Origin of the sequence: Vibrio sp. Isolate23, from assembly GCF_022398095.1 — a bacterium.
Classification (GTDB): domain Bacteria; phylum Pseudomonadota; class Gammaproteobacteria; order Enterobacterales; family Vibrionaceae; genus Vibrio; species Vibrio coralliilyticus_A.
The window spans coordinates 1-57465 of record NZ_JAKEUV010000013.1 but is presented as its reverse complement, the minus strand read 5'-3'; the positions used below and the strand labels follow the sequence as shown (position 1 = coordinate 57465).

Annotated in this window: 53 protein-coding genes, 1 tRNA gene, 1 rRNA gene and 1 riboswitch (1 of these 56 only partly in view); of the genes, 31 read left to right on the top strand and 24 right to left on the bottom strand. The window is 46.0% G+C overall.

The features are described 5' to 3' along the window. Together lptG and lptF are read right to left on the bottom strand one after the other, a co-directional pair. A protein-coding gene (gene lptG / locus L1D31_RS20805) for an LPS export ABC transporter permease LptG (protein ID WP_239838898.1) crosses the window boundary here: on the bottom strand, window positions 1-159 show its 5' portion. 912 nt of this gene lie to the left of the window's left edge; only the first 159 of its 1071 coding nucleotides appear in the window; it begins with the start codon at window positions 157-159; its stop codon lies beyond the left edge, outside the window. A 3-nt stretch (window positions 160-162) separates the two neighbouring features. Beyond that, complete coding sequence (lptF, locus tag L1D31_RS20800) at window positions 163-1269, bottom strand: LPS export ABC transporter permease LptF (RefSeq protein ID WP_239838897.1); 1107 nt, start codon at window positions 1267-1269, stop codon at window positions 163-165. 191 nt (window positions 1270-1460) lie between these two features. On the opposite strand from lptF, the gene pepA reads away from it, so the two are divergent. The 3 genes from pepA (at window position 1461) to L1D31_RS20785 (ending at window position 6426) form a co-directional block, all read left to right on the top strand. Continuing rightward, window positions 1461-2969 (top strand): leucyl aminopeptidase, encoded by a 1509-nt coding sequence (gene pepA, locus L1D31_RS20795; RefSeq protein ID WP_239838896.1) that lies wholly within the window; start codon window positions 1461-1463, stop codon window positions 2967-2969. A 52-nt stretch (window positions 2970-3021) separates the two neighbouring features. After that, window positions 3022-3471: a DNA polymerase III subunit chi gene (locus L1D31_RS20790; protein WP_239838895.1), complete on the top strand. Its 450-nt coding sequence runs from the start codon at window positions 3022-3024 to the stop codon at window positions 3469-3471. A gap of 96 nt (window positions 3472-3567) precedes the next feature. After that, window positions 3568-6426, top strand: coding sequence for a valine--tRNA ligase (locus tag L1D31_RS20785; protein WP_239838894.1), 2859 nt, complete (start codon window positions 3568-3570; stop codon window positions 6424-6426). A gap of 53 nt (window positions 6427-6479) precedes the next feature. Here the strand turns inward: L1D31_RS20785 and L1D31_RS20780 are convergent, their stop codons facing one another. Beyond that, window positions 6480-7472, bottom strand: a complete 993-nt coding sequence (locus L1D31_RS20780) for a M48 family metallopeptidase (protein WP_239838893.1) — start codon at window positions 7470-7472, stop codon at window positions 6480-6482. Continuing rightward, window positions 7472-8647 (bottom strand): YjgN family protein, encoded by a 1176-nt coding sequence (locus L1D31_RS20775; protein WP_239838892.1) that lies wholly within the window; start codon window positions 8645-8647, stop codon window positions 7472-7474. Before L1D31_RS20775 ends, L1D31_RS20780 begins: the two co-directional genes overlap by 1 nt. Before the next feature lie 279 nt (window positions 8648-8926). Between L1D31_RS20775 and L1D31_RS20770 the strand changes: the two genes are divergently transcribed. Then, window positions 8927-9679, top strand: a complete 753-nt coding sequence (locus tag L1D31_RS20770; RefSeq protein WP_239838891.1) for a transporter substrate-binding domain-containing protein — start codon at window positions 8927-8929, stop codon at window positions 9677-9679. Here L1D31_RS20770 and L1D31_RS20765 read toward each other — a convergent pair. Both L1D31_RS20765 and L1D31_RS20760 read right to left on the bottom strand, forming a co-directional pair. Beyond that, entirely contained in the window at window positions 9676-10638 is a 963-nt protein-coding gene (locus L1D31_RS20765) for a D-2-hydroxyacid dehydrogenase (RefSeq protein ID WP_239838890.1), read from the bottom strand. The two genes, L1D31_RS20770 and L1D31_RS20765, sit on opposite strands and share 4 nt — an antisense overlap. A gap of 29 nt (window positions 10639-10667) precedes the next feature. Next, a complete protein-coding gene (locus tag L1D31_RS20760; protein WP_239838889.1) occupies window positions 10668-11405 on the bottom strand; it encodes a pseudouridine synthase in 738 nt (245 codons plus the stop codon). 182 nt (window positions 11406-11587) lie between these two features. Between L1D31_RS20760 and L1D31_RS20755 the strand changes: the two genes are divergently transcribed. Beyond that, on the top strand, window positions 11588-12859 hold the full coding sequence (locus tag L1D31_RS20755) for a divalent metal cation transporter (RefSeq protein WP_239838888.1): 1272 nt from the start codon (window positions 11588-11590) through the stop codon (window positions 12857-12859). Between the two features lie 62 nt (window positions 12860-12921). On the opposite strand, the gene rapA is transcribed toward L1D31_RS20755, so the two are convergent. After that, the gene (gene rapA, locus L1D31_RS20750) at window positions 12922-15831 is read right to left on the bottom strand and encodes an RNA polymerase-associated protein RapA (protein WP_239838887.1); all 2910 of its coding nucleotides are present in this window, start codon (window positions 15829-15831) and stop codon (window positions 12922-12924) included. Between the two features lie 472 nt (window positions 15832-16303). Between rapA and L1D31_RS20745 the strand changes: the two genes are divergently transcribed. From L1D31_RS20745 to L1D31_RS20725, 5 genes are all read left to right on the top strand, one after another. After that, window positions 16304-17680: a PhoH family protein gene (locus L1D31_RS20745; RefSeq protein WP_239838886.1), complete on the top strand. Its 1377-nt coding sequence runs from the start codon at window positions 16304-16306 to the stop codon at window positions 17678-17680. A 118-nt stretch (window positions 17681-17798) separates the two neighbouring features. After that, window positions 17799-18803, top strand: a complete 1005-nt coding sequence (locus L1D31_RS20740; RefSeq protein WP_239838885.1) for an ornithine carbamoyltransferase — start codon at window positions 17799-17801, stop codon at window positions 18801-18803. A 247-nt stretch (window positions 18804-19050) separates the two neighbouring features. After that, window positions 19051-19980, top strand: a complete 930-nt coding sequence (gene pyrB, locus L1D31_RS20735) for an aspartate carbamoyltransferase (RefSeq protein WP_239838884.1) — start codon at window positions 19051-19053, stop codon at window positions 19978-19980. A gap of 14 nt (window positions 19981-19994) precedes the next feature. Further along, entirely contained in the window at window positions 19995-20456 is a 462-nt protein-coding gene (gene pyrI, locus L1D31_RS20730; RefSeq protein ID WP_239838883.1) for an aspartate carbamoyltransferase regulatory subunit, read from the top strand. 123 nt (window positions 20457-20579) lie between these two features. After that, window positions 20580-20969, top strand: coding sequence for a RidA family protein (locus L1D31_RS20725; RefSeq protein ID WP_008073782.1), 390 nt, complete (start codon window positions 20580-20582; stop codon window positions 20967-20969). A gap of 82 nt (window positions 20970-21051) precedes the next feature. Here L1D31_RS20725 and L1D31_RS20720 read toward each other — a convergent pair whose 3' ends face one another. Together L1D31_RS20720 and mdh are read right to left on the bottom strand one after the other, a co-directional pair. Then, complete coding sequence (locus L1D31_RS20720) at window positions 21052-21216, bottom strand: hypothetical protein (RefSeq protein ID WP_239838882.1); 165 nt, start codon at window positions 21214-21216, stop codon at window positions 21052-21054. A gap of 101 nt (window positions 21217-21317) precedes the next feature. Next, complete coding sequence (gene mdh, locus L1D31_RS20715) at window positions 21318-22250, bottom strand: malate dehydrogenase (protein WP_239838881.1); 933 nt, start codon at window positions 22248-22250, stop codon at window positions 21318-21320. Between the two features lie 330 nt (window positions 22251-22580). Here mdh and argR point away from each other — a divergent pair, with 330 nt between their 5' ends. The 5 genes from argR (at window position 22581) to L1D31_RS20690 (ending at window position 28267) form a co-directional block, all read left to right on the top strand. Beyond that, window positions 22581-23051, top strand: a complete 471-nt coding sequence (gene argR, locus L1D31_RS20710) for a transcriptional regulator ArgR (RefSeq protein WP_239838880.1) — start codon at window positions 22581-22583, stop codon at window positions 23049-23051. A 334-nt stretch (window positions 23052-23385) separates the two neighbouring features. Then, entirely contained in the window at window positions 23386-24354 is a 969-nt protein-coding gene (locus L1D31_RS20705) for a TAXI family TRAP transporter solute-binding subunit (RefSeq protein WP_239838879.1), read from the top strand. Between the two features lie 229 nt (window positions 24355-24583). Further along, the gene (locus tag L1D31_RS20700; protein ID WP_239838878.1) at window positions 24584-27163 is read left to right on the top strand and encodes a TRAP transporter permease; all 2580 of its coding nucleotides are present in this window, start codon (window positions 24584-24586) and stop codon (window positions 27161-27163) included. A gap of 129 nt (window positions 27164-27292) precedes the next feature. Then, a complete protein-coding gene (locus L1D31_RS20695) occupies window positions 27293-27730 on the top strand; it encodes a universal stress protein (RefSeq protein ID WP_239838877.1) in 438 nt (145 codons plus the stop codon). A gap of 144 nt (window positions 27731-27874) precedes the next feature. Next, window positions 27875-28267, top strand: a complete 393-nt coding sequence (locus L1D31_RS20690; protein WP_239838876.1) for a DUF2061 domain-containing protein — start codon at window positions 27875-27877, stop codon at window positions 28265-28267. Window positions 28268-28271: 4 nt separating this feature from the next. Here L1D31_RS20690 and L1D31_RS20685 read toward each other — a convergent pair whose 3' ends face one another. Both L1D31_RS20685 and rraB read right to left on the bottom strand, forming a co-directional pair. Further along, on the bottom strand, window positions 28272-29072 hold the full coding sequence (locus tag L1D31_RS20685) for a hypothetical protein (protein ID WP_239838875.1): 801 nt from the start codon (window positions 29070-29072) through the stop codon (window positions 28272-28274). Window positions 29073-29204: 132 nt separating this feature from the next. Continuing rightward, on the bottom strand, window positions 29205-29618 hold the full coding sequence (rraB, locus tag L1D31_RS20680) for a ribonuclease E inhibitor RraB (protein ID WP_239838874.1): 414 nt from the start codon (window positions 29616-29618) through the stop codon (window positions 29205-29207). 565 nt (window positions 29619-30183) lie between these two features. Between rraB and arcA the strand changes: the two genes are divergently transcribed. Beyond that, window positions 30184-31404 carry an arginine deiminase gene (arcA, locus tag L1D31_RS20675; protein ID WP_239838873.1) on the top strand — a complete coding sequence of 407 codons (1221 nt, stop codon included), beginning with the start codon at window positions 30184-30186 and terminating at the stop codon, window positions 31402-31404. Window positions 31405-31464: 60 nt separating this feature from the next. Here arcA and L1D31_RS20670 read toward each other — a convergent pair whose 3' ends face one another. Next, window positions 31465-32586, bottom strand: a complete 1122-nt coding sequence (locus L1D31_RS20670) for an alanine--glyoxylate aminotransferase family protein (RefSeq protein ID WP_239838872.1) — start codon at window positions 32584-32586, stop codon at window positions 31465-31467. A 219-nt stretch (window positions 32587-32805) separates the two neighbouring features. After that, window positions 32806-32983, top strand: a riboswitch (Lysine riboswitch). 90 nt (window positions 32984-33073) lie between these two features. Between L1D31_RS20670 and lysC the strand changes: the two genes are divergently transcribed. Beyond that, entirely contained in the window at window positions 33074-34426 is a 1353-nt protein-coding gene (gene lysC / locus L1D31_RS20665) for a lysine-sensitive aspartokinase 3 (RefSeq protein ID WP_239838871.1), read from the top strand. Between the two features lie 76 nt (window positions 34427-34502). Here the strand turns inward: lysC and pmbA are convergent, their stop codons facing one another. Further along, window positions 34503-35846, bottom strand: a complete 1344-nt coding sequence (gene pmbA, locus L1D31_RS20660) for a metalloprotease PmbA (RefSeq protein ID WP_239838870.1) — start codon at window positions 35844-35846, stop codon at window positions 34503-34505. 108 nt (window positions 35847-35954) lie between these two features. Between pmbA and yjgA the strand changes: the two genes are divergently transcribed. Further along, a complete protein-coding gene (yjgA, locus tag L1D31_RS20655) occupies window positions 35955-36482 on the top strand; it encodes a ribosome biogenesis factor YjgA (RefSeq protein ID WP_239838869.1) in 528 nt (175 codons plus the stop codon). Window positions 36483-36567: 85 nt separating this feature from the next. On the opposite strand, the gene L1D31_RS20650 is transcribed toward yjgA, so the two are convergent. From L1D31_RS20650 to mlaF, 8 genes are all read right to left on the bottom strand, one after another. Next, window positions 36568-37308, bottom strand: a complete 741-nt coding sequence (locus L1D31_RS20650) for a 1-acylglycerol-3-phosphate O-acyltransferase (RefSeq protein WP_239838868.1) — start codon at window positions 37306-37308, stop codon at window positions 36568-36570. A 112-nt stretch (window positions 37309-37420) separates the two neighbouring features. After that, on the bottom strand, window positions 37421-38686 hold the full coding sequence (gene murA / locus L1D31_RS20645) for a UDP-N-acetylglucosamine 1-carboxyvinyltransferase (protein ID WP_239838914.1): 1266 nt from the start codon (window positions 38684-38686) through the stop codon (window positions 37421-37423). Between the two features lie 9 nt (window positions 38687-38695). Continuing rightward, on the bottom strand, window positions 38696-38950 hold the full coding sequence (ibaG, locus tag L1D31_RS20640) for a BolA family iron metabolism protein IbaG (protein ID WP_239838867.1): 255 nt from the start codon (window positions 38948-38950) through the stop codon (window positions 38696-38698). A gap of 13 nt (window positions 38951-38963) precedes the next feature. Then, window positions 38964-39272 (bottom strand): lipid asymmetry maintenance protein MlaB, encoded by a 309-nt coding sequence (locus L1D31_RS20635; protein WP_239838866.1) that lies wholly within the window; start codon window positions 39270-39272, stop codon window positions 38964-38966. Continuing rightward, complete coding sequence (gene mlaC, locus L1D31_RS20630) at window positions 39269-39910, bottom strand: phospholipid-binding protein MlaC (RefSeq protein WP_239838865.1); 642 nt, start codon at window positions 39908-39910, stop codon at window positions 39269-39271. The genes L1D31_RS20635 and mlaC overlap by 4 nt, the downstream gene beginning before the upstream one ends. A gap of 2 nt (window positions 39911-39912) precedes the next feature. After that, window positions 39913-40404 (bottom strand): outer membrane lipid asymmetry maintenance protein MlaD, encoded by a 492-nt coding sequence (gene mlaD / locus L1D31_RS20625; RefSeq protein WP_239838864.1) that lies wholly within the window; start codon window positions 40402-40404, stop codon window positions 39913-39915. A 2-nt stretch (window positions 40405-40406) separates the two neighbouring features. Further along, window positions 40407-41198 carry a lipid asymmetry maintenance ABC transporter permease subunit MlaE gene (gene mlaE, locus L1D31_RS20620; RefSeq protein ID WP_239838863.1) on the bottom strand — a complete coding sequence of 264 codons (792 nt, stop codon included), beginning with the start codon at window positions 41196-41198 and terminating at the stop codon, window positions 40407-40409. After that, window positions 41198-41992, bottom strand: a complete 795-nt coding sequence (mlaF, locus tag L1D31_RS20615; RefSeq protein WP_239838862.1) for a phospholipid ABC transporter ATP-binding protein MlaF — start codon at window positions 41990-41992, stop codon at window positions 41198-41200. The genes mlaE and mlaF overlap by 1 nt, the downstream gene beginning before the upstream one ends. Before the next feature lie 236 nt (window positions 41993-42228). Between mlaF and L1D31_RS20610 the strand changes: the two genes are divergently transcribed. The 12 genes from L1D31_RS20610 to mgtE all read left to right on the top strand — a co-directional run bounded on the left by L1D31_RS20610 (window position 42229) and on the right by mgtE (window position 51402). After that, complete coding sequence (locus tag L1D31_RS20610) at window positions 42229-43200, top strand: calcium/sodium antiporter (RefSeq protein WP_239838861.1); 972 nt, start codon at window positions 42229-42231, stop codon at window positions 43198-43200. Window positions 43201-43227: 27 nt separating this feature from the next. Continuing rightward, the gene (locus tag L1D31_RS20605; RefSeq protein ID WP_239838860.1) at window positions 43228-44193 is read left to right on the top strand and encodes a KpsF/GutQ family sugar-phosphate isomerase; all 966 of its coding nucleotides are present in this window, start codon (window positions 43228-43230) and stop codon (window positions 44191-44193) included. Then, on the top strand, window positions 44193-44750 hold the full coding sequence (kdsC, locus tag L1D31_RS20600) for a 3-deoxy-manno-octulosonate-8-phosphatase KdsC (protein ID WP_239838859.1): 558 nt from the start codon (window positions 44193-44195) through the stop codon (window positions 44748-44750). Before L1D31_RS20605 ends, kdsC begins: the two co-directional genes overlap by 1 nt. Beyond that, window positions 44747-45310, top strand: a complete 564-nt coding sequence (gene lptC / locus L1D31_RS20595; protein WP_239838858.1) for an LPS export ABC transporter periplasmic protein LptC — start codon at window positions 44747-44749, stop codon at window positions 45308-45310. Before kdsC ends, lptC begins: the two co-directional genes overlap by 4 nt. After that, on the top strand, window positions 45291-45788 hold the full coding sequence (gene lptA / locus L1D31_RS20590; RefSeq protein ID WP_239838857.1) for a lipopolysaccharide transport periplasmic protein LptA: 498 nt from the start codon (window positions 45291-45293) through the stop codon (window positions 45786-45788). Before lptC ends, lptA begins: the two co-directional genes overlap by 20 nt. A gap of 2 nt (window positions 45789-45790) precedes the next feature. Then, entirely contained in the window at window positions 45791-46516 is a 726-nt protein-coding gene (gene lptB, locus L1D31_RS20585; protein ID WP_239838856.1) for an LPS export ABC transporter ATP-binding protein, read from the top strand. Between the two features lie 51 nt (window positions 46517-46567). Next, entirely contained in the window at window positions 46568-48028 is a 1461-nt protein-coding gene (locus tag L1D31_RS20580) for an RNA polymerase factor sigma-54 (protein ID WP_239838855.1), read from the top strand. Between the two features lie 24 nt (window positions 48029-48052). Further along, the gene (hpf, locus tag L1D31_RS20575) at window positions 48053-48340 is read left to right on the top strand and encodes a ribosome hibernation promoting factor (RefSeq protein ID WP_239838854.1); all 288 of its coding nucleotides are present in this window, start codon (window positions 48053-48055) and stop codon (window positions 48338-48340) included. Window positions 48341-48345: 5 nt separating this feature from the next. Next, complete coding sequence (gene ptsN, locus L1D31_RS20570; RefSeq protein ID WP_239838853.1) at window positions 48346-48792, top strand: PTS IIA-like nitrogen regulatory protein PtsN; 447 nt, start codon at window positions 48346-48348, stop codon at window positions 48790-48792. After that, on the top strand, window positions 48792-49655 hold the full coding sequence (rapZ, locus tag L1D31_RS20565; RefSeq protein ID WP_239838852.1) for an RNase adapter RapZ: 864 nt from the start codon (window positions 48792-48794) through the stop codon (window positions 49653-49655). The genes ptsN and rapZ overlap by 1 nt, the downstream gene beginning before the upstream one ends. Before the next feature lie 3 nt (window positions 49656-49658). Continuing rightward, entirely contained in the window at window positions 49659-49937 is a 279-nt protein-coding gene (locus L1D31_RS20560) for an HPr family phosphocarrier protein (RefSeq protein ID WP_239838851.1), read from the top strand. Window positions 49938-50046: 109 nt separating this feature from the next. Continuing rightward, a complete protein-coding gene (mgtE, locus tag L1D31_RS20555; RefSeq protein ID WP_239838850.1) occupies window positions 50047-51402 on the top strand; it encodes a magnesium transporter in 1356 nt (451 codons plus the stop codon). 68 nt (window positions 51403-51470) lie between these two features. Here the strand turns inward: mgtE and metH are convergent, their stop codons facing one another. Continuing rightward, window positions 51471-55148, bottom strand: coding sequence for a methionine synthase (metH, locus tag L1D31_RS20550; protein ID WP_239838849.1), 3678 nt, complete (start codon window positions 55146-55148; stop codon window positions 51471-51473). Window positions 55149-55317: 169 nt separating this feature from the next. Between metH and L1D31_RS20545 the strand changes: the two genes are divergently transcribed. Further along, window positions 55318-56634, top strand: a complete 1317-nt coding sequence (locus tag L1D31_RS20545; protein ID WP_239838848.1) for a sodium:proton antiporter — start codon at window positions 55318-55320, stop codon at window positions 56632-56634. Window positions 56635-57223: 589 nt separating this feature from the next. Here the strand turns inward: L1D31_RS20545 and L1D31_RS20540 are convergent. Together L1D31_RS20540 and rrf are read right to left on the bottom strand one after the other, a co-directional pair. Further along, a tRNA-Asp gene (locus L1D31_RS20540) sits at window positions 57224-57300 on the bottom strand. A 31-nt stretch (window positions 57301-57331) separates the two neighbouring features. After that, window positions 57332-57447: ribosomal RNA gene (gene rrf, locus L1D31_RS20535) — 5S ribosomal RNA — on the bottom strand. Window positions 57448-57465: the final 18 nt, after the last annotated feature.

The following is a 57465-nucleotide window of genomic DNA, read 5'->3' as shown; positions in this document are numbered from 1 at the left end:
GTAGAACAAAGCTTGAAGTAAGTCGTAGCTACCCTGACCCACTTTGCGTAACTGCTCCACATACTTAATGATCGCAGACAAGCCAACAAAGGTCGCGAGCACCAGCGATGTGGTTGCAATGATGGTTCTGCCAATATAAAGATCGAGAATTTTAAACACGACTTATGCTGCCTTCTTTTTTCTTTGTCTTAGTTTGTCTTTAAAGCGTCGCATTGGAATGCTGTCCATGGAGTTAATACCGACTGCGGTCAACAACAAAGCCGCGTTGATCGGCCACATACCAATAAAGGAAGGGATTGAGCCATCTTCCAACGCAGATTTAGTCGCACTGATTGAAAGGAAATACGCCAAGTAGATAAGAATCGCTGGACCCATTTTAGCAAATCGTCCTTGACGTGGATTTACTGCCGACAGCGGTACAACCAGCATGGTTAGAAGTGGGATACACACCACCAACGAAATTCGCCATTGCAATTCAGCTTGAGCGCGCGGATCTGGGTTAGAAACAAGCTGCATGGTTGGAATCGCTTCCCAGTCACGCCCTTTGGGTTTCACGTCACGCTGACCAATCAAACCTTCGTATTGGTCGAAGTCGGTTACCATATAATCAACGCGCGTTGGTACACCTTCATAACGCGTACCGTCGTACATGCGAATGACCTGGCGCCCATCACTCAGCTCTTTCACTTCACCGGACTGCGAAAAGGAAACGCTCGGCAAAATCGAATCACGTGGGCGCATCTGTGCTACAAATACATGCTTAAGTTGCTTGCCTTCAATATCATCAATAAAGACCACAGAAGAGCCATCCGGTGTCCCTTGGAACTGCCCTTTCTGTAAAAGATCCACGCTGTTCTCAGCTTCCACTTCTTCCTGTAGCTGAATTAGCTTCTCCTGACTCATTGGCGAAAACACAAAGGCATTAGCTGCGGCAATCACACCCGTGATAACGGCCAAATACAAGGCTGCACGAATAAGGAATTTATTTCCTATTCCGGTTGCATTCATAACGGTTATTTCACTTTCCGCGTACAGGCGGCCGAAAGTAAGCAAAATACCGAGGAATAGGCTCAATGGTAGCATCAATAGCCCCATTGACGGCATGCTCAAACCTACGTAGTGCATTACCAGACCCGCAGGAATATCCCCATCCGAAGCATCCGCTAAAACTTTGATCAATTTTTGGCTTAAAAACACTAAAAACAGGATAAAAAATATCGCTAACTGGCTCTTGAGTGTCTCGCGGATCAAATATCTAACAATAATCACGCTGAAATTACCTATACAAAACTTGTTTTTTTAATTGAATCACTATAATTTCCCGTTGAACCTTTTATTTTTAAATTTTTTGGCTAACTGTTAACGCGCTTATTTAAAAGTAGTTCCGATTAAGGAATCAACAAGTAAGACGCCATTATCTAACATTTAGTTCTATTTGTCTTCAGGATGTAGGAGTACGCATGGAGTTCAGTGTAAAGAGTGGTAGCCCGGAAAAGCAACGCAGCGCTTGTATCGTTGTAGGTGTATTCGAACCACGTCGCCTTTCTCCAGTTGCTGAACAGCTCGATAAAATCAGCGACGGCTATATCAGTTCACTACTTCGCCGTGGTGATCTGGAAGGAAAACCAGGACAGATGCTACTTCTGCATCAAGTACCGGGTGTTTTGTCTGAACGTGTTTTACTTGTCGGTTGTGGCAAGGAACGTGAATTAGGCGAGCGTCAGTACAAAGAAATTATTCAGAAAACAATTAACACTCTGAATGAAACAGGTTCGATGGAAGCGGTCTGCTTCCTAACTGAGCTGCATGTCAAAGGCCGCGATACTTACTGGAAAGTTCGTCAAGCAGTCGAAGCAACAAAGGATGGCTTGTACACCTTTGATCAATTCAAGAGTGTAAAACCGGAAACTCGTCGCCCACTGCGTAAACTGGTATTCAACGTACCTACACGTCGTGAATTAAACCTAGGTGAAAAAGCGATCACCCATGGCCTTGCCATCGCTTCAGGTGTCAAAGCATCGAAGGATCTTGGCAACATGCCGCCAAACATCGCCAACCCTGCTTACCTTGCTTCTCAGGCACGTCGTCTGGCCGATGATTATGAGACCATCACCACCAAAATCATCGGTGAGCAAGAGATGGAAAAGCTGGGCATGACTTCCTACCTAGCGGTCGGTCGTGGCTCAAAGAACGAATCTATGATGTCTATCATGGAGTACAAGGGCAACCCAGATCCCGAAGCGAAGCCAATCGTGCTGGTTGGTAAAGGGCTGACTTTTGATTCTGGCGGTATCTCACTTAAGCCAGGTGAAGGCATGGATGAGATGAAATACGACATGTGTGGCGCAGCATCTGTCTTCGGAACCATGAAGTCACTGGCGAAGCTGAACCTGCCAATCAATGTCATTGGTGTCCTTGCTGGCTGTGAGAACATGCCGGGCAGCAATGCTTACCGCCCTGGCGACATCCTAACCACAATGTCAGGTCAAACGGTTGAAGTGCTCAACACCGATGCGGAAGGCCGTTTGGTTCTTTGTGATGCACTGACGTACGTTGAACGCTTCGAGCCAGATTGTGTCGTGGATGTTGCCACACTGACAGGCGCGTGTGTGATTGCACTGGGTCACCACATCAGCGGTGTGGTTTCTAACCACAACCCTCTTTCTCACGAGTTGGTTAATGCGTCTGAGCAAGCAAGCGATCGCGCATGGCGTCTTCCAATGGCGGATGAGTACCATGAACAGTTGAAGAGCCCATTTGCTGATATGGCAAATATTGGTGGTCGACCTGGCGGCACCATCACGGCTGGCTGCTTCCTGTCAAAATTTGCCAAAAAGTACAACTGGGCCCACATTGACATCGCAGGAACGGCGTGGAAGTCAGGCGCGGCGAAGGGCTCAACAGGTCGTCCGGTCTCAATGCTTGTCCAGTTCTTACTGAACCGCAGTGGCCAAGAGACAGAAGAGTAATTTCTGAACAAATTCTAAAGGGCCGCAAGGCCCTTTTTTATTCGGAATGATTATGCCAAACGCGACGTTTTACATCATTAAGCCTGATTCACCGCAAGCCAACCGACAGGGCTTTGAACAATATGTTTTGTTTCTGGCAGGTCACTTTGCCAAACAAGGCGCTAAGGTTTATCTCCATTGTCATAATAAGCAGCATGCTGAGCAGTTAGCGGAGTGTTTCTGGCAAGTGGATGCCGAACAATATCTGGCTCATAACCTCAATGGTGAAGGGCCGAAATATGGCACAGGCATTGAAATCGGATACCAAGGCGTAAAGCCCTCATGGAATCGTCAACTGGTAATAAATTTGGCGGAAAATGAGACAACCTTTGCGAACAAGTTTGCAGAGGTGGTAGACTTCGTCCCTTGCGAAGAAAAAGCCAAGCAACTGGCGCGAGAACGATATAAAATCTATCGCCAAGCGGGTTATCAGCTACAAACGATCGACATCGCACACAACTAATGGTCAATCCTTATAGCTAAGCTCTCCTTCTAGAGAGTTCACTTATAAAGATTGACTTAGAATTAAACCAGACCTATCTGCAGAATATCTATAGCTATGGAAAAGACATACAACCCAACTTCAATCGAACAAGCGTTATACCAAGCTTGGGAAGAGAAAGGCTACTTTAAGCCACACGGTGACACGACGAAAGAATCATACAGCATCATGATCCCGCCACCGAACGTCACTGGTAGCCTACACATGGGCCACGCGTTCCAAGATACAATCATGGATACTCTGATCCGTGCTGAACGTATGAAGGGCAAAAACACCCTTTGGCAGGTAGGTACTGACCACGCTGGTATCGCTACTCAGATGGTTGTTGAGCGTAAAATCGCAGCAGAAGAAGGTAAAACCAAACATGACTACGGTCGTGATGCCTTCATCGACAAGATCTGGGAATGGAAAAACGAATCTGGTGGCACAATCACTAAGCAGCTTCGTCGTCTAGGTGCATCAGTAGACTGGGACCGTGAGCGTTTCACAATGGATGACGGTCTATCTAACGCGGTTCAAGAAGTATTCGTTCGCCTGTATGAAGAAGACCTGATCTACCGTGGTAAGCGTCTAGTAAACTGGGATCCTAAACTGCACACTGCAATTTCTGATCTTGAAGTTGAAAACAAAGACAAAAAAGGCCACATGTGGCACTTCCGCTACCCGCTAGCGGATGGCGTTAAAACAGCTGAAGGTAAAGACTACATTGTTGTTGCGACAACTCGTCCAGAAACCATGCTTGGTGATACGGGTGTTGCTGTAAACCCAGAAGATCCACGTTACAAAGATCTGATCGGCAAAGAAATTCTTCTTCCAGTCGTTGATCGCCGCATTCCTATTGTGGGTGACGAGCACGCTGATATGGAGAAAGGTACTGGTTGTGTGAAGATCACTCCTGCACACGATTTCAATGACTATGAAGTAGGTAAACGTCACCAGCTACCGATGATCAACATCCTAACTTTCAATGCTGACATTCGTGATGCTGCGGAAGTATTCACCACTAACGGTGAAGCAAGTGATGTGTACTCAACAGAGCTACCTGCTAAGTACCACGGCATGGAGCGCTTTGCTGCGCGTAAAGCTATCGTTGCAGAATTTGAAGAGCTAGGCCTTCTAGACGAAATCAAAGATCACGACCTAACCGTTCCTTACGGCGACCGTGGCGGTGTGGTTATCGAACCAATGCTAACTGACCAGTGGTACGTGCGTGCTGCACCTCTTGCTGAGCCTGCTGTTAAAGCGGTTGAAGATGGTGAGATTCAGTTCGTGCCTAAGCAGTACGAAAACATGTACTTCTCTTGGATGCGTGACATTCAAGACTGGTGTATCTCTCGTCAGCTTTGGTGGGGTCACCGTATCCCAGCTTGGTACGACAACGACGGCAACGTCTATGTAGGTCGTACTGAAGAAGAAGTACGTGCAAACAATAACCTTGCACCTGTTGTAGTTCTTCGCCAAGACGACGACGTACTCGATACATGGTTCTCTTCTGCGCTATGGACTTTCGGTACTCAGGGCTGGCCTGAGCAAACTGAAGACCTGAAGACATTCCACCCTTCAGACGTTCTAGTAACGGGCTTCGACATCATCTTCTTCTGGGTTGCACGTATGATCATGATGACCATGCACTTCAACAAAGATGAAAACGGCAAGTCACAAGTACCATTTAAGACGGTTTACGTAACGGGCCTAATCCGTGACGAAAACGGCGACAAGATGTCTAAGTCTAAGGGTAACGTACTTGACCCTATCGACATGATCGATGGTATCGACCTTGAGTCTCTAGTAGAGAAGCGTTGTGGCAACATGATGCAGCCTCAGCTAGCGAAGAAGATCGAGAAGAACACACGTAAGACTTTCGAAAACGGTATCGAACCATACGGTACTGATGCACTGCGCTTTACTCTTGCTGCAATGGCCTCAACGGGTCGCGACATCAACTGGGATATGAAGCGTCTAGAAGGTTACCGCAACTTCTGTAACAAGCTATGGAACGCAAGCCGCTACGTTCTGATGAATACAGAAGAGCAAGACTGTGGCTTTGGTGAAGGCGAGATCGAGTACTCACTTGCGGACAAGTGGATCGAGTCTCAATTTGAGCTAGCCGCTGCCGATTTCAATGGCCACATTGATAACTATCGCTTGGATATGGCCGCGAATACAATTTACGAGTTCATCTGGAACCAATTCTGTGACTGGTACTTAGAGCTTACTAAACCAGTACTTTGGAAAGGTAGCGAAGCTCAACAACGTGGTACTCGCCGTACGCTAATCACGGTTCTTGAGAAGACACTGCGTCTGGCTCACCCAGTGATCCCATACATCACTGAAACAATCTGGCAGAGCGTTAAACCACTTGTTGAAGGCGTAGAAGGTGACACCATCATGCTTCAGGCTCTTCCTCAATACGACGAAGCGAACTTCAACCAAGCCGCACTGGATGACATCGAGTGGGTTAAGTCATTCATCACGAGTATCCGTAACCTACGTGCTGAGTACGACATCAATCCAGGCAAACCGCTCGAAGTGATGCTGAAAGCTGCGAGCGCAGAAGATGCAGCGCGTCTAGAAGCGAACAACCAAGTGCTTGTTTCTCTCGCGAAACTTGAGTCTGTACGTGTGCTAGAAGCGGGTGAAGAAACGCCTGCATGCGCAACCGCTCTTGTGGCGAAGTCTGAGCTAATGATCCCAATGGCCGGGCTTATCGACAAAGACGCTGAACTTGCTCGTCTCGATGGCGAAATCAAGAAGACTCACGGCGAAATCAAGCGTATCGAAGGCAAGCTAGGCAACGAAGGTTTTGTAGCTAAAGCACCGAAAGCGGTTGTCGCGAAAGAGCGAGAGAAGCTAGAAGGTTATAAAGAAACGCTAGTGAAGCTTGAAGAGCAAAAGACCACAATTGCTGCGCTATAAACCGGTGATGTGTTAACTAAAAGGCAGCGAAATCGCTGCCTTTTTTGTATCAGCTATTGACGAGCAGCGTCAATCCGCTGTTTGAAGTCAGGGTGAGTACTCATCCACTCGGGTATTTCTAACCCACCTTGTTGCCTAAACAATTCAAACATTTCAGCCATTGACGCACTACTTCCATAGATGGCTTGCATAGCCTGTATGGCATACACATCCGCTTCAATTTCCGCTTCTCGAGAGTGACCATTGGAGAGGAAGAACACCCCCACTCCAGCCAGATTATCCACCACTCCTGAACTTTCCCCAGTTAAGAGTGCAACGCCCACCGAAAGCAAGCTCGAGTGGACCAATCGCTTCATCATATGACGATGATGAACATGGCCTAGCTCGTGAAGGATAATGCTATCGAGTTGTTGTTCATTCTCAGCCAGACTAACCAAGTCGTCGAGCAACACGATTTTCCCACCCGGCAATGCAAATGCATTGGCGCCAAGCTCTGAGGAGCGAAACACCACTTCAATGGGATAAGGTAACGCTTCCAGCTGTGTGACATGCTGAGCCACACGTTGGCGGATCGCTTGCTGCTCTTGCTGACTCAACTCGCTCTCTTGCCAGCTATTATCAAAGCTTTCGAGAACTTTATCGCCCAATGCCATTGCAACGTAATCAGGGATAGCATTGGCGACCTTGTCACTGGTCCATGGCAATACATAAAAGTAACTGCCCAATACAACTCCGATACACACTACCGCTGACAACAACCACGCGAACCAGTTAGCTTCCATTTTATCAATGGTGCTGCTTCTGCGATTTCGTTCCAGCCAGTGGCTCACTTCTGTCGTTCTTTCAACCACAAAAACCCAGCCATCGGGAAACTTGAATCGCACAGGTAGGCTACCAACAGGGACACTGATCTCAGCGTATTGCTGGTCACAACTGATGATTTGACCTTCAACGCGCAAACTTAACGCATTAGCTTGTGTCACATCCAGCTTAGCAGGATGGCGCTCCGAGCTTCGTGGCGGAAACGCCACCCCATCAAACATCATTAGCTAATTCCGATACCTAAATCGAAGGCTTGAGCCACTTCATCCGATATCGCAGATTGAACGTTCGAGTCTTTATCTGTCGCTTTCAGCAGGCTCATATCACCAAATACTGCGGTATTATCGGCAACATAGCGAGAGGTTCTTACCATGACCCAAGGTCGGGCAATACTCAATGTAACGACCTGAAGCAAGAAGTTAGAGATAACCAACCAAGTGTAACCTCTGGCGGTAAAGGTCGAGTTAAAGGTATAGTGGTTGTCTGATTCTTGCTCCAGTTTAGCTTGCAGTTGTTCGAAAATGTAATTACGAACTCGAGTCGTTGTATACGCGGTCAAGCCAATGGTCAGAACGATGATTGCTAGATAAGCCACAATGAAGACCGTAAACTGGGATGCGCCCATTAACGAACTGTAATCACCATTCTGGATAGCCGTAAGGTCAAAGCCACTGAAAATCGTCAGAGACAACGCAATCATAAGGATGATGGACGCAGCAATACCCAGCCCCATCGCTTTCAGATAGGTCTTAACAAAGAAGCCCGTTTCCAATTCTGCACTGAACTTCCAGTCACCATACCGATAACCATTGGTGAAATACTTATGTGCGCCAACCACAACCCATGCGTATAGCACAGACAAGAAGACAAAGAATGCGATTCCTAGTACTGCAGCTGCGACACCTGACATCCCTGCGATTGCGACAATTGCGGCAATATAGATAGCAATGGCGACTAGCGCTCCCAAGCCACGCCCCATCAGTGATAGGTAAGCATCTTTCAATGACGAGTCAAAAGAAAAGTGAACATTGCGGTAACTCGTCATAGCAGCATCAAATCGAGCGTTGCTCCATAGTAGCCAAGGTAAAGCCACATAAAAAACCAAAAGCAACACAAAACTCACCTCAGGAAAGAATGCGTTGGCAATAGCCCAAATACCAAGAACCGCAACAGCCACTAGACGCCCCTTGAGAATTTGCATCGGCTGAGCGTGATATTCAAAGTTATCACTATCTACATAGGTATTGCCGTAGAAATAGCGCTTTGTTCTGACTTTGGCCCAAGCGGAATAGATGCCAAAAGTAATAATGCTAAGCAAAACATTGACTATCCATATGCCAAAGAACTCGCCTCCCTTCCCCCTAAACTCAACGGGGTTTGTGATATGTTTATGTTCCATTTCTTTATTTTCCTGACGTTATTGACTAAAACACAAGCCGAATAATTTCTTACATTTCATTCCTAGCGTCTATGTCTTAATAACAAGAAAATGCAACCAGTTGATATACATCACAAACAACACTGCCCCTCGATACAATAATTTTACATATAGCGAACAATAAGGACATTTGGTGGTTGAGCTTCAGGCGTTTATATCGAACTTTACACCTTACTTATACGTATTTTTGTCGTTTAATGCTCTTTTCAAATTGACTCATCTACAATGAACTGAGGTGCCATGAAAAAAGGTATAGAGAAGTTGAAGAAGTTCTTGCTCGGTATTCCACTATTATCATGTTTTATCTGTGCGCAGGCGTATGCTGAGAACATAGATAAAACGGTTAGAATCACAGCTGGAGAGTGGCCACCATTTATCGGCCAAAACCTTGAAGGGTATGGTGTTGTCGCTCAAACCATCACTCAAGCATTTGCACTTCAAGGTTATAAAGTGACTTATACTTTTTATCCTTGGGCCAGAGCGTATGAAAAGGCACAAAGCGGAGAGTTCGACGCCACCGCCGTCTGGATGTTCGATGAAGAGCGAACACAGCATTTTTACTACAGCAAACCGGTCTCACAAGAGCAGTTTGTTTTCTTCCACCACAAGGACTTAGACTTTGAATGGTCAGAGATCGAAGATTTAAAAGGCTACAAACTAGGCGGAGGGCTGGGTTACAGCTATGGACCTGAACTGGACGCACTTATAGAGTCAAAGGGCGTTACTATGAGCCGAGTTAACAGCCCCAGTCAGAATCTGCTACGACTCAACCACCACCGAATTGAAGTTTATCCAGAAGAGCGACAGATAGGCTTGTACAACCTCAGTCAGCAAACCAAAGATGTTCAGAACAATATTACCTATCACCCCAAGCCCTTTCTCAATAACGATGGCTTCGTAATGTTTTCCAAACAGAGTCCAAGAGGAAAGGAGCTGCTAGCCATATTTAATCAAGGCTTACTCAAATGGCGTCAGCAGCAAAATGAGCACTAAACCACTCGATTTTGTTCTCTCCCTTCTATAAAGGCGGTAATGTTATCCATCAATATATTCGACAGGTTCTGAATCGATGAGTCACTTCCCCACGCTACATGAGGTGTCAGCAATAAATTCGGCAAATCCATATTCGCCAGTAACGGGTTGCTTTCGTCAGCAGGCTCCTGCGTGAAGACATCCACACCCGCTCCAGCAATCGTGCCATGCTTTAATGCCGCAACCAGAGCCCCTTCGTCGACTAATCCCCCGCGGCCAGTATTGATCAGTAGGCTTCCGGGTTTCATTTGCGCCAACTCATTTTCTCCAATCAAGTTACGTGTGGCCTCAGTCAACGGACAATGCAGTGTGATCACATCAGCCATCATTAATACCTGTTCAAAGGGTAAATAGCCTTCCCGACAGGCATCAGCCCCTCTGTGTTCGGCATAAATAACTTGCATCCCGACCGCTTTAGCCAACGCCGCTGTCGCCAGGCCAAGTGCCCCTGAACCAATCACTCCCAGCGTAGATCCTGCAACATCACCAATTGGGTGAGTGAAAAAGCAAAACTGCTGATTACGTTGCCACTCTCCTTTGGCGATATCGTTATGGTAGCCATGTAAATTGCGTCTGAGAGCGAAGATCATGCCGATAACATGCTCCGGCACCGACTGTGTGGCATAACCTTGGACATTCGTCACCGCAATCCCCTGTGCTCGACAATAATCGATATCAACATTGTTAAACCCAGTCGCCGATATGGCAATCAATTGAAGTTCGGGCAATTGAGATAAAACTTGCTGGTCTAGCACCACCTTATTGGTAATCACAATTTGGGCGCCTTTCAGGCGCTCCACCACCAGCTCAGAGCTGGTGAAATCATATTCAATCCACTGGTGGTCAAAAGGAAAGTGAGGTAATTCGATATGAGTGGGGATCGTGGCGCGATCCAAAAAAACAACATTAGGCAGCGACATGGTTTCTCCTTCCGCTGCCTATAGTGAAATCATGGACGTGGCAGCGTTTTATAGTCCGGCAATTCTCGCACAGGATCGAAATAGTTAAAGATCAATGCCTCCGCTTCAGGATAGAAATCACAAGGAACAAAAATACTGCGTAGACGTTCATCTTGAGGATGGTAAAAACTCAATTCAGCCGCATGCAGTTCAAGACGGTTGGAGAATTTGAAGGCTTCACCCTGTGAATAGAACTCATCTCCAACAATCGGATGCCCTAACGACTGCATATGCACACGCAGCTGATGTGAACGCCCTGTAATAGGCAGTAACCTGACAATGGTGGTCTGATCTTCGCGCTTTGCCACCTCAAATAAGGTCTGTGATGGCTTACCCTGCTCAAAACAAACTTTCTGCTTCGGCCGATTTGGCCAATCGCAAATCAGTGGAAGATCCACTTCCCCCGCATCCTGCTCTACATGCCCCCACACACGAGCATAGTAGACCTTGTGAGTAAGGCGGAACTGAAACTGCTTTTTTAGTGCTGATTCTGTGGGTTTGTCCTTGGCAAATAACATCAGCCCTGATGTTGACATATCAAGACGGTGGACCGGTTGAATGTCAGGATAGAGTGCCTTTAATCGACTCCACATGCTGTCATAGTGCTCAGCCGCGCGTCCAGGAACAGATAAAAGGCCAGACGGCTTATTCACCACAAGGATACCTTGATCCTCAAATACTCGCTCAATCCAAGGTTCGGTGGGCGGGTAATAGTCCTGCATGGCCATAAAATATCTCAATACTACTTATAACTCACCCAGTATATCAGACTCAGGGTTGTGACAGAGTTTCCACATCCAAGTCTATTTTAGCTCTTTTTATGTAAATAATATTTAACACTCTGATTACGTATGATATTGGTTTTACCATTGACAAGAAAAACACTAAAACACGACATCAAGGAATACAAATGGAAACGATCTCCACTTCAGAGAGCCACGCTAAATACTCTCTGGCACAACTTGTCCGTTCGCTAGGCCCAGGGATAATGATGGCTGCCGCTGCCGTCGGAGGGTCACATTTAGTTGCTTCGACCAAAGCCGGAGCTATTTACGGTTGGCAACTGGCGGTATTAATTCTGCTGGTCAACTTTTTTAAATACCCATTTTTCCGCGCCAGTATTCAGTACACAATGGGGACAGGGGAAAGTCTAGTCGAAGGCTACTCAAAACTTGGTCGTCCGTATCTGTGGTTATTTGTTACGTTAAGTGTCATTTCCGGTATCGTCAATACCGCTGCTTTATTGTTATTCAGTGCTAGCTTACTTGGGTACTTTATCCCCGTGGAGCTCTCCACCACAACCTTATGTTTGATTGTTCTAGCGACCTGCTTGACGATTCTGTTTGCTGGCCACTACAAAGCTCTCGACTCCTTATCCAAAATCATTATGGCGGTACTGACCATTGCAACCCTGACTGCGGTCGCTATTGCCGCAGGTAACCCTGTCGAAGCGGCTCCTGCTTTTGAAGCGCCCTCACCTTGGTCCATTGCTGCTATCGGATTTATCGTCGTCACCATGGGGTGGATGCCAGCTCCGATTGAAATTTCCAGCCTGACTTCAATGTGGCTTAAAAGTCAGCAACGCCACCAAAAGGTAACGGCTCGTTCCGCCTTGTTTGATTTTAATGTGGGCTACATAGGTACAGCGATTCTAGCGATTGTTTTCCTTGCGCTGGGTACTTTGGTCTTACACGGGAGCAATATTGAATTATCTCAATCGGGTGTAGGATTTTCGCATCAATTGGTCGGTCTATATGCATCAACCATTGGCGAATGGTCACGTTACCTAATTGCAGCCGTCGCGTTCTTCTGTATTTTTGGCAGTACGATTACGGTGATTGATGGCTACGCTCGAGTGATTTCAGAATCTCAACGCCTACTGCATAAGCAAAAAGAGATGAGACCCAAAGTGACGCAAGGGTGGATGCTACTGATTTCCGCAGCGGCACTGTCGATCATCGTTTTCTGGGCAGCAGCACTACTGCCTATGCTCGACTTTGCGATGATTCTAGCCTTTATGACCACGCCATTCTTTGCGCTGCTTAACTATATTCTGGTTTCAAAATCTCAGTTGCCAGAGCCTTTGGCGCTCAGCAATAAACTAAAATGGCTTTCCATCACAGGCCTCGTCTACCTGTTTGGTTTCTTAGCGGTATTTGTGTGGTGGAAGTGGCTGATGTAGCCAAATTGCGACCAACAAAAAAGGCCTTCAAATGAAGGCCTTTTACTGCAAGTTGCGTAAAATCAGTTGTGGGACACCACGATCATACGTAGTGAGTCTAGCTGGTACTGAGCTTGAGCAATGTAGCCATTGAGCTCTTTAATTTGCGCTTCAATCGCGGCAAGCTCCTCATCACGAATGTTTGGGTTTACCGCTTTCAAAGCTTGTAGTCGTTCCAACTCCGCATTCAAGCTCGCCTGCATTTCCTGCTGCGCCTCTGCACGTACGGCTTCGACTTTTTCGACGATCAGCGCTTCACCTGCGGTGATCATTTGATGGACTTGAGCCTGAACTGATGACACCAGTTTGGTCGCCATGTGACGGCCTACCGGGCTAAGCTGGCGGTTAAAGCTTTCAAACTCAACCTGCTGTGATAAGTCACTGCCTTTACCATCCAACATCAAACGGATTGGTGTTGTTGGCAGAAAGCGACTGATACCACTACGCTTTGGCGCCTGCGCATCGACTTTATACACCAACTCAAGCAGCATGGTGCCTACTGGCAACGCTTTGTTCTTCAGCAAAGAGACTGCGGTTGCGCCAACGCCTTCACTCATCAATAGGTCGATACCACCCTGAATCATCGGGTGCTCCCAACTGATGAAGTTCATGTCTTCACGAGACAACGCTGTTTCACGATCAAAGGTGATCGTCGCACCTTCATAAGGCAGACCAGGATAACTTGGTACCATCATGTGTTCAGATGGCGTCACCACCAAGGCATTTTCCCCTTTGTCGTCCTGATTAAGACCAATGGTATCAAACAGACTCAACGCAAAGGTCACCAGATTGGTATCACCATCGGTGGCCGCAATCTTATCGACGATCTGCTGAGCTTTTTCGCCACCATTGGAATGCATTTCCAGTAAGCGGTCTCGCCCTTGCTCAAGTTGAGATTTGAGCTCTTTATTCATCGCAGCCGATTCGCTAATCACATCATCGAGTTCGGTCACGTCACCCGAAGCCAGCATTTCAATCAAACGATCAGAGAACTTGTCATACACCGCGCGACCTGTCGGGCAAGTTTCAGCAAACGCATTTAGACCTTCATCGAACCAACGCGCCAGAATTGCCTGTGACGTTTGCTCCAGATAAGGAACGTGAATATCAATATCACGACTCTGACCAATACGGTCAAGGCGACCAATACGCTGCTCAAGTAAGTCGGGGTTGAACGGCAAATCGAACATCACCAGTTGGTTTGCAAACTGGAAGTTACGACCTTCTGAGCCAATTTCACTACAGATAAGGACCTGAGCGCCACCCTCTTCCTGCGCAAAGTAAGCGGCTGCTTTATCGCGTTCCAGAATCGACATACCTTCGTGGAACACGGTGGCACGGATACCTTCACGCTCACGCAGCGCCTGCTCTAGCTGCAACGCTGTGCTAGCACGAGAAGCAATAACCAAAATCTTGTCACTGCGCTTTTGTTTGATCTTCTCAATCAGCCAATTGACACGTGAATCAAATTGCCACCAGCTGGCATCATCGCCTTCAAACTCTTGGAAGATTTCTTCTGGGTAAAGATTTTTCAGCGCACGTGCTTCAGGGCTAATTTTGCCACCAATCATGCCCGATACACGCATAGACGTCGTGTACTGCTGAGGGATCGGCATTGGTAGCAGATTAACGTTACGTACCGGGAAGCCTTTGATCGCTGCTCGGGTGTTACGGAACAACACACGACCAGTACCATGACGGTCCATCAGGTTGTCAATCAGTTCCTGACGAGCTGCAGCTTTGGCTTCTTCTTCACTGTCGCTTTCAATAATGCGGAACAGAGGCTCAACATCCTGCTCGGACAACAACTCAGTAATCTGATTTTTAGCGTCATTCTCAAGCTGTTGACCAGAGAACAACGCACTCACCGAATCCGCTACTGGCGCGTATTGCTCTTCTTCTTCAACAAATGCTTGGTAATCATAGAAGCGGTCTGAATCGAGCAAACGCAAGCGGGCAAAGTGACTCTCACGTCCTAATTGCTCTGGGGTTGCGGTCAGAAGAAGTACCCCAGGTGTGCGCTCAGCTAACCCTTCAATCACCTGATATTCACGGCTTGGCTGCTCTGGGCTCCATTCTAGATGGTGTGCTTCATCGACAACCAGCAGATCCCACTCGCCTTCGAGCGCTTGCCCAAAACGCTTACGGCTCTTGCGTAAGAAATCCAGTGAACACAGTACATATTGCTGGGTATCAAACGGATTATCTGAATCAGCAAACGCCTCAATACAGCGCTCTTCATCAAAAATCGAGAAATGCAGATTGAAGCGGCGCATCATCTCGACCAACCATTGATGCTGCAACGTTTCCGGTACCACAATCAAGATACGCTCCGCTCGGCCCGCCAACACCTGCTGGTGGATGATCATCCCAGCTTCAATGGTTTTGCCTAGACCGACTTCATCGGCTAACAAAACGCGAGGCGCATGGCGACGACCAACTTCATGAGCAATGTATAGCTGGTGAGGAATCAAACCAGCACGCATACCACACAAGCCACGCATCGGGCTTTTGTGCTGCTCGTATTGGTTGATTAGTGCACGGTAACGGAGCACAAAGTTGTCCATGCGATCAATCTGACCGGCGAACAGTTTATCTTGCGGCTTGTTAAATCGAATTTGATTACTGAGCATGATTTCGCGCAGCATCACCTCTTGTTCTCCGCTGTCTTCGCGAGTGCCTATGTAGGCAAACAGACCTTGGTCCTCGACCACTTGCTCAATTTTAAGTGACCAGCCTTGCTGACTGTCAACAACATCGCCAGCATTAAAGGTGACTCGGGTAACCGGTGCATCATTGCGAGCGTACACTCGGTTCTCTTCCGACGCTGCAAACATCAGCGTCACAGTGCGAGCATCCAATGCTACAACCGTCCCTAAACCTAAATCGCTTTCCGTATCGCTGATCCAACGCTGGCCCAAAGCAAATGTCATGAATCGACTACCTCACCTGTTTAATTCAAAAATGGGTCTATTTATCTTAGTTGTTCTTACGTGACTTGAAAGGCAGCTGACGGGGAAACAAATGGCCAGCCGTCACGTCAAAAAGGTCGCTCATATTACTCGAAGCTGTGATGTTGGTCACGCACAAACGCCTCAAAAAACAACAAATTTTTCTTCATCTTTTGCATGACATCAAAGTGTAAGAAAAGAGTGGCACATCTAAAAAAGAGAGTTGGGAATCTGACTTATACTCACAGATGAGAATGCAGGCTATCGCGTCAATTTTTCGACTGGCACGAGAGATGCATTATTCGGATGACGATCAACACGGGTTTGTAGCGTATCAGCTAACCGACAGCGATCTCTGAGCGACTTAGCGATAGGCTACAAGCAACCGCAGGTAGGCCATAATCACAAACGATTGTGAATGGCAAACAAGCCGCATCACGGCAAGGAGACGCTTATGGGTGACACGGATCGGAAACTTTTTGTCCTAGACACCAACATCCTTCTTCATGAACCTTTAGCCATCTATTCCTTTCAAGAACACGACGTGGTCATTCCAATGACCGTCCTCGAAGAGCTCGACCGAATCAAAGACAGTAAACGCGACGTTGCCCGCGATGCCCGAGTGGCCATCCGCGCAATGGAAGCCATGTTCAAAGACGCCACACCAGATGAAATCTCTGAAGGCATTCCGATTAACCGCGATAAAGAAAACACCGGACATATCTCTATTCTCGCCGATTTTGAGCTGCAAGAAACCATTAAGGCTTTTGCAGACAAGGCTGGCGATAATCGCATTCTTAATGCGGTGCTTTATCTGCAAAACAAACGCGCACCACGTGAAGTGGTTCTGATCACCAAAGATATTAATATGCGCTTGCGTGCCAAAGGCGCTGGCGTTCGCTTCGTTGAAGACTACCGAACTGACCAATTGATTGATGATGTTCAGTACCTAACTAAAGGCTTCCAACAAATCGAAGGCGACTTCTGGAGTAATATCGAAGAAGTCGAGAGTAAAAACCTTGGTGGTCACACGTTCCACACCCTAGACCGAGAGCCTTTTGAACCAACGTACATCAATCAGTATGTCATCGATGAAGAAAGTGACTTTGCAGGGCGAGTGGAAGAAATAACCCCTGAAAAGGTGACACTGAAAGATCTCAGCCGCGAGCGCATGATGCATCGCCGAGCGTGGGACATCACGCCAAAGAACATTTATCAGGGTATGGCGTTAGATGCCTTACTCGACCCTGATATTGATTTGGTGATCCTCACCGGAGCTGCGGGTAGTGGTAAAACGCTACTTGCTATGGCGTCCGCTTTAGAGCAAACCATTGAACACGGTATGTTCGACAAGATCATCGTCACACGTAATACGCCAGATATCGGCGAATCTATTGGCTTCTTGCCCGGTAGTGAGGAGGAAAAAATGCTGCCTTGGTTAGCGGCGGTAACAGACACGTTGGAAGCGCTACATAAGCATGACCACTGTACTGAAGGCTCATTGAAGTACATCTGCGACAAAGCCAATATACAGTTTAAGTCGATAAACTTTATGCGTGGCCGCTCAATTCAGAACGCGTTTGTGTTGCTGGATGAATGTCAGAACCTGACCGCTTCGCAAATCAAAACCATCATTACTCGCTGTGGTGAAGGTACTAAGATAGTCTGCTCGGGTAACCTGGCACAGATTGACTCCCACTACCTCACCCCTGTTACCTCAGGGTTAACCTACATGGTTGAACGCTTCAAGAACTTCGAGGGCAGCGCCAATGTCCACCTAAATGGCGTCGTGCGCAGCCGTCTGGCTGAGTTTGCAGAAGAGAATTTATAGTCACAAAAAGCGGGATATTATTTATATCCCGCTACAATTGCAAAATAATTATTCACAAACATCACATAACTATGTTTAACTAGTCCTATTAAAATAATGAGCAATGAAGGACTGAAGCATGGCTTTCAATCTACGTAACCGAAATTTCCTTAAGCTTCTCGATTTCACCCCAAAAGAGATCCAGTTTTTACTCGATCTATCTGCGGATCTTAAGAAGGCAAAATACGCGGGCACAGAACAGAAAAAGCTCGTTGGTAAAAACATCGCCCTGATCTTTGAAAAAGCCTCTACTCGCACCCGATGCGCGTTTGAAGTAGCAGCCTTCGACCAAGGCGCACAGGTGTCTTACATCGGCCCATCTGGTTCACAGATTGGTCAAAAAGAGTCGATGAAAGACACTGCGCGTGTATTAGGAAGAATGTATGACGGCATTGAATATCGAGGGTTCGGCCAAGAAATCGTAGAAGAACTGGGGCAATACGCTGGTGTCCCCGTGTGGAACGGTTTGACCGACGAATTTCACCCAACTCAAATACTGGCCGATTTTCTTACGATGCTTGAACACGGTCGCGGTAAGCCGCTCCATGAAATCAAGTTTGCTTATTTAGGCGATGCGCGCAACAACATGGGTAACTCTCTGTTAGTAGGGGCTGCCAAAATGGGCATGGACATTCGTTTAGTCGCCCCTAAAGCTTTCTGGCCAGAAGAGGAACTGGTGGCAAACTGCCAGCTGATTGCTCTGCAAACAGCGGCAAAAATCACGCTGACTGAAAGCGTTGATGAAGGCGTTAAAGATTGCGATTTCCTGTATACTGACGTGTGGGTTTCGATGGGCGAAGCCCCAGAGGCTTGGGATGAGCGAGTTGCTCAAATGAAGCCTTATCAAGTCAATATGGACACCCTAGATAAAACCGGTAACCCGCAAGTCAAGTTCATGCATTGCTTACCGGCATTTCATAATGATGAAACCACCATAGGCAAAGAAGTAGCCGACAAATACGGAATGAATGGACTGGAAGTTACTGAAGAAGTGTTCGAGTCTGACCACTCAATTGTGTTTGACGAAGCAGAGAACCGCATGCACACGATTAAAGCTGTGATGGTCGCAACACTCGGTTCATAACACCAACAAAAATTGCACCATAAAGCTTCGATGTAATCGCTTGCGTTAACAAATCTTCAGCGTATAATGCTCGGCAATTTGTCTGGAGGTAGTGACCAAATGCCACGTAAAACGTGTTCTACAAAACGATTTACATTAGGTAAGCCAAAACGCTTACTGGCTGGTCTTTTTACTATTTCCACCGATTTTTAAAGCCTCCCTATTGGGAGGCTTTTTTATTGCCTAAATTGCAGATGGGACGATGATTATGACGAACACGCTTTATAACAAGCACATTATCTCAATTCCTGAGCTTTCTCGTGAAGAGCTGGAACTGATTGTCAAAACCGCAGGTCAACTCAAAGCAAAGCCTAATCCTGAGCTGATCAAGAACAAGGTGATCGCCAGCTGCTTCTTTGAGCCTTCTACCCGTACTCGTCTGTCTTTTGAAACCGCTATCCAACGTGTCGGTGGCAGCGTGATTGGATTTGATAATGGCGGTAACACTTCGCTAGCCAAGAAAGGAGAAACCTTATCGGACTCGGTTCAAGTTATCTCTTCTTATGTCGATGCCTTTGTCATGCGTCATCCACAGGAAGGCGCTGCACGATTAGCTTCTGAATTCTCCAATGGTGTACCTGTCATCAACGCGGGCGACGGAGCCAACCAACACCCAACCCAAACGTTGCTCGACCTGTTCTCAATTGCTGAAACACAAGGCCGTCTCGATAACCTCAACGTTGCCTTTGTTGGTGACCTGAAATACGGCCGTACCGTTCACTCTCTAACGCAGGCTTTGGCGAAGTTTAACAATGTTCGTTTCTACTTCATCGCTCCTGATGCACTGGCGATGCCAGATTACATTTGCGAAGAGCTGGATGAAGCTGGCATTGAATACAGCATGCACACAGATATGGAAACCGTCATCCCTGAGCTGGACGTGTTGTATATGACCCGTGTTCAGAAAGAGCGCTTTGACGAGTCGGAATACGCACACATCAAATCCGCCTATATCCTTACTGCAACCCTACTGGAAGATGCACGCGATAACCTAAAAGTGCTACACCCACTGCCTCGTGTGGATGAAATCACTGTTGACGTCGATAAAACGCCACACGCCTATTACTTTGAGCAGGCTGAAAATGGCGTCTATGCGCGTGAAGCCCTACTTGCTCTTGTTTTAAACCAATCACTGTAATCGGGAGAATCATCATGGCTAAAGAAACTCAATTGCAGGTTGAAGCAATCAAAAACGGCACCGTTATTGACCACATCCCAGCTCAGATTGGTATTAAAGTTCTCAAGCTCTTTTCAATGGATAAGTCAGAGCAGCGCGTGACTGTTGGCCTCAATTTGCCGTCTTCAGCACTCGGCCACAAAGACCTGCTTAAGATTGAAAATATTTTTATCAGTGAAGAGCAAGCAAGCAAGCTTGCCTTGTACGCACCGCATGCCACAGTTAACCAAATTGAAAACTACGAGGTTGTGAAAAAACTGGCACTGGATTTACCAGAACAGATCAACAACGTCTTTGAATGCCCAAACAGTAACTGCATTACTCACGATGAGCCTGTAGAAACCAGCTTTAAAGTGTTCGAGAAAAAAGATAACGTGCGATTAAAATGTAAGTATTGTGAGAAGGTCTTCTCACGAGAAATCGTCACTGAACGTTAATCGTCGATTAATCATAAATAATCCCTTCTCTCTGATAGCAGGGATTTTTTCTTTACGCTGCCTTGCTTTCACGGCACACTGAGTTTCCTTAATTACGTAACCCACAACAGATGGAACATAATAATGACTAAAGTACTTCATACAGAATCCGCTCCTGCTGCTATTGGCCCATATGTACAAGGTGTAGACCTAGGTAACATGGTACTGACTTCAGGTCAGATCCCAGTAAACCCTGCAACAGGTGAAGTGTCGGCAGATATCGCAGAGCAAGCTCGTCAATCTCTGGATAACGTCAAAGCGGTTGTGGAAGCATCAGGTCTGTCTGTGACTGACATCGTTAAAATGACGGTTTTCGTAAAAGACCTCAATGACTTCGGCACAGTCAACGAGGTTTACGGTAAATTCTTTGATGAGCATAAAGTAGCAAATTACCCAGCACGTTCATGTGTGGAAGTGGCTCGTCTACCTAAAGATGTGGGTATCGAGATTGAAGCGATTGCTGTCCGTAAATAATCGACCAGTGACAAAAGGAAGCGAGCGCATAGCTCGCTTTTTTGATCATGGTAAATAAGTGGCCTTTATGACAACCGATGTATCATTGTGGATTACCCGTTAGTTCACTAATATCAGCCGCAAACTGTTGATGGGATTCACGCTCTTCAATAAGCACGGCATTGGTCTTGGCATCAATAACCAAGATTACCCCAACACCTTGCTTACACTCCACCAACATACCTTTTTCGATTTCAGTAATGTCCATAATCGTCTCCTTAACCTCATCATAGGTTTACCCTATCTAAGGGAAAAAGGATCAAAAAAGCCGACTCAACGTCGGCTTTATTTACACTACTCATGTAGGGCTTACTTAACGAAATCCACACCCGTTTGAATGTCGCCGTTCAGTGTTTCTAACATGCCATCAAGCGCTGATTTTTCGAATGCGCTTAGCTCACCGTAGCTTAAGATTTCTTCGACGCCATCTTTGCCTAGTTTCACTGGCTGAGCGAAGAATGGCGCGTGCTCGCTATCACCTTCGACATAAGCGTATTCCACCACATCTTCACCTTGAAGTGCTTTCACTAGAGCAAGGCCGAATCGACATGCAGCTTGGCCCATAGATAGAGTCGCACTACCACCACCCGCTTTTGCTTCTACCACTTCGGTACCCGCATTCTGGATACGCTTGGTCAGTGCTTCGACTTCTTCAGACGTAAACTCAACACCTTCCACTTGAGAAAGAAGAGGAAGAATCGTCACACCAGAGTGACCACCGATAACCGGTACACGCACTTCGCCTGGATCTTTATCTTTTAGATCCGCAACGAACGTTTCAGAACGAATCACATCCAAGGTGGTAACACCAAATAGACGACGCTTATCGTAAACACCCGCTTTCTTAAGAACTTCTGCCGCAATTGGCACGGTTGTGTTGACTGGGTTAGTGATAATACCAATCATCGCTTTAGGGCAAACGTGAGCTATTTTCTCAGCAAGAGACTTAACGATACCAGCGTTGACGTTAAATAGGTCCGCACGATCCATACCAGGCTTACGTGCAACACCCGCTGAAATAAGAACAACATCCGCACCTTCAAGTGCTGGCGTTGGATCTTCGCCCGCATAACCTTTGATTGATACAGGCGTTGGGATGTGGCTTAGATCAGCAGCAACACCCGGAGTAACCGGAGCGATGTCGTAAAGTGCTAAATCTGAACCAGCAGGAAGACGGTTTTTTAGTAAAAGGGCTAGGGCTTGACCGATGCCTCCAGCGGCACCAATAACGGCTACTTTCATCGTAGTTCTCCTTGAGATGAATCTCTTTATAAGTCTTGGGGTGATTTGAAATCAACGCTGTCCAAAGCTATAGCAATCACATACTGATTACAATCAATTAACGTCAGCTTTGCGACCTTGCGCAACTCAGTAATAACGTGCTACACACAAGTGTTTATTATCCTTACATTTACCTTTAATGACAAAGAGTTAAGTAACTTTAAAATGCCACCTTACACATCCATTAACAGTGACACGATAGACAGAATTTGGCATAGCATTGGCACTATGTGCATAGCTATGCGAGAATATTCACTTGATTTTTATAAAAACAACGGTTGAAAGAGAACCATGCGTCATTCAGAAAAACAAGATAACCTCGTCCGTGCTTTTAAAGCGCTACTCAAAGAGGAACGTTTTGGCTCCCAAGGGGATATTGTTGAGGCTCTGAAAAATGAAGGCTTCGAAAACATCAACCAGTCCAAAGTTTCCCGCATGCTGACCAAGTTTGGCGCAGTACGAACCCGTAACGCCAAAATGGAAATGGTTTACTGTTTACCGGCAGAGTTAGGGGTGCCCACTGTATCAAGCTCACTGCGTGAACTGGTGCTGGATATCGATCATAACAATGCCTTAGTGGTTATTCATACTGGGCCGGGGGCTGCACAATTGATTGCGCGCTTACTGGACTCCCTAGGAAAATCAGAAGGCATATTAGGTGTCGTAGCAGGAGATGACACTATCTTTATCACTCCAACTCTCAGTATGACCACAGAACAGCTGTTCAATTCGGTTTGCGAACTGTTTGAATATACTGGATAAGTTTCAGATATATGCCTATTTTATGAGTCACTCGAGAGTATTTTTCCTGTGACTCAAATCACATCTTGAATAAATCTCCTTACCTAAACACACACTAAGCTAAATCCTTGATTAGCAAATGGTTTAACCTGCTAACTTAGGTTAAATTTTCGCTCAAAAACCAGCCAAATCCGCTACATTCTTTAACAATCGTGTAATTATGTGCCAATTTTTTGGTATTATTCAGCCACTTTTTCAACATATGGATTGAAAAAGATGCCGTTTCCATAAGAGGAAACTCCCATAGCGACTACACTTGCTATGGGGTTAATAATGAATAAAGGAAGGGAAATTCATGGCATTGAACAAACTGATTAAAGTTGGTGCTATTGCAGCTGCTGTAATGGGTGCTGGTGCGGTTAACGCTCAAGAGTTCATCACGATTGGTACTGGGTCTGTAACAGGTGTTTACTACCCAACTGGTGGTGCAATTTGTAAGCTGGTTAACAAAGGCCGTAAAGACCACAACATTCGTTGTTCAGTAGAGTCGACTGGTGGTTCAATCTACAACGTCAACACTATCCGTGCTGGCGAACTGGATTTCGGCATCGTTCAGTCTGACTGGCAGTACCACGGCTACAATGGTACAAGTAAGTTTGCTGAACAAGGCCCGTACAAAGAACTGCGAGCAATGTTCTCTCTACACACTGAACCATTCAACATCATCGCTCGAGCTGACTCTGGTATCGAAAATGTCTCTGACCTAAAAGGTAAACGCGTTAACATCGGTAACCCGGGTTCAGGTGACCGTGCAACTATGGGTGTTGTCATGGAAGCAATGGGCTGGACTAACGACAGCTTTAAACTGGCTTCTGAACTGAAAGGTTCTGAGCGTTCTCAAGCTCTATGTGACAACAAAATCGATGCGTTCGTCTATGTGGTAGGCCATCCAAACGGTTCAATCAAAGAAGCCACAACATCTTGTGATGCGAAGTTAGTTTCAGCGACAGGTCCTAAGATTGACAAGATTGTTGGTGACAACCCTTACTACGCATTCAGCACAGTACCTGCTGGTATGTACCGCGGTACAGATAAAGACGTAAATAGCTTCGGTGTTGCTGCTACTATGGTAACCACAACAAACGTTTCTGATGAAGTTGCTTACAATGTGGCGAAATCTGTATTTGAAAACTTCGATACCTTCAAGCGTCTGCATCCTGCTTTTGCAAACCTTAAGAAAGAAGACATGGTGAAAGCCGGTCTTTCTATCCCTCTACATCCAGGTGCAGAGAAATACTACAAAGAAATAGGTCTACTTAAGTAACCTCTCTTTATTCACCAAGGAGGCTCTCCCTCCTTGGTACATTAAGCTCTAAGGTATTGAGCCAAATCATAATTATTTTGGAGTTTCACATTTTTGAAACTCCTCTTTGTTTCTATATATCAAAAACTTACAACTGAGCAATATTTCATCTTTTCACTAAACTGAAAGATGCAAAGTCAGGTTCTGACAATCATAAAAGACAAGGCCATTTATAATAAGGATTAAGTACATGTCGAAGACAACATCTCCGTCTCAAGATGTGCAAGAAATGGTAGCTCAAGCCGATACCGGTGCCCGTGCTCCACTGGGGATCCCAGGACGTATCTTATGGTTTGTGCCACTATGTTGGTCACTGTTCCAACTTTGGTACGCATCCCCTCTGCCGTTCATTTTTGACTTTGGCGTACTCAACGATACGGAAGCACGCTCAATACATCTGATGTTTGCCGTGTTCTTGGCGTTTACAGCCTACCCCGCTCTCAAGAGCTCTCCTCGTGATAAAATTCCCGCTTTGGACTGGTTATTAGCCTTAGCAGGTAGCTTCTCCGCTGCGTATATCTATATCTTCTACACTGAGCTGGCTGGTCGTTCCGGCGCTCCTACAACATTAGATATTGTTGTTGCTGTGACTGGTATGGTATTACTCCTCGAAGCAACTCGTCGTGCACTAGGTCCACCATTGATGGTCGTAGCAGCCGTATTCTTACTGTATACGTTTGGCGGCCCATACATGCCAGACGTGATTGCTCACAAAGGGGCTAGCCTGAACAAAGCGATGTCTCACCTGTGGTTAACGACCGAAGGTGTGTTTGGTGTTGCTCTGGGAGTTTCAACCTCATTCGTTTTCCTGTTTGTACTCTTCGGCGCAATGCTAGAACGTGCAGGCGCTGGCGCTTATTTCATTAAAGTCGCTTTCTCTTTACTCGGTCACATGAAAGGCGGCCCAGCAAAAGCAGCAGTTGTCGCTTCAGGCCTTTCAGGCTTAGTTTCTGGCTCTTCTATTGCCAACGTCGTAACGACGGGTACTTTTACTATCCCATTGATGAAGCGTGTTGGCTTCCCAGGAACGAAAGCGGGTGCGGTAGAAGTCGCCGCTTCAACCAATGGTCAGCTAACACCACCAATCATGGGTGCTGCGGCGTTCCTTATGGTCGAGTACGTTGGAATCTCTTACGTCGAAGTCATCAAAGCAGCGATCCTTCCTGCTCTGATTTCTTACATCGCACTGATTTACATCGTTCACCTAGAAGCATGTAAAGCAGGCATGACTGGTCTTCCTCGCCGCCACAACCCAACATTGCTGGCTAGCTTGTTATCTTTCACAGGCACGATTCTTGGCCTATGTGTGATTAGCGCTGCCGTTTATTACGGTGTTGGCTGGACGAAAGACGTCTTCGGTGATGCCGCCACCCCTATCGTCACCGTGGCATTGCTGCTCTCTTACATCGGTCTGGTCAGCGTCTCGGCTAGATACGCCAAAGAAGGCGCCATTGAGATTGATGCTGAGCTCACTGAAGTACCAGATCCGGGTCCAACGATAAAATCTGGCTTGCACTACCTACTTCCAATCGTGGTACTTGTGTGGTGTCTGACAGTTGAACGTTTCTCTCCAGGTCTATCAGCCTTTTGGGCAACGGTATTCATGATCTTCATCTTAATTACTCAGCGTCCTTTAATGGCTGTACTGTCTAAGCAAGGTGCCATTGCCGAACAGACCAAAGAAGGCTTTATCGACTTGCTTGAGAGTTTAGTGTCTGGTGCTCGTAACATGATTGGTATCGGTGTTGCTACCGCAGCAGCGGGCACAGTTGTCGGGGTAGTCACTCTGACAGGTATCGGTCTCGTGATGACGGATTTCGTTGAATTCATTTCCGGCGGTAACATCATACTGATGCTGCTGTTTACTGCGGTCATCAGCCTCATTTTGGGTATGGGCCTGCCAACAACAGCAAACTACATCGTAGTATCGACCTTGATGGCACCAGTTATCGTTACCCTTGGTGCACAAAGCGGTTTGATCATCCCACTGATTGCCGTTCACTTGTTTGTGTTCTATTTCGGCATCCTTGCGGATGATACACCTCCGGTTGGTTTGGCTGCCTTCGCAGCGGCGGCTATCGCGAAATCAGATCCCATTCGCACGGGTATTCAAGGCTTCACCTACGATATTCGTACTGCAATCTTGCCATTTATGTTCATCTTCAACACTCAACTTCTTTTGATGGGTATCGATAGTTGGTGGCATTTGTTGCTCACGATCATATCTTCCGTCATCGCAATGCTGATATTCTCTGCTGCGACGCAAGGCTGGTGGTTTACTAAGAACAAGTGGTGGGAAACCGTCCTACTCTTGGCTCTGACCTTTACTTTCTTCCGCCCGGGCTTCTGGTGGGATCAAATTTATCCAGCCAAAGTACTTCACCCAGGTACAGAGATCGCGCAAATCACTGAACAGCTGCCTGTTGGTCAGGACATTGAGCTTCTCGTTGCCGGTGAAAATCTTGAAGGTGATTTCATCTCGAAAACAGTTCGTCTGCCATTCGATGACAGTGCGAAATCAGCGGAGGATCGTATTGCGTCGATGGGGCTAATGCTCAATAACGCCAACGGCCGTATGTTAGTCGACATGGTCGAATTTGGCAGCCCTGCAGAAGCTGCTGGTGTTGATTTCGACTGGGAAATTCGCTCTGTTGTCGTTGTCGCCGATCGACCAATGAAAGAGTGGGTTTTCGTACCAGCACTGCTACTCCTTATTGGCTTGGGCATGAACCAGCAGAGACGAGCTCGAAAGGAACAATTGAGCGCGTAACTTAGTCAGCCTCACTCCACTGAGGGGAGTGGGGCTACACTTATACCAAACACATTAGTGGATTTGGTATCTACTAAGGATGCAATGACTTGGCCTCGTTGGAGGCTAAGCTTAAAAAGAGAGCTATCGATGTATAAGCAAATTCTTGTTCCTGTCGATCTGAACGACAAAGGTTTTTCTGATAAAGCACTTGAACTGGCTGTCTGGCATGCCAAGTACTCCAAGGCTCAAGTTCATCTTCTGAACGTATTACCAGGTATTCACATGTCTATGGTTGCGACCTATTTTCCAAAGGATGCCGCAACGAAAATGAAAAATGACGTTGAAAAACAGTTGAAACAGTTCGCAGTCCAGCATATTCCAGAAGAAGTCGTTTATAAAACACATGTAGCTGAAGGCAAAGCATACGCCACGATTCTCGACTACGCGGAAAAGCTCGGTGCAGACCTGATTGTAATGCCAAGCCATAAGCGTTCTAAACTGGATAAGGTAGTATTAGGTTCCGTCGCCAGTAAAGTGGTTCAGAACTCCCCTATCAATGTTTTGGTGGTCAAACCGCACGGCTAAGTTAACTGAATAAAGACAAAAGGCGCTCAATTGAGCGCCTTTTTTAATAGTTATTAACGATTGATATTATAGTTTCAATCGAGTTCATTTAATGAAAATAATTATCAATAATGATCCTATCAACACCAAAGACTGGATCACATCATGAAAAAGACACTCACTTTTGCCGCTCTTCATTTCACTATCGCGTTCACTGTCGCGTATCTAATGACGGGGGATATCTTGATCGGCAGTTTAATTGCCATGATCGAGCCTATGGTGAATACTGTTGCGTTTTATTTTCATGAACGAGTCTGGCACACCTCATCTCGCTTAAAAAAGCATCAGAGTGCTACCACGCTGAAGACCACCAGCTTTGCTGTTGTACACTTCAGCGTTGCCTTCAGTGTAGCTTATCTTTTAACAGGGAGCTGGTTAGTCGGAGGAGTCATGGCAACGATAGAACCAAGTATTAACACGCTTGCCTATTACTTCCATGAGCGAGTCTGGCAGCACAGACAAACTTCTCTGTTTTCACAGCACATAGCCCGCGCTTGAAAGACTAAATTGGAAAATGCGTCACGCAGAGGTCTTCACTCAGGCCAATATTAAATTTTTGGCATTGGCCATCGAGCATCACTTCCAATTGATAAAGCTCTCCAGGATCAGGTTGGCTTGCGTTGAAATAAATCGGAGCTTCTACCTGAAATAAGGCGCTGACATGATCATTTCTCACATCAATGGGGAGATGATACGTCATACCATTAAATTTCACAGATGCAGAAACCAACCCAGACGCATAAGTTTTGTAGTGCAGATCTACCATAAATTCACAGCCTCCTCCATGGTGCCATATCTGCTCAGTCACAACATGTTCGAGCCGTACGTGGCGAATAAACTGTAAATAGGGCTCTTTCCAAATCCCCATTCGAGAGTCAAACTTCTGGTAGGTTTGTGCCCCTAAGGGGCAAAGTTCTAAACTGTCTTCCTCAAATAACAGCCCCTCTTCCTCTTCGAGAAATAATATCTCAAACCGATTCCGACCAAGCTGCATATAAGGTCGAATATCTTTCTTATATTCTGCTTGCGAGCCATCACAATCAAACAGCGCGACGCCATTGAGTCGAACTTCCGCATGATAATCCACTCCTCCCAACACCAGATCCACAGCGGGGAAAGCCATCATGGCTTCATCAACCTCAATATCATGCATCAAGTGCCACTCCTGCTCTGCAATGGCAGCTTCCGAAAGAAGGTCTGGGAGTTTAGCACTTAATGGAGCGGGAAAAGTGATGTCATCCTGAGGAATCGAGAAGTTCGTTAACGGCGAAATTTGCCATAAACCTGCGAGTGATAGCTGCATGTTTCCCTTATAAATTGCGCTAGATCAAGTTTGGGTGATTATAAAGAATCAATATAGTGAAATATACCTAAGTACTCTCGAATTTAGGTACAAAAAAACCAGCCTCACGCTGGTTTTTCTTATGACGAGAGATTACTCGTCATCTCCGTCTTCTTCAGGGTATAAGGCATCTTCACCTTCATAATAAGTGCCCCACCCGTCATAGATGATGTCGTATTTCTCAGCAAGGTGAATCAGCTTCTCTACTTGAGCATCAATAGCCTCAGCATCAAGTGCCGATTCCATCGTTGCGTCGCAGCACAACAATTTATTACCGTCTTCATCTTCTGTTTCTTCAGCTTCTAATACTTCGAAGCCCATCTTGAATGCCTCTACCACGGCTTTTTCCAGTGTATCGAAGTCTTCAGCAAACAGGTGGTGCTCAATTTCATACAATGCATCTGGATCACTGCCATCTTCACGCAAGGCTTGAATGATATCGCGAGTCTCTTCCTTTTGAATCTCAATTAATTCTTCAACAGATAGATATTCGTCTTCATGAGACATAAGTCAGCTCCAGATAGTGACAACATTGATCGTAATTTACCGCAACGGAATATCGCATGGATCCAGCGAAATTACTAGCCGCAATCCATGAAGATCCTCACCTTAAGTGGTAAACTGATTTAAGATCGCAAATGATCAAGTTCACAAGATGGGAAAATTAACATTTTTTTATCATCGGAGAGATTCAGAATTATCTGCCGCGCTGACTGCCTAGCGACAACCTGAAAGATTGAGTTTTTATTTTTCATCTCTGCATATCTTCAGAGTGGCAATAACTGCATAGAAATATATCTTCAAACCAAGTTATATCGTAGTTGTGAATAGCTATGCTGAATTGTGTTTTTTTCTCTCAAGTTCATCAATGTCATAAGGCGCATAGTAACGCATTGGTTCGCCGATCTAATCCACCCCATATCTTTAGATAAAAACCACAAAAAAAACCGAGTTAATAAAATTAAAAACCACAAAAATAATAAAAAGCAGTTATTGAAACCAACATTATCACTTGCATCTTGATAACAACCTTGTCATAAATACGCACTGGATATTATTGTAAGGATGCAAAATGAGTAAGTTGTACGTAGGCTCAGAAGTAGGCCAGTTAAGACGTGTATTGTTAGCTCGACCAGAACGAGCACTAACCCACCTTACCCCTTCAAACTGCCATGAGCTACTGTTTGACGATGTTCTTGCTGTCGAAGCTGCAGGTGAAGAACATGATCAGTTTGCACAAACACTGACAAATCAAGGTGTCGAAGTTCTGCTTCTTCACGACCTATTAGTCGAAACTTTGGCTGTAAAAGAAGCCAAAGAGTGGCTACTTGATACGCAAATTTCTGATTTCCGTTATGGTCCGACATTCGCTCGTGATCTTCGCCATTATCTGTCTGATATGGATAATGAGCACCTAGCAACTGTGTTGCTCGGCGGTTTAGCATATTCGGAATTACCAATCCAATCCTCTTCGATGCTACCAAGAATGCATCGACCGCTAGACTTTGTGATTGAACCTCTGCCCAATCATCTTTTCACCCGAGACACTTCATGTTGGGTCTACGGCGGTGTGTCACTCAATCCTATGATGAAACCCGCTCGTCAGCGTGAAACCAACCACTTACGTGCCATTTATCGCTGGCACCCAGTCTTTGCAGGGCAAGACTTCATCAAATACTTTGGTGATGAAGATCTACACTATGACAATGCCAATATCGAAGGTGGAGACGTACTGGTGATCGGTAAAGGTGCAGTCCTAGTGGGAATGTCTGAGCGTACTACAGCGCAAGGTGTAGAAAACCTCGCAGCCAACCTGTTCAAAAACGGTCAGGCGAAAGAAGTTATTGCCATTGACCTGCCCAAGCACCGTTCATGCATGCACTTAGATACCGTCATGACGCACATGGATGTGGACACTTTCTCGGTTTATCCAGAGATCATGCGTAAAGATTTGGATACTTGGCGTCTGACGCCGAAAGGTGACAATGAGATGAAGGTAGAGCAGGTACCTAGCTATACGCATGCTATCGAAGAAGCGCTGGGGGTTGATTACCTAAAGATCATCACAACTGGCGGTGACAACTACGAAGCTGAGCGAGAGCAGTGGAACGATGCGAATAACGTCTTGACGGTTAAGCCTGGCGTGGTTATCGGTTATGAGCGTAACGTTTACACCAACGAGAAGTACGACAAAGCAGGTATCGAAGTCCTGACCATTCCGGGTAATGAACTTGGCCGCGGTCGCGGTGGTGCTCGTTGTATGAGCTGCCCGATTGAGCGTGACGATATTTAGAGCCGAGAGAAACTAAAAAGGGTTGATGTCAAAACATCAACCCTTTTATTGTTTAAGCAGTTACTGCGTTAATGACTCTTCCAGTGCTCTCAAACTGAGTGCAACATTTTCAGCTCGGGCACCGTAGCCCATAATACCGATACGCCATGCCTTACCCGCTAATGCCCCTAAACCTGCACCAATTTCGAGATTGTAGTTTTCCAGTAAATGGTTGCGAACCCCTGCATCATCAACGCCTTGAGGAATGTAGACCGCATTGAGCTGAGGCAAACGTGATTCTGCTTCTACAACGAACTCAAAACCTAACTTTTCGAGACCCAACTTCAGCTTTTCATGCATATCACTATGACGCTGCCAAGCATTCTCTAGCCCTTCATTTTTAAGGATTAATAGAGACTCATGCAGTGCATAAAGGCTGTTTACTGGCGCTGTATGATGGTAACTACGCTTGCCTTCCCCACTCCAATAGCCCAGCACTAAACTCTGATCTAAGAACCAACTCTGGACAGGAGTTTTACGTGCCTGAATCTTTTCAATGGCAAGAGGAGAAAAGGTAACTGGTGATAAGCCAGGGACACAAGATAGACATTTCTGGCTGCCTGAATACACCGCATCTAGCTGCCATTCATCGACTTTAAGCGGTACACCACCTAAAGAGGTCACGGCATCAACAATTGTTAGCACACCGTGATCTTTTGCAAGTTTACCTAGTGCTTCAGCATCGCTGCATGCGCCTGTCGATGTTTCTGCGTGAACGAATGACAGGATCTTCGCATCTGGATTCTCTTTCAGCGCTTGCTCAACTTTATCGACCGAGACAGGAGTACCCCACTCATCATCAACCACCACAGCAACACCGCCCGCTCGAACTACATTTTCGCGCATACGCTCGCCAAAAACGCCATTGCGACAAACGATCACCTTCTCACCCGGTTCAATCAGGTTAACAAAACAAGTTTCCATACCTGCACTACCCGGTGCTGAAACCGCAATAGTGAATTCATTTTCAGTCTGAAAGGCGTACTTAAGTAGCTGTTTTAACTCATCCATCATCTTGATAAATAGCGGGTCAAGGTGGCCCACTGTTGGACGACTCAAAGCCTGTAGAACTTGAGGAGAAATATCCGAAGGACCTGGGCCCATAAGAATACGATGAGGGGGAATAAAGCTTTGAATAGTCATTGTTCGCTCCTTGAAACTGATCTGCTCTTTATTGATTTGTCTTTACATTAAAACAAATCACTACATGCGGCAATTGACCATAAGAGCTCAGGTCAAACCACTGTCACAAGTTTGTTAATTCACAAGGGGAAGAAAGAATCAATTTCCCATTGACAAAGGTCACATAAAAACGTTCAATGCAGAATATATGGTGAATTTTTATGCCGCCATATACATGCATTTTGCAGAAGAGGAGCACTACCCAGGTAGGTGTTTTGTGGAGCCACAACTCCAATACAAATCACTGAGGGGGAGTAGTGCCGAGGTAGATCAACGTTGTGGTTTTGATCTGTCGGTTGACTTGGGTTGACTCCCATCAACTGTCATCAGCTCCGTCTGATGAAGAGCTTCTGAGGTAAACCTTACACAATAAAACCTCTCAATACGCTCATTCTCTCTTCAAGCAAGGATTACTAATTTACTTTCAGGAAGTTGTGGGAGAAATGCCGTGGGCAATTTTAACGTTGCTAAATTTGGTGGAACCAGTGTCGCTAACTTTGAAGCCATGAGTCGCTGTGCTGCGATCATTGAGCAAAACCCAAACACAAAGTTAGTCGTCAGCAGTGCCTGTTCAGGCGTGACAAACTTATTAGTCGAACTCGCGAATGGAGTTCAAGATCAGACAGAGCGCAGTGCGATTCTAACCAAACTCGCCAGTATTCATGATGCGGTACTCAATCAACTAGAAGATGCAACTCAAGCAGCCAGCGAGGTCTACTCTATTCTAGATACCGTCACAAGTTTGGCAGAAGCTGCCTCGATTCAGTCAAGTACTAAGCTGACGGATCACCTTGTCGCCTGTGGTGAACTGATGTCTACACACCTGTTGGCCCAGTTAATGAGGGAACGTGGTATCAATGCGGTACGCTTTGATATTCGTGACGTACTACGCACAGATGATAATTTTGGTAAAGCAGAACCGGAACTGGCCACTATTCGTCAACAAGCGCAAGCATTACTTATCCCGTTATGCCAACAACAGGTTGTGGTAACTCAAGGTTTTATTGGTGCCGATGCTGAGGGTAATACCACGACACTGGGTCGGGGCGGCAGCGATTACAGTGCCGCACTTATTGCAGAAGCAGTTGAAGCGCAAGGACTTGAGATTTGGACCGATGTACCAGGCATTTACACAACCGATCCACGTATTGCACCAAAAGCATCTCCTATCTCTGAGATCAGCTTCAGTGAAGCCTCTGAAATGGCCAATTTTGGCGCCAAGATCCTTCACCCTTCGACGCTAATCCCTGCTCTTCGCCATGATATTCCGGTCTTTGTCGGTTCATCAAAGCAACCCGAAAAAGGCGGAACTTGGATTCGCCATCAAGTCGAGAGCTCACCTCTCTTCCGTGCTCTGGCTTTACGATGCAACCAGACCATGGTGACGTTGCGCAGCGCTCAGATGTTCCACGCTTACGGCTTCCTTGCCAAAGTATTTGAAATTCTGGCGAAGCACAAGATTTCGGTAGATTTGATTACCACTTCAGAGATCAGTGTCAGTCTAACGCTTGACCAAACTGACACATCTGGTGGTGCTCCTCAGTTACCTGAAGCTGCACGTCTTGAGCTGGAAGAGCTGTGTACGGTTGAAGTAGAGCATAACCTGTGTCTGGTCGCGCTGATTGGCAACAATATGAGTGAGAGCAAAGGTTATGCAAAACAGGTATTTGGCACATTAGAAGAGTTTAACTTGAGAATGATCTGCTACGGCGCAAGCCCTCACAACCTGTGTTTCTTAGTTGATGAGTCAGACGCAAAGCTAGCGATTCAGAAGCTGCACACTGAATTGTTTGAGAAGTAATAATAGAGCAGAGAACAAAAAAGGTTGGCGCTAAAACGCCAACCCTTTCAAGTTAGATTAGTACGGAAAGCGGCTGCTACTCACCCGCTACTTTCATAGATTCAATCAGAATCGAACCCGTCTGGATTTGTGAGCGGGTTTCAACATCATTACCAACCGCGACAATCTGATTAAACATATCTTTCAGGTTGCTGGCGATTGTCACTTCAGAAACAGGATATTGGATTTGACCATTCTCTACCCAGAAGCCTGCCGCTCCTCGTGAGTAATCACCGGTGACGATATTCACGCCCTGCCCCATCACTTCGGTGACAAGGAAGCCCGTTCCCAGTTCTTTAAGCATCTGCTCAAAGTCTTGCCCCGTCGATTGAACGAACCAGTTATGAATACCACCAGCGTGACCCGTTGGCGCCATATCCATTTTACGCGCGGCATAGCTGGTTAATAGGTATGTCGCGAGCACCCCATCGGTAATGATTTCACGATCTTGTGTTGTAACCCCTTCGCTATCAAATGGGCTCGACGCTAAACCGCGTAGCACATGAGGTTTTTCAGAAACATTAAACCAGTCTGGCAGTACCTGCTGACCGAGATGATCAAGTAAGAATGACGACTTGCGATACAGGTTACCGCCACTGATTGCCATCACCAGGTGTCCTAATAAACCCGTTGCTACATCGGCTGCGAACATCACAGGATATTTGCCTGTCTTGAGCTTTTGCGCATCAAGACGACTGATGGTTTTCTCCGCCGCTTTCAAGCCGACTGACTCAGGTGTCCAAAGGTCATCTTTATGGCGTGCTACTGTATAGCTGTAGTCACGCTCCATTACGCCACTTTCACCCTGCCCAATCACACAGCAACTAGTACTGTGGCGGCTGGAGGCATAGCTAGCAAGCAAACCGTGGCTGTTGCCATAGACCTTCAAGCCATAGTGGCTGTCGTAACTCGCACCATCGCTTTGTTTGATTTTGTCACTGAAGGATAACGCTTTTTGCTCAGCAGCAATCGCAATCTCTGCAGCATGATCTGGGTCAGGCGTATCAGGGTGAAACAAGTCAAGATCTGGAATATCTTGCACCATCAACTCTTTAGGAGCAGGGCCTGCGCATGGGTCTTCGGAAGTGTAGTGAGCAATATCCAATGCTGCCATCACCGTTTGTTGAATGGCTTTTTCACTGAGATCGGAGGTAGACGCACTGCCTTTGCGCTGACCTCGGTAAACGGTAATGCCTAGCGCGCCATCGCTGTTAAATTCAACGTTTTCCACTTCACACATGCGTGTTGATACACTCAGGCCTGTCGTCTTGGTGATCGCGACTTCAGCGCCATCGGATTTTTCCGCGGCCATTTCCAGTGCTTTCGCAACGGCGGCCTCAAGCTCAACACGTTGCTGAGCGACTTGCTGTCTTACGTCCATATCTTCTTCATGCTTAAGGTCTGATGTGCCTAGAATAACAAGAATTTCGCTTTCTCCCCATGATTCTTGTTAAAATAGAGAAATAGATGTTCAAATTAAGGCAGAAAGATGGCCAGAAAAAATCAGAAAGCGCCATGGGAAGAAGAAGAGGAAATCATTTGGGTCAGTAAAACCGAAATGAAACGTGACATGGAAGAGTTACAAAAACTGGGTGAGGAACTCGCCAGTCTTAAACCTTCGGTGTTAGAAAAGTTCCCGTTAAGTGAAGATCTTGCAGAAGCAATTAAAGACGCACAACGCTTTAAAAATGAAGCGCGTCGTCGTCAGTTGCAATATATTGGCAAGCTGATGCGCTTCGAAGATACAGAGCCGCTTCAAGCAGCGCTGGATAAGGTACGTAATAAACACTCACAAGCAACTGCTGCACTGCACAAGCTGGAACAGTTACGCGATCGTGTCGTTGGAGAAGGCGATGAGGCGATTGCAGACGTGATGGAGCTATACCCACAAGCGGATCGCCAGCGTTTACGCCAATTGGCGCGTCAGGCAGCAAAAGAGAAAAAAGCGGGTAAGCCAGCTAAAGCGTTCCGTGAAATCTTCCAAGTACTGAAAGAGCTCAACGACGAAGAACTTTAAGAACCAGCATACAGCCCATCGCATATAGTAAAAGAAAACGGCCCCAGCACGTTGACTGAGGCCGTTTCAGCAATTTTTAGCTCGGTTAGACTTTGATACCTGCTTGCTGATTGAGCATGGCAACTTCCTTATCTAGCGACTCCAGCTTGTCTTTCATCTGCTCTCGGCACAGCGTCGCAAGCTCACGGAGATTTTCTTTTCCATAACCTTCAGTACTAATTGGCGGTAACATCTCAACAATGACATGCCCGTTGTTCCAACGATTGAGCTTCAATCCATCCGTCGAACTACACACAATCGGAATAATCGGAAGTTTAGCGCCAATCGCAGCATGGAAAGCCCCCGTTTTAAAAGGCAATAAACCACGTCCACGTGAGCGCGTTCCTTCAGGAAACATCCAGACTGATACGTCACTTTGATTCATACTATCCACAACTTGATCAATCGTCCCTTTCGCTTTAGAGCGGTTAGCACGATCAATCAGAATATTACCTGTCAGCCAGTAAAGCTGACCAAACAGGGGCATCCACGCTAAGCTCTTTTTACCTACCGTGACGACTTTTGGCGTCACTGCAGAAGAAACGGTAAACAAATCCCAGTTGTTCTGGTGGTTAGCAATATAAATATGCTGTCCGCGTTTGTATGCGTCTTCAGGTAAACGCAACTCAAGTGTAATGCCGAAAACACGCGACATCTTGCCGAACAAGCGTCCAAAGGTGAAGACATGTTTCGGGTTACGTGGGCTCAATAAACAGTAGCCACAACCGAACACAAACATCACGATTGCAAAAATCGCGACAGCGAATACACGTAGTAGTGCAATCATTGGTTGTTCTCCAAGAACAAAATAGTCATTAAAATTTGCCCATGACTCTAACTTATCTAGCGCCCATAAAAAAGCCGAAACTCTCGTTTCGGCTTACAAATGTTAGCTGAGGTTAGTGAGAGTCACGAAAACGCTCTATATTGGCCCCAAGCGCCGACAATTTATCTTCAATTTTATCGTAGCCACGATCGATGTGATAAATACGATCAACAATCGTCTCACCGTTTGCAATACAGCCTGCGATCACCAAGCTCGCAGAAGCACGTAAGTCAGTAGCCATCACCTGCGCGCCGCTGAGTTCTTCGACATCACCACAAATCACAGTGTTGCCTTCAATTTCAGCTTTAGCGCCCATACGCATTAATTCAGGTACATGCATAAAGCGATTTTCAAAGATGGTCTCGGTAATAACACCGCCACCTTTGGCCATCAAGTTAAGCAGAGTGAACTGAGCCTGCATATCCGTAGGAAAGCCTGGGTGTGGCGCCGTGCGGACAGTCACCGCTTTCAGCTCGCGATCTGTCATGTCAACGGAAATCCAGTCTTCACCCGTTTCGACTTTCGCCCCAGCCTCTTCAAGCTTGGACAATACCGCTTCTAACAGTTGGGCTTTAGTGTTACGACAAACGACTTTACCACCAGATACCGCAGCGGCGACAAGGAAAGTGCCCGTCTCAATGCGATCAGCCACAACAGCATGCTGACCACCACCAAGGCGTTCAACCCCTTCAATAGTAATCGTATCGGTACCGGCACCAGAAATCTTAGCACCAAGCTTATTCAGGAATTCCGCCGTATCGACAATTTCAGGCTCACGGGCTGCATTGTCGAGCACCGTTGTCCCTTCAGCCAAGGTAGCCGCACACATGATCGTAATAGTGGCACCAACACTCACCTTATCCATAACGATATGCGCACCTTTTAGGCGACCATCAACATTGGCTTTCACATAACCGTCTTCTAACGTGATCGTAGCGCCCAACTGCTCTAGGCCATGAATGTGCAGATCAACAGGGCGAGCTCCAATCGCACAACCACCAGGTAAAGAAACCTGACCTTGACCAAAACGTGCGACGAGAGGACCAAGAGCCCAGATAGATGCTCGCATTGTTTTCACCAAATCATATGGTGCGCAGTATTCATTGATACTGCTTGGGTCGACATGCACAGAACCATTGCGCTCTACTTTAGCCCCTAAACGCTTCAATAATTCCATCGTGGTGTCGATGTCACGCAAGTGAGGAACATTCGCCACTTCGACTGGCTCTTCCGCGAGGATTGATGCAAAAAGAATAGGCAGTGCTGCATTTTTAGCACCAGAGATCGTGACTTCGCCAACCAGAGGTTGCTTAGACCCTTTTACTCGAAACTTATCCATCATTAACCCTTACAGTGACATCAACTTCTTATCACGCGCCCACTCTTCTGGTGAGTAAGCTTTGATAGAAACGGCATGAATGTCATTTCTTTGGATATATTCCATCAATGGAGCGTAAATCAGTTGTTGCTTCTTAACGCGGCTCATTCCTTCGAAACTAGCATCAACAGCGACCACTTCATAATGGCTGCCTTCACCTTTAACATGTATTTCTTCCAGGTTAAGTGCTTGTTCTAAAATCTGTTGTACTTTTGCGCTATCCACAATTCACCCCTGTTTAATTCTTTAAATGCCCGTCGATCAACTCTTCGACGTTACTCAACTGAAATAAAGTTAGCAGTTGTTTCGGCACGAAGCTGAGCATTATATGACAGTTTTGCTTTTTTGCATGCTCTAATAGATGAATTAGCATCACCATACCCGCAGAATCGACTCTTTCGACCTTCTCTAAGCTCACTTCAACGTTAGAGCTATTAGGCTTCCAGTTATACAGAGAGCGCCATAAGAGAGGGACAGAGTCTCTATCCAGTACACCAGAAATTTGAAACTGGTCATCAGACAGAATTAGCCATTGCGAGGGAATCATTGTGATTTACTCTCAAAACGGATCGGCTGTGCGGCAAGGTCTTCGAGGTCTTTCGCGACAGCGAGAATGCCTTCCTGACGTAACTTGCTACTCCACTCAGATTGCTTACTTGATAATAAGCTGATGCCCTCTGCAATCATATCAAACGCCTTCCATTCACCACTCTTTTTGTCCTTACGTAGTTTGAACTCAAGCTTGATGTTTGGGCGGGGTGAGTCAATGATGTCAACTTTAACGCCAATAATACTTTTCTTAGAGCTAACGTTAGGCTCAGGGCCAAACTCAATTTCTTGGTTAGTGTATTGTGTCAACACTTGAGCATATGAACTCACCAGATAAGCGCGAAACGCCTCGATAAACTGACCGACATCCTCACGCTTTGCTCCTTTGAGATTAGGGCCTAATAACTTAAGTGCGGCATACTTTTCATTGACGTATGGCATCAACTCTTCTTCGACGATGACCTTGAGGTAATCAGGGTTCTGATGGATTTGCTCTTGCTCCGCCTTCAATCTCGCAAAGGCCTGCTCAGAGACCTGTTTCATCATCTGGTAAGGTTGGGTTTTATCTATTTGAGCCGCAGAAGCGCTAAACGACAAAGCAAACGCCAATAGAGTGAGTACTAACTTTTTCAACATAATTATTCCTCTTCCTTAGCCGAATCAGAACCACCAACGCTGTACAGCACCTGACCGATTAAATCTTCCAATACTAAGGCTGATTTGGTGTCTTCAATATAGTCACCCTCTACCAACATTTGCTCGTCATCAAAAACAAAGCCCGGCGTCAAACCAATGTATTGCTCACCAATCAAACCTGAAGTGAGAATCTTAACGCTGGAGGTTTCGGGAAATTGGTCATATTGACTGCTGATGGCCATAGTGACAACAGGCAGCAAGTTTTCAGTATTCAAACCAATATTCGTCACACGTCCAACCACAACACCACCGACCTTAACCGGTGAGCGAACTTTGAGGCTGCCGATGTTATCGAACTCTGCTTTCAGTGAGTAAGTATCATTTGAGCCTAACCCCTTTACGTCAGCGACTTGAAAAATCATCACCAAAATTGCGCAAATTCCAGCAAGGACAAAGCTGCCTACCCATAATTCAGTTTTTCTTGTTTGTTGCATACTTAGTTCCCAAACATCAATGCAGTCAGTACAAAGTCTAAGCCAAGTACCGCCAATGAAGAGTGTACGACGGTGCGTGTCGTTGCTCGGCTTATGCCTTCCGAAGTAGGAATAGCATCGTAGCCGTTAAACAGCGCAATCCATGTTACGGTTACAGCAAACACTAGGCTTTTAATCATGCTGTTACCAATATCCTGTCCTAGTTCAACAGACGCCTGCATAGCCGACCAGAAGCTACCATGGTCTATCCCTTTCCAATCAACCCCGACCAACTGCCCACCCCAGATGCCAACCGCCATGAAAATCATTGCTAGCATCGGCATTGAAATCACCCCTGCCCAGAAGCGTGGAGCAATCACTCTTTTAAGTGGATCGACAGCCATCATTTCCATGCTAGATAGTTGTTCGGTCGCTTTCATTAGGCCAATTTCAGCGGTGAGAGCTGAGCCCGCACGGCCTGCAAATAACAGTGCAGTCACGACAGGGCCTAATTCACGTAAGAGCGATAGAGCGACCATCTGCCCTAATGCCCCTTCCGCACCAAAATCGACAAGAATGACATAACCTTGCAGGCTCAATACCATGCCAATAAATAAGCCAGATAGAACAATGATGATCAAGGACTGAACACCAACGCTGTATAGTTGCTTCACTAACAACGGCAGATGCTGTATTGGACGAGGACGTGACACTAAAGCGCCAAACAGCATTAAACTGGCACGACCAAAAGACTCGCAGACACCCATAGCTCTGCGCCCTGTCGATGCGACAAAATTCGCGAAGTCAGACAACATCAGAATAGCTCCTTCGCAATAGGTTGAGCAGGATAACGGAACGGCACTGGGCCATCCGCCTCCCCTTTCAGAAACTGTTGGACTTGCGGATCGGGGTTATCACGCAATTCTTGTGGTGTTCCTTTGGCAATAACTTTGCCATTCGCCAGAATGTAGACCCAATCTGCAATGCTCATGACCTCTGGAACATCGTGAGAGACCACAACAGAAGTCACGCCTAACGCCTGGTTCAGGTTTCGTATCAACTCCACCAAGACGCCCATAGTTATGGGATCTTGCCCGACAAAGGGCTCATCATACATGATGAGTTGTGGGTCGAGAGCAATCGCACGAGCTAGTGCCGCTCGGCGAGCCATACCACCCGACAGTTCGCTGGGCATAAGCTGAGCAGCACCTCGCAACCCTACGGCCTCCAATTTCAGCAGTACGAGAGTATGAACAAACTCTTCACTTAATTCGGTATGTTCACGTATTGGGAAAGCGATGTTGTCAAAAACGTTGAGATCGGTGAACAAAGCTCCAGATTGAAACAACATGCTCATCTTTTTACGCTCTTTGTACAATTTTTTTCGGCTGAGAGTTGGGATATTCTTACCATCAAACCACACTTCCCCTTTTTCAGGGTAAAGCTGACCTCCAATGAGGCGTAGCAGTGTCGTCTTACCTATACCAGAAGGTCCCATAATAGCGGTAACCTTCCCTTTAGGGACATGCAAGCTAACATCATCAAATATCTTCCTTTTCCCGCGGGAAAAAGTCAGATTTTTAACGGTAACGAGATCGAGTGAGGACATGATGAACCCTGACTTTAGCGCTTAGAATGGGCAATCATAAGCACATTGAGTAAAAATTAAAAGCACTGTTCAATTAATTATGATTGACATTTTTATAATCGATGCCTGTTTCATTGTAGTCATAAATAAACGCCTTCAATTTAAATGGTTAACAATTAATTGCTTCCCTTTTAGTACCTAAACCGTCAAAATTAACGGTTAAATTTGTCCCGTTGAACACAAAATTAAGGATCATCATGATTGAGGCGATTGCGTTTCTCGTTGTTGGATTAGTCTTTCTGGTATGGAGTGCCGATAAGCTTGTTTTTGGTGCCGCAGCCCTAGCCCGCAATGTCGGAATATCCCCACTGGTGATCGGTATGACCATCCTTGCTATGGGATCTTCTGCTCCTGAGATGATGGTCTCTGCAACGGCTGCGCTAGACGGTAAAACCGATACCGCAGTGGGCAACGTTTTGGGTTCTAACATCGCTAACATCGCGCTGATTCTTGGTATCACAGCGATGATCAAACCTCTTTCAATCAGTTCAGCAGTACTTCGTCGAGAATTGCCATTAATGATTGGTGTGACGATTCTTGCCGGTGTTTTACTGTGGGACAGCCACTTAGGCTTCTACGAAGGTGTACTTCTATTCGTCTTATTTGCTGCCTTTATCCTGACCATGCTGCGCATCAGTAAAAAGGAAAAGAGTTCTGGCAGTTCCGATCCTCTACTTGAAGATCAAGAGTCCGAAGTGCCAGAAGGCGTGAGCAATCTTAAAGCAGGGTTATGGGTCATTGTCGGCTTGATAATCTTACCTATCGCGGCCGACACCTTAGTTAATAGCGCCGTGTATATCGCCCAGTATTTCGGCATGAGCGACTTGGTCATAGGTCTAACGATTATTGCCGTAGGAACCAGCTTACCAGAGCTTGCGGCTTCACTGGCAGGTGTAATGAAAGGTGAAGACGATATGGCCGTCGGTAATATCATTGGCTCGAACGTATTCAATATTCTTGCTGTAATGGGCATCCCAGGTATTCTTAATCCTTCAATCCTTAGTGAATACGCCATGGGGCGTGATTTTTGGGTAATGTTAGGGGTCTCATTACTGTTGGTTGCGATGGCATTGGGTAAATCTCGCAGTATCAACCGAATAGAAGGTGCTGTATTATTCTGCTGCTTTATCGCTTATCAAGGATATCTAATCCTGAACATGACAGCTTAATTTAGTTTTTGCCTGCCGGAGTGTGACATGTTTGATTTTCGCTCTGCTGCTCTTGACGTATTAAAAACAGAAATCGAAGCCCTTGAGCAGCTTGATCAGTATTTTAATGAAGATTTCATCCAAGCCTGTGAACTTATACTTGCCAATAAAGAAGGCAAGGTTGCCGTCATGGGGATGGGTAAATCAGGGCATATTGGTAATAAGATTGCCGCATCGCTAGCCAGCACGGGCACGCCCGCTTTCTTCGTTCATCCCGGTGAAGCCGCTCACGGCGATCTGGGTATGATAAAATCGGGTGATATTGTGCTAGCGATCTCCAACTCCGGCGAATCGTCTGAAATTTTAGGGCTCTTTCCCGTTCTCAAGCGCCTTAACATCAAAATTATTAGCATGACAGGCAAGCCAGATTCCACGATGGCAAAACTGGCTGATTTCCATTTACAAATCACTGTTCCTAAAGAGGCTTGCCCACTAGGTTTGGCTCCAACAGCAAGCACCACGGCAACCTTGGTCATGGGTGATGCCTTGGCGGTCGCCCTTCTCCAAGCTCGTGGTTTCACCGCTGAAGATTTTGCGCTATCGCATCCAGGTGGTGCACTAGGTAGAAAGTTACTGCTAAAACTTTCTGATATCATGCATACCGGCAAGCAGCTTCCGTTGGTCACACCCGATACTGTGGTGCGAGAAGCACTACTTGAGATCAGCCAAAAAGGCCTTGGTATGACGGCTGTAGTTGATGACCACCAGCATCTCGTTGGCATCTTCACGGATGGTGACTTGCGACGTATTCTCGATAAGCGTATTGATATTCACAGCGCTCTGATTGGAGAAGTCATGACTACTCACCCAACTACTGCCAGCCCAAATATTCTTGCTGCCGAAGGTTTAAACCTAATGCAGCAAAAAAGCATTAACGGTTTGATCCTTTGTGAAAATGGCAAAGTGGTCGGTGCATTAAATATGCACGATTTATTAAAAGCAGGAGTGATGTGATGTCAAAATTGATTGAAACCCTGTATAAACCCGTGGAACAAAACACGCTTAACATTGCCAAACAGATTAAGCTGTTAATATGCGATGTCGATGGCGTATTCTCTGATGGCCTGATTTATATGGGCAATGATGGTGAAGAGTTGAAAACATTCCATACACGAGATGGATACGGTGTAAAATCGCTGATGAATGCGGGCATCAAAATCGCTATTATCACAGGCCGACAATCACGTATTGTTGAAAATCGCATGAAAGCTCTGGGAATCTCGCTGATTTACCAAGGGCAAGACGATAAAGTAAAAGCTTATCAGGACATTTGCAGCCAATTGAATATTGCGCCAGAACACATCGGTTATATTGGTGATGATCTTATCGACTGGCCTGTGATGGAAAAAGTAGCTTTGAAAGTCTGCGTGGCTGATGGACACCCACTACTGGCTCAGCGTGCAAATTACGTCACGTCTATTCGTGGTGGACATGGTGCAGTCAGAGAAGTGTGTGATCTTATTTTACAAGCGCGCAATGAACTTGATGTCCACAAAGGTCTAAGTATATGAGTTTATCCCGTATCGGTTACCTGATACTGGCATTTGTGATCTGTTGGTCCACTTACTACTTGTTTGATAAAGGTAAAGAGTACGATATTCAGGTTGAGCCGGATACCGAATTACCTATGTTTAGCGGTGAAGATCTAGTGAACACTTCTTATAACGAAGAAGGGATTCGCAGCTATGTCATTACATCCGTTAAGCTGGATCACTACGCAAAAAGCGGTGATACCTTTTTTGATCAACCGATTTTGAAAGTTTACAAAGAAGGCACAACCCAAGAATGGGAGGTCACGGCTGACCGAGGTATTCTTGGGCAAGATCATGTGCTGACATTATATGACAACGTATTGGCGGAAAACTTATTGCCGGATTCAGGCTTTGACACCATGTCAACAGATGTACTCGGTATTCAGTTGGATAATCGCGATTTTTGGGCAGATAACCAAGTCACTTTGGTTGGCCCTCAGTTTGAAACAGTAGGTCAGGCGATGAAAGGCAACTTTGCTGAAAACAACGCTATCCTCTACAAACACGTACAAGGTAGATATGAAACTCTCACACCTTAGTCTAATTTCTTGTTTGCTGATTTCTGGGCATGCACTCGCGTTGTCTACCGATCAGGATCAACCTGTCTACATAGACTCAGACAGCCAACAACTTGATATGCAAAGCAATCAAGTGACCTTTCTTGGTGATGTAAAACTTAAGCAAGGCAGTATCAATATTAATGCCGATAAAGTCATCGTTACCCGCGATCCAAAAGACGGGTCTATTCAAGAAATTGAAGGATATGGTGACTTAGCCACCTTCTCTCAGCTAACTGATGATGGCAAAACCCTTTACGGTGAAGCGAAAGAATTGTATTACGTGATGGTTGATGATCAACTCACTATGATCGATGAAGCCATGCTTTCTCAAGACGACAGTGTGATTCGTGGTACTAAAATCCGCTACAAAATCTCTTCACAAAAGCTAATTGCTGATGGTAAAGAGAAAGGCGATCGCGTCTCAACCGTTCTTCAGCCACAAGCAGTACAAGAATAATTATGGCAAAACTCAAAGCAGAGCATTTAGCAAAAACCTACGGAAACCGTAAGGTCGTGACAGACGTCAGTCTTGAAGTGACTTCAGGGCAAATCGTCGGATTGCTCGGTCCGAACGGAGCCGGTAAAACCACCTCTTTCTACATGATTGTGGGTTTGGTCGCTCGCGATGAAGGCTCAATTACTATCGATGGCGAAGACATCAGTATTCTGCCGATGCATAGTCGCTCACGTATGGGGATTGGCTACCTTCCTCAGGAAGCGTCCATCTTTCGCAAGCTATCGGTGGAACATAATATCATGGCGGTATTAGAGACCCGTGAAGAACTCACCCGTGAGCAACGCCAAGATAAGTTGGAAGACTTATTGGAAGAATTCCACATTCAGCACATTCGCCACAGTGCTGGTATGGCACTATCAGGGGGAGAACGCCGTCGTGTTGAGATCGCTCGCGCTTTGGCTGCAAACCCTCAATTTATCTTACTGGATGAACCTTTCGCTGGTGTCGACCCAATATCGGTCATTGATATCAAAAAGATTATTGAACACCTGCGCGATCGTGGGCTTGGGGTTCTCATTACCGACCACAACGTCCGCGAAACATTAGACGTATGTGAAAAAGCGTACATTGTCAGTCAGGGGCATCTGATTGCAGAGGGCACACCAGAACAAGTGCTCAATAACGAACAGGTAAAACAAGTTTATCTCGGCGAACAATTCCGTCTATGATTAAAGTGAAGAACGGTAAGATTCTATAGCATCTAAGGCAAGTAATACTGAATGAAACCCTCATTACAACTCAAGCTAGGACAGCAGTTAGCGATGACGCCACAGCTACAGCAAGCAATTCGTTTGTTGCAGTTGTCAACGTTAGATCTTCAACAAGAAATTCAGGAAGCCTTGGATTCTAACCCTCTGCTCGAAGTCGAAGAAGGCGGTGAAGAGCCTCAAAATGTTGAAGACAAGTCAGCGAGTGAGGACAAAGAGCCAAGTGTTGATGTTACCGAACCAGAAGTCAAAGATAGCTCAGATTTGATTGAGAAATCTGAAATCAGTAATGAGCTGGAAATAGACACCACTTGGGAAGATGTCTATAGCGCCAATACGGGCAGCACCGGCATTGCTCTCGATGACGATACCCCTGTTTATCAAGGTGAAACCACACAGTCACTGCATGACTACCTGACTTGGCAGTTAGACCTGACGCCTTTCAGTGAAACAGACCGTACTATTGCCATGGCGATCATCGATGCTGTGGATGACTACGGCTATCTAACGATTTCGACGGAAGACATCCTTGAAAGTTTTAATAACGAAGAGATAGAGCTGGAAGAAATTGAAGCAGTACGTAAACGTATTCAGCAGTTTGACCCACTCGGTGTCGCTTCAAATAATCTACAAGACTGTTTGCTCTTACAATTAGCCACCTTCCCTGAAGATACGCCTTGGTTGAAAGAAGCTAAGTTAGTACTAACCGACTACATTGATCAACTGGGCAATCGTGATTACAAACTGATCATCAAAGAAGCTAGGCTTAAAGAAGCGGAGCTCAAAGAAGCGCTTAAGTTAATCCAGCAGTTGGACCCTCGCCCAGGTAGCCGTATCGCAACAGAACACGCAGAGTATGTCATTCCTGACGTTTCTGTATTTAAAGACCATGGTAAGTGGGTAGTCACTATCAACCCAGACTCAGTACCAAGGCTGAAAGTCAATCAACAATACGCAGCATTGGGTAAAGGTAACAGCTCAGACAGTCAATACATTCGCTCAAACTTGCAGGAAGCCAAGTGGCTGATTAAAAGCCTAGAAAGTAGAAATGAGACGTTACTCAAAGTTGCTAAGTGTATTGTTGAACATCAACGCGATTTCTTCGAGTATGGTGAAGAAGCAATGAAACCTATGGTGCTTAACGACGTCGCTTTAGATGTTGATATGCACGAATCGACAATTTCAAGGGTCACCACCCAAAAGTACATGCATACCCCTCGTGGTATTTTCGAACTAAAGTATTTCTTCTCCAGTCATGTCAGTACCGATAATGGCGGAGAATGTTCATCAACTGCAATTCGAGCTCTGATTAAAAAGCTCGTTGCTGCCGAAAACAGTGCTAAGCCACTGAGTGACAGTAAGATTGCAGCTCTACTCGCTGACCAAGGGATTCAGGTCGCTAGACGAACAATAGCTAAGTACCGAGAATCACTAGGCATTGCCCCTTCGAGTCAGCGCAAACGCCTGCTTTAGGCATCTAACCGAGAAGGAAAGTCTATGCAAATCAATATTAATGGCCACCACGTTGATCTCACCGATTCAATGCAAGACTACGTAAACGAAAAGTTTCAAAAGCTTGAGCGTTTCTTTGACCACATAAATAGTGTTCATGTTGTTTTAAAAGTTGAAAAACTCCGTCAAATCGCAGAAGCTACCCTTCACGTTAACCAGGGCGAAATACATGCATCTGCGGATGAAGAAAGTATGTACGCCGCTATCGACTCTCTCGTTGACAAACTGGTCAGACAGCTCAACAAGCACAAAGAAAAATTAAATACGCACTAGATACCATGCAATTAAGCGAAATCCTTTCATTGGACTGCACAAAAAGTGCAGTCCAATGCACCAGTAAAAAACGCGCTCTGGAAATGATCAGTGAAATCGTTGCAGAGCAGACCGGTCAAAACTCTACCGAACTTTTTGAGTGCATGCTTAGCCGCGAAAAAATGGGCAGTACTGGCATCGGAAATGGAATAGCCATTCCCCATGCTCGTATGCAGTCCAGTGATAAAGCCGTTGCCGTTCTCATACAATGCGAATCTCCTGTCGAGTTTGACTCGATAGATAACCGTCCTGTCGATCTACTCTTTGCTCTACTTGTTCCTGACGCGCAGTGTAAAGAGCACCTTAAAACCCTTTCAAGCATGGCTGAGCGATTAAACGACAAACAGGTTCTTAAGCAGTTACGTAAAGCTCAGTCTGATGAAGAGCTTTACGACATCATGGTGAACCAGTAATGCGTCTTATCGTCGTCAGCGGTCAATCCGGTGCGGGAAAAAGCGTTGCTCTTCGCGTACTTGAGGATTTAGGTTACTACTGCGTCGATAACCTACCGGTCAATTTGCTCGATAACTTCGTCAAATCAGTAAAAACCAGCAAGCAAAACGTAGCGGTCAGTATTGATATCCGTAATCTACCGACAGAGCCCAATTTAGTGACGGATGTTCTCACAAAGCTGAAGAAATCGTCAGACGTCAGCGTGCTGTTTCTAGATGCCAAAAAAGATACCTTACTCAAACGCTACAGCGAAACCAGACGAATTCATCCACTAACGCTCAGCAATGAAAATACGTCTTTAGAACAAGCGATTGAAAAAGAGCGTTGCATTCTTTCCCCTCTCAAAGAGCACGCAGACCTTATCATCGATAGCAGTAATCAATCTCTGCACGATCTAAGTGAAACAGTCCGTATGCGTATCGAAGGCCGAGAGCGCAAAGACTTGGTCATGGTGTTCCAGTCTTTTGGTTTCAAGTATGGTCTACCGAGTGACGCAGACTACGTATTTGACGTGCGCTTTTTGCCCAATCCACATTGGGAGCCAGCATTAAGGCCAATGACAGGATTGGATGCTCCAATTAAGTCCTTTCTTGAAAGCCATCAAGATGTGTTAGAGCTCAAACAACAGATCCAGAAGTTCATCGAGAACTGGCTTCCTCTACTAGAAAAGAATAACCGCAGCTATTTGACCGTTGCAATAGGGTGTACTGGAGGTAAACACCGCTCCGTTTATCTGACTCAACAAATTGGCGAATATTTCGCTCAAATGGGTCACCAAGTCCAAATTCGCCATGCCACATTAGAGAAAAACTATAAGGAATAACCTATGCAGCAACAGAGTCGAACCGTCCTCATTCAAAACCGATTAGGCCTTCATGCTCGTGCTGCCGTTAAACTTGTCGAACTTGCCCAATCTTTCGATGCCATTCTTACCATTCAAAACCATGAAGGCAAAGAAGCCACCGCTGACAGTGTCATGGGGTTGTTAATGCTGGAATCAGCTCAAGGCGAACACGTTACTATCAGTGCAGAAGGCAATGATGCAAGCCCTGCCCTTGAAGCAGTCTGTCATTTAATTGAAGCTAAATTCGAAGAAGCAGAATAATTTCTTCTGATATAAGAAAAATCACTACCTTCACATTAACTTATTAAATAAACACTAAAATTAAGTTACTATTCGACGCATTGTAAGTAAATAGAGTCAGGGGGAACACATGGCAGAGCAAATAGAATTTGACCAAGCTCACCAAGCCCTCCAAGAAGTGACAGAAGCTCTAGAAAATGGTCGCTTTGTGCATGTCCGTCGACAACTACAGGACATGGAACCGGAAGATATAGCCCATCTATTAGAAGCCTCACCACGAAAAAGCCGCGAAGTGCTTTGGCAGCTCACTGATCCAGAAGATTATGGTGAAATTCTCGACGAGCTGAATGAAGACGTTAAAGATGCCTTGGTCTCCAAAATGGAGCCGGAGATGCTGGCTGAAGCAACCGAAGGTATGGACACCGACGACGTTGCCTACGTACTTCGAAGCCTTCCTGATGATATATCGAGAGAAGTCCTTGCTCAGATGGACAGCTCAGAGCGTCTACGAGTGGAGACTGCTCTTTCTTATCCTGAAGATACAGCTGGCGGATTGATGAATACCGACGTCATCACCATACGTGGTGATGTTGATGTCGATGTCGTTTTACGCTATTTGCGCATGAAAGGGGAGCTTCCTGAAGCAACCGATGCTCTGTACGTTATCGATGAGGATAATCAGCTTATTGGTCAACTTCCAATTACCACCTTGATTACCACTCAACCTGATATCAAAGTCAGTGAAGTCATGGGAGATGCCGACGAAGCAATTGAAGTGACGATGAGTGACTCAGATATTGCCAGCCTATTTGAGCGTCGTAATTGGGTTTCCGCTCCGGTCATTGATGAAAACCAGCACCTGGTCGGCCGTATTACCATCGATGATGTTGTAGATGTAATCCGTGAAGATGCAGAGCACTCTATGATGAGTATGGCGGGTATGGATGATGACGAGGATACCTTCGCACCAGTCGTAAAGTCTGCGCGTAAAAGGAGTATCTGGCTGGGAGCGAATGTCTTAGCGGCACTTGCTGCGGCGTCCGTCTCTAATATGTTTGAAGCCACACTCGATCAGATGGCTGCTATTGCCGTTTTGATGACCATCGTTCCTTCTATGGGCGGTGTCGCAGGTAACCAAACCGTTGCTTTGGTCATCCGTGGCTTAGCTTTAGGCCATATTGGTGATTCCAACAAACGTGAGCTACTCATGAAGGAAGCAGCCATAGGCCTGTTAAATGGCATTATGTGGGCATTGATCATTGGTGGAATTGTCGTCGCATGGAAAGGTAACTGGATGCTCGGTGGAATCATTTCCGCAGCGATGCTAACCAACCTGTTGGTTGCAGGCATCGCTGGGGTGACCATCCCGATTCTACTCAAGAAAATGAACATTGACCCAGCTTTGGCCGGAGGCATGGCATTAACCACTGTCACCGATGTTATTGGCCTCTCAGTGTTCCTCGGTCTTGCAACCATCATGATCTAACCGGTCAACCAGTTCCTTCCAACAAAAAGCACAGCCAGGCTGTGCTTTTTGGATCCAATATGCTGATGCTAGTTAATGTTTGGGCCTAACCACTTCTCAGCTTCTAACATATCCCAACCTTTACGATCAGCGTAGCTTTCTACTTGATCCTGCTGGATCTGTGCGATCGCAAAATAACGCGAATCGGGATGCGAGAAGTACCACCCTGAAACTGATGCTCCTGGCCACATCGCATAGCTGCTAGTCAGTGACATATCTATGGTTTCTTCTACTTTGAGCAACTCCCATAGAGAGCCTTTCTCAGTATGCTCTGGACATGCCGGATAGCCCGGGGCAGGACGAATACCCTGATATTTTTCACGAATCAGATCATCATTAGAGAGATCTTCATCCGCGGAATAGCCCCAAATTTCCTTACGCACTTTTTCATGCAGGTATTCAGCAAAAGCCTCAGCCAAGCGATCCGCCACAGCTTGAATCATAATCGCGTTGTAATCATCTCCCGCTGCTTTATATTCATCAGCGAGTTCACGTTCTCCAATACCACCGGTTACCGCGAATGCGCCAATCCAGTCTTTCTTACCTGAAGATTTGGGTGCGATGTAATCAGAGAGACAGTAATTATAGCCTTTAGGCTTCTCAGTCTGCTGGCGAAGGTTATGCAGGACTTTCACTACTTCCGTACGTGATTCGTCGTGGTACACTTCAATGTCATCACCAACACTAGCAGCAGGGAAGAGTACACACATACCACGAGCTTTCAACAGCCCTTCTTTCTCAACTCTATCCAATAAAGCGTTGGCATCAGCAAACAACCGCTTCGCTTCTTCCCCTACCTCCTCATGCTCAAGAATGGCAGGGTACTTACCCACTAAAGACCAAGTCATAAAGAATGGCGTCCAGTCGATGTATTCACGTAATGTTGCTATATCAAAATCATCAAATACATGCACACCTGGTTTAGCTGGCTCTGGTGGAGTATAAGCTTCCCAGTCAATCGCGACCTTATTTGCTCGAGCTTGTTCTAAAGTGACAGGTTTAGTACGCGGTTTCTTGCGATTATGCTGGTCACGCACGCGTACGTAATCGGCATCAAGTTTTTCAACAAATTCAGGTCGACGCTCGTCAGACAGTAATGAAGTACACACACCAACGGCTCTAGAAGCATTATTTACATACACCACTGGGTGTTGGTAGTTTTGCTCAATCTTAACCGCAGTATGAGCTTTCGATGTTGTCGCACCACCAATTAGAAGTGGCAAGTCGAAATCAAGACGTTCCATTTCCTTAGCCACATGAACCATTTCATCCAGTGATGGTGTGATCAAGCCAGACAAACCGATGATATCGACATTTTCTTCTTTAGCGACTTTAAGGATCTTTTCACATGGCACCATCACGCCAAGATCGATGATTTCGTAGTTATTACACTGCAAAACGACCCCGACAATGTTCTTACCAATATCGTGAACATCCCCTTTCACTGTTGCCAGTAGGATCTTACCATTTGAGGAACCCGCTTGTTTCTCCTTGTTAATGAACGGCTCTAAATGCGCTACAGCCTGCTTCATTACACGTGCCGATTTCACCACCTGAGGAAGGAACATTTTGCCTTCACCGAAGAGATCGCCAACCACATTCATTCCATCCATCAAAGGCCCTTCGATAACTTCAAGTGGCTTGGATGCATTAAGACGGGCTTCTTCCGTATCTTCAACAATGAACTCGGTGATGCCTTTGACTAAGGCATGTTCTAGGCGTTTTTCGACTGGCCATGTCCGCCACTCAAGTGCTGAAGCATCTTCTTCCTTACCTACCCCTTTACCTGCGTATTCGGCAGCAATATCAAGCAGTCGCTCTGTCGCGTCATCACGGCGGTTGAGAACAACATCTTCCACAGCTTCACGTAGTTTTTCAGGTACGTTGTCGTAAATTTCTAGCTGACCCGCATTCACAATTCCCATATCCATACCGTTTTTGAAACAGTGGTAAAGGAAAACAGCATGGATCGCTTCACGAACGTAGTTGTTACCGCGGAAAGAGAAAGAAACGTTAGACACACCACCGGAGATCATGGCATGTGGCAAATCACGTTTTATATCGGCAACTGCTTCAATAAAGTCAACCGCATAGTTATTGTGCTCTTCTATACCTGTTGCTACAGCAAAGATATTTGGGTCAAAGATAATATCTTCAGAAGGGAAACCGACTTCATCTACCAAGATACGATAGGCATTGGTACAGATTTCAAGCTTGCGTTCACGTGTTTCTGCTTGTCCGACTTCATCGAATGCCATAACAATAACAGCAGCACCATAGCGGCGGATTAGCTTAGCTTGTTCGACAAACTTCTCTTTGCCTTCTTTGAGCGAGATAGAGTTAACAATGCCTTTACCCTGAATGCATTTCAGTCCGGCTTCAATCACTTCCCATTTTGAGGAATCAACCATAATGGGAACTTTGGAAATTTCTGGCTCAGACGCACACAAATTGAGGAAGCGTACCATGCATGCCTCGGCATCTAACATGCCCTCATCCATATTGATATCGATAATCTGAGCGCCGTTCTCAACTTGCTGGCGAGCCACTTCAAGCGCTTCATCATAGAGTTCTTCTTTGATCAGACGTTTAAAGCGGGCAGAACCTGTTACATTAGTACGTTCACCCACATTGACGAACAGTGTTTCTTTTTCAATTGACAGAGGCTCAAGGCCTGATAAGCGACAAGCTACGTGAAGATCGGGGAGTGCACGAGGCGTCACGCCTTCGACAGCTTGAGCCATCTGGCGGATATGCTCAGGAGTCGTGCCGCAACAACCACCGATTAAGTTGAGGAAACCACTCTCAGCCCACTCTTTGACATGTACGGCCATATCTTCGGGCGAAAGGTCATATTCACCAAATGCATTTGGCAGACCCGCATTGGGGTGTGCTGAGACGAAACTCTCAGAAATGCGTGACATTTCTTCTACGTACGGTCGAAGCTCATCTGGGCCTAAAGCACAGTTAAGTCCAAAAGACAGTGGCTGAACATGACGTAAAGAATTGTAAAACGCTTCTGTCGTTTGGCCAGAAAGCGTCCGTCCTGAGGCATCAGTGATGGTTCCCGAAATCATGATAGGAAGCTTAATATTCAACTCTTCGAAAACACTGTCGACAGCAAAGGCACAGGCCTTGGCATTCAGCGTATCAAAAATAGTTTCAATAAGAATGAGGTCTGAGCCACCTTTAATTAAGGCGCGCGTCGATTCGGAATACGCCTTAACTAATTCATCAAACGTAACGTTGCGATAGCCTGGATCGTTCACATCTGGGGAAATCGAACATGTACGGTTAGTTGGGCCAAGAACGCCCGCCACATAGCGTGGTCTATCTGGTGTTTTTAACGTCCACTCGTCTGCCACTTCGCGAGCGAGTCTCGCGGCTTCAAAGTTGATTTCTTCGCTCAGGCTTTCCATATCATAGTCAGCCATTGCGATGGTCGTTGCGTTAAACGTGTTGGTCTCAAGGATATCTGCGCCAGCTTCTAAGTACTCAGCATGAATATCTTTAATCAATTTGGGCTGTGTCAGAACCAGAAGGTCATTATTGCCTTTAAGGTCACAATGCCAATCAGCGAAACGCTCACCTCGGTAGTCTGGCTCCTCAAGTTTGTAGCCCTGGATCATGGTGCCCATACCACCATCAATTAATAGGATACGCTTTCTTAATTGAGCTTCGATCTGTTGCCTTACGTTACTTTCCACAGTACAGCCTCATTCCTTTCATTATCTTTCCATCCTATCATACATAAAAGAGGAGTCTAGACGTCTAAAAGAGTAAATTAATCACCTCGGAATGACAAAAAAGTGTTTGCTATTTAATCATGTCGAGATGAAAATTCTCATTCATAATTTGTTACATGCTGAGAATCCAATGTCGGTCTACTACACTCTCTGTTTTCTATCTGCAGCAGCGATGCTAATTGCTTTTGTAAACAGCAAGATAGGTAAAATGCAAACCACTATTGCCATTACTGCAGGTTCAATGGTGTTATCTCTTCTTATTCTTATTGCAGGCCAAAACAACTGGTTCCATCTAACAGAAATTGCTTCGAAGACAATGTCTAGCATTAACTTCGAAGATTTTTTGCTGAAAGGGATCTTAGGCTTTCTACTATTTGCAGGTGGGTTGGGAATTAAGCTTCCTCATCTAAAGGACCAAAAATGGGAAATTACCGTCCTCGCACTTGGTGCAACTCTCTTCTCTACCTTTTTCATCGGCTTTGTTCTATATGGATTCTGTCAGCTTATCGGGGTGCAGTTTGATTTAGTTTATTGCCTACTATTTGGCGCCCTAATCTCCCCAACCGACCCAATCGCTGTTCTGGCTATTGTTAAGAAGCTCGATGCACCAGAGAGAATTTCAACTCAGATAGAAGGGGAATCTCTATTTAACGATGGTTTTGGCTTAGTCATATTTGTCACTTTGTTCACTATCGCCTTTGGCACGGAAACGCCAACCTTAGGTAGCGTCACTATGTTATTTGCTCAAGAAGCTATCGGTGGTATCGTCTACGGATTTGCTCTGGGACTGCTGTTTCACTACCTTATCAGCGCAACCGATGATCACTCGATGGAGCTGTTGCTTACTATTGGCATTCCAACTGCAGGGTACGCATTTGCAGAGGTATTGCATGTTTCAGGCCCATTAGCCATGGTGGTATCAGGTATTATGATCGGTAACTGGACCAGGTTTATTGGATTCTCTAAAGAAAGTGAAGATCATCTCGATCACTTCTGGGAACTAGTGGATGAGTTTCTCAATGGCGTTCTATTCTTGCTCATCGGTATGTCGATGCTGCTGTTCGAATTTCATAAAGAAGACTGGATTTTAATGGCCTTCTCTATACCACTCGTTTTAGCAGCACGATACCTCAGCGTATTTTGCGCTTACCTAGGATTCAAAAGACATCGTAAATACAACCCTTGGTCAGTGAAAATATTAACTTGGGGAGGCTTGCGAGGTGGTCTTGCACTGGCAATGGCACTGTCAATTCCATCGGGTATCTGGGTTATTCAAGACAAGCTGATTGATGTAAAAGAAATCATCCTAGTCATGACTTATTCTGTCGTAGTATTCTCGATCCTCGTTCAAGGTTCGACTATTACTCCTATGATAGAAAAAGCTAAGCAGGCAGAAAAAGAAATTCAGCCTGAACCAAAAGCAGCTGAGTCATCCGATACAGAGTAATCTAATCCTATTAATCATTTCAAAGCCGCTCTCTATGAGCGGCTTTTTGTTATTCGTTACAAACAACGAGCACTTGGAGATGGTCACTTGTTCATCTTCAAGACCGGGAATCAAAAGAATGGCAAAGTGTTATCTCTTAGATTTTCTGGTTAATGATCATACGTTCAAGATAGTCATCAACAGGCCAATCTCTACGTAAACATTCTCCAAAGACGCTATCAACCCAATAACAAAGTCAAGTCAGTTATGCTTTTCTGTGTAGTAGAGGGGCTATTTATAGAGGGTTGGCTTCGAACATTCTGAATGGTGGTTGGCCGAAAAACATGTAACTCAACACACAAAAAAGACCTCAGCATTCCTGTTAAGGTCTGGAATAGAGCTACTGGACTTGCAGTCAAGTGCGGCTCTTTGGTCATAGACCAAAATAATACTGCAGATACGAAAAAGCCCTAACATTTCTGTTAGGGCTTTCTCTTAATAAATGGCGGACAGCCGGGGTTGCGGGCAACCGGGACTCGTTGGTCGCAGACCAAAAATAATACGGCAGATACAAAAAGACCCCAGCATTGCTGCTGAGGTCTGAAATAAGTGGCGGAGCGGACGGGACTCGAACCCGCGACCCCCGGCGTGACAGGCCGGTATTCTAACCAACTGAACTACCGCTCCGCACTGGTTAGACTCTAAGTCTAAATGTAAAGCCTGGCGATGTCCTACTCTCACATGGGGAAGCCCCACACTACCATCGGCGCTATTGCGTTTCACTTCTGAGTTCGGCATGGAGTCAGGTGGGTCCACAACGCTATGGTCGCCAAGCAAATTCTTTAATTCGGA

What these genes read in the sequence shown, in the direction of transcription:
- L1D31_RS20725 (WP_008073782.1), top strand. Translation starts at nt 20,580, where the DNA reads ATGACTAAAGTACTTCATACAGAATCCGCTCCTGCTGCTATTGGCCCA.
- L1D31_RS20560 (WP_239838851.1), top strand. Translation starts at nt 49,659, where the DNA reads ATGCAGCAACAGAGTCGAACCGTCCTCATTCAAAACCGATTAGGCCTT.
- hpf (WP_239838854.1), top strand. Translation starts at nt 48,053, where the DNA reads ATGCAAATCAATATTAATGGCCACCACGTTGATCTCACCGATTCAATG.
- rraB (WP_239838874.1), bottom strand. Translation starts at nt 29,618, where the DNA reads ATGTCTCATGAAGACGAATATCTATCTGTTGAAGAATTAATTGAGATT.
- pepA (WP_239838896.1), top strand. Translation starts at nt 1,461, where the DNA reads ATGGAGTTCAGTGTAAAGAGTGGTAGCCCGGAAAAGCAACGCAGCGCT.
- L1D31_RS20580 (WP_239838855.1), top strand. Translation starts at nt 46,568, where the DNA reads ATGAAACCCTCATTACAACTCAAGCTAGGACAGCAGTTAGCGATGACG.
- kdsC (WP_239838859.1), top strand. Translation starts at nt 44,193, where the DNA reads ATGTCAAAATTGATTGAAACCCTGTATAAACCCGTGGAACAAAACACG.
- L1D31_RS20765 (WP_239838890.1), bottom strand. Translation starts at nt 10,638, where the DNA reads ATGTCGCTGCCTAATGTTGTTTTTTTGGATCGCGCCACGATCCCCACT.
- yjgA (WP_239838869.1), top strand. Translation starts at nt 35,955, where the DNA reads ATGGCCAGAAAAAATCAGAAAGCGCCATGGGAAGAAGAAGAGGAAATC.
- L1D31_RS20775 (WP_239838892.1), bottom strand. Translation starts at nt 8,647, where the DNA reads ATGGAACATAAACATATCACAAACCCCGTTGAGTTTAGGGGGAAGGGA.
- arcA (WP_239838873.1), top strand. Translation starts at nt 30,184, where the DNA reads ATGAGTAAGTTGTACGTAGGCTCAGAAGTAGGCCAGTTAAGACGTGTA.
- ptsN (WP_239838853.1), top strand. Translation starts at nt 48,346, where the DNA reads ATGCAATTAAGCGAAATCCTTTCATTGGACTGCACAAAAAGTGCAGTC.
- mlaC (WP_239838865.1), bottom strand. Translation starts at nt 39,910, where the DNA reads ATGTTGAAAAAGTTAGTACTCACTCTATTGGCGTTTGCTTTGTCGTTT.
- pmbA (WP_239838870.1), bottom strand. Translation starts at nt 35,846, where the DNA reads ATGGACGTAAGACAGCAAGTCGCTCAGCAACGTGTTGAGCTTGAGGCC.
- pyrI (WP_239838883.1), top strand. Translation starts at nt 19,995, where the DNA reads ATGGCTAAAGAAACTCAATTGCAGGTTGAAGCAATCAAAAACGGCACC.
- L1D31_RS20785 (WP_239838894.1), top strand. Translation starts at nt 3,568, where the DNA reads ATGGAAAAGACATACAACCCAACTTCAATCGAACAAGCGTTATACCAA.
- mlaD (WP_239838864.1), bottom strand. Translation starts at nt 40,404, where the DNA reads ATGCAACAAACAAGAAAAACTGAATTATGGGTAGGCAGCTTTGTCCTT.
- L1D31_RS20670 (WP_239838872.1), bottom strand. Translation starts at nt 32,586, where the DNA reads ATGACTATTCAAAGCTTTATTCCCCCTCATCGTATTCTTATGGGCCCA.
- L1D31_RS20770 (WP_239838891.1), top strand. Translation starts at nt 8,927, where the DNA reads ATGAAAAAAGGTATAGAGAAGTTGAAGAAGTTCTTGCTCGGTATTCCA.
- L1D31_RS20635 (WP_239838866.1), bottom strand. Translation starts at nt 39,272, where the DNA reads ATGATTCCCTCGCAATGGCTAATTCTGTCTGATGACCAGTTTCAAATT.
- L1D31_RS20705 (WP_239838879.1), top strand. Translation starts at nt 23,386, where the DNA reads ATGGCATTGAACAAACTGATTAAAGTTGGTGCTATTGCAGCTGCTGTA.
- L1D31_RS20650 (WP_239838868.1), bottom strand. Translation starts at nt 37,308, where the DNA reads ATGATTGCACTACTACGTGTATTCGCTGTCGCGATTTTTGCAATCGTG.
- L1D31_RS20790 (WP_239838895.1), top strand. Translation starts at nt 3,022, where the DNA reads ATGCCAAACGCGACGTTTTACATCATTAAGCCTGATTCACCGCAAGCC.
- L1D31_RS20720 (WP_239838882.1), bottom strand. Translation starts at nt 21,216, where the DNA reads ATGGACATTACTGAAATCGAAAAAGGTATGTTGGTGGAGTGTAAGCAA.
- murA (WP_239838914.1), bottom strand. Translation starts at nt 38,686, where the DNA reads ATGGATAAGTTTCGAGTAAAAGGGTCTAAGCAACCTCTGGTTGGCGAA.
- L1D31_RS20545 (WP_239838848.1), top strand. Translation starts at nt 55,318, where the DNA reads ATGTCGGTCTACTACACTCTCTGTTTTCTATCTGCAGCAGCGATGCTA.
- L1D31_RS20605 (WP_239838860.1), top strand. Translation starts at nt 43,228, where the DNA reads ATGTTTGATTTTCGCTCTGCTGCTCTTGACGTATTAAAAACAGAAATC.
- L1D31_RS20695 (WP_239838877.1), top strand. Translation starts at nt 27,293, where the DNA reads ATGTATAAGCAAATTCTTGTTCCTGTCGATCTGAACGACAAAGGTTTT.
- argR (WP_239838880.1), top strand. Translation starts at nt 22,581, where the DNA reads ATGCGTCATTCAGAAAAACAAGATAACCTCGTCCGTGCTTTTAAAGCG.
- mdh (WP_239838881.1), bottom strand. Translation starts at nt 22,250, where the DNA reads ATGAAAGTAGCCGTTATTGGTGCCGCTGGAGGCATCGGTCAAGCCCTA.
- L1D31_RS20700 (WP_239838878.1), top strand. Translation starts at nt 24,584, where the DNA reads ATGTCGAAGACAACATCTCCGTCTCAAGATGTGCAAGAAATGGTAGCT.
- L1D31_RS20685 (WP_239838875.1), bottom strand. Translation starts at nt 29,072, where the DNA reads ATGCAGCTATCACTCGCAGGTTTATGGCAAATTTCGCCGTTAACGAAC.
- L1D31_RS20755 (WP_239838888.1), top strand. Translation starts at nt 11,588, where the DNA reads ATGGAAACGATCTCCACTTCAGAGAGCCACGCTAAATACTCTCTGGCA.
- rapA (WP_239838887.1), bottom strand. Translation starts at nt 15,831, where the DNA reads ATGACATTTGCTTTGGGCCAGCGTTGGATCAGCGATACGGAAAGCGAT.
- lptB (WP_239838856.1), top strand. Translation starts at nt 45,791, where the DNA reads ATGGCAAAACTCAAAGCAGAGCATTTAGCAAAAACCTACGGAAACCGT.
- rapZ (WP_239838852.1), top strand. Translation starts at nt 48,792, where the DNA reads ATGCGTCTTATCGTCGTCAGCGGTCAATCCGGTGCGGGAAAAAGCGTT.
- L1D31_RS20610 (WP_239838861.1), top strand. Translation starts at nt 42,229, where the DNA reads ATGATTGAGGCGATTGCGTTTCTCGTTGTTGGATTAGTCTTTCTGGTA.
- pyrB (WP_239838884.1), top strand. Translation starts at nt 19,051, where the DNA reads ATGACGAACACGCTTTATAACAAGCACATTATCTCAATTCCTGAGCTT.
- L1D31_RS20760 (WP_239838889.1), bottom strand. Translation starts at nt 11,405, where the DNA reads ATGGCCATGCAGGACTATTACCCGCCCACCGAACCTTGGATTGAGCGA.
- L1D31_RS20740 (WP_239838885.1), top strand. Translation starts at nt 17,799, where the DNA reads ATGGCTTTCAATCTACGTAACCGAAATTTCCTTAAGCTTCTCGATTTC.
- L1D31_RS20745 (WP_239838886.1), top strand. Translation starts at nt 16,304, where the DNA reads ATGGGTGACACGGATCGGAAACTTTTTGTCCTAGACACCAACATCCTT.
- lptC (WP_239838858.1), top strand. Translation starts at nt 44,747, where the DNA reads ATGAGTTTATCCCGTATCGGTTACCTGATACTGGCATTTGTGATCTGT.
- L1D31_RS20690 (WP_239838876.1), top strand. Translation starts at nt 27,875, where the DNA reads ATGAAAAAGACACTCACTTTTGCCGCTCTTCATTTCACTATCGCGTTC.
- mlaE (WP_239838863.1), bottom strand. Translation starts at nt 41,198, where the DNA reads ATGTTGTCTGACTTCGCGAATTTTGTCGCATCGACAGGGCGCAGAGCT.
- mgtE (WP_239838850.1), top strand. Translation starts at nt 50,047, where the DNA reads ATGGCAGAGCAAATAGAATTTGACCAAGCTCACCAAGCCCTCCAAGAA.
- lptA (WP_239838857.1), top strand. Translation starts at nt 45,291, where the DNA reads ATGAAACTCTCACACCTTAGTCTAATTTCTTGTTTGCTGATTTCTGGG.
- mlaF (WP_239838862.1), bottom strand. Translation starts at nt 41,992, where the DNA reads ATGTCCTCACTCGATCTCGTTACCGTTAAAAATCTGACTTTTTCCCGC.
- L1D31_RS20780 (WP_239838893.1), bottom strand. Translation starts at nt 7,472, where the DNA reads ATGATGTTTGATGGGGTGGCGTTTCCGCCACGAAGCTCGGAGCGCCAT.